51 protein-coding genes and 3 pseudogenes are annotated in these 57,056 nt (G+C 64.4%); 30 read left to right on the top strand and 24 right to left on the bottom strand.

Annotated elements, in window-relative coordinates:
• Positions 1-77: 77 nt before the first annotated feature.
• Positions 78-944 carry a beta-keto acid cleavage family enzyme gene (locus tag E2I15_RS32660; RefSeq protein WP_137482501.1) on the bottom strand — a complete coding sequence of 289 codons (867 nt, stop codon included), beginning with the start codon at positions 942-944 and terminating at the stop codon, positions 78-80.
• 213 nt (positions 945-1,157) lie between these two features.
• On the opposite strand from E2I15_RS32660, the gene E2I15_RS32655 reads away from it, so the two are divergent.
• Complete coding sequence (locus E2I15_RS32655) at positions 1,158-2,381, top strand: ABC transporter substrate-binding protein (protein ID WP_137482502.1); 1,224 nt, start codon at positions 1,158-1,160, stop codon at positions 2,379-2,381.
• A 51-nt stretch (positions 2,382-2,432) separates the two neighbouring features.
• Here the strand turns inward: E2I15_RS32655 and E2I15_RS32650 are convergent, their stop codons facing one another.
• The 4 genes from E2I15_RS32650 to E2I15_RS32635 form a co-directional block, all read right to left on the bottom strand.
• Entirely contained in the window at positions 2,433-3,263 is an 831-nt protein-coding gene (locus E2I15_RS32650) for a helix-turn-helix domain-containing protein (protein ID WP_137482503.1), read from the bottom strand.
• A 174-nt stretch (positions 3,264-3,437) separates the two neighbouring features.
• Entirely contained in the window at positions 3,438-4,094 is a 657-nt protein-coding gene (locus E2I15_RS32645; protein WP_137482504.1) for a glutathione S-transferase family protein, read from the bottom strand.
• Complete coding sequence (locus E2I15_RS32640) at positions 4,094-5,263, bottom strand: acyl-CoA dehydrogenase family protein (protein ID WP_137482505.1); 1,170 nt, start codon at positions 5,261-5,263, stop codon at positions 4,094-4,096. The genes E2I15_RS32645 and E2I15_RS32640 overlap by 1 nt, the downstream gene beginning before the upstream one ends.
• Positions 5,264-5,522: 259 nt before the next feature.
• Positions 5,523-6,659: an acyl-CoA dehydrogenase family protein gene (locus E2I15_RS32635; protein WP_137482506.1), complete on the bottom strand. Its 1,137-nt coding sequence runs from the start codon at positions 6,657-6,659 to the stop codon at positions 5,523-5,525.
• Positions 6,660-6,874: 215 nt separating this feature from the next.
• On the opposite strand from E2I15_RS32635, the gene E2I15_RS32630 reads away from it, so the two are divergent.
• Complete coding sequence (locus E2I15_RS32630) at positions 6,875-8,416, top strand: acyl-CoA synthetase (protein WP_137482507.1); 1,542 nt, start codon at positions 6,875-6,877, stop codon at positions 8,414-8,416.
• A gap of 125 nt (positions 8,417-8,541) precedes the next feature.
• Entirely contained in the window at positions 8,542-9,762 is a 1,221-nt protein-coding gene (locus tag E2I15_RS32625; RefSeq protein WP_137482508.1) for an ABC transporter substrate-binding protein, read from the top strand.
• A gap of 76 nt (positions 9,763-9,838) precedes the next feature.
• Here E2I15_RS32625 and E2I15_RS32620 read toward each other — a convergent pair whose 3' ends face one another.
• Positions 9,839-10,603 carry a helix-turn-helix domain-containing protein gene (locus E2I15_RS32620; RefSeq protein ID WP_137482509.1) on the bottom strand — a complete coding sequence of 255 codons (765 nt, stop codon included), beginning with the start codon at positions 10,601-10,603 and terminating at the stop codon, positions 9,839-9,841.
• A gap of 253 nt (positions 10,604-10,856) precedes the next feature.
• Between E2I15_RS32620 and E2I15_RS32615 the strand changes: the two genes are divergently transcribed.
• The 3 genes from E2I15_RS32615 to E2I15_RS32600 all read left to right on the top strand — a co-directional run bounded on the left by E2I15_RS32615 (position 10,857) and on the right by E2I15_RS32600 (position 16,258).
• Positions 10,857-13,076, top strand: a complete 2,220-nt coding sequence (locus tag E2I15_RS32615; RefSeq protein WP_422109883.1) for a marine proteobacterial sortase target protein — start codon at positions 10,857-10,859, stop codon at positions 13,074-13,076.
• A gap of 198 nt (positions 13,077-13,274) precedes the next feature.
• Positions 13,275-13,865, top strand: coding sequence for a class GN sortase (locus E2I15_RS32605; protein ID WP_137482512.1), 591 nt, complete (start codon positions 13,275-13,277; stop codon positions 13,863-13,865).
• A gap of 170 nt (positions 13,866-14,035) precedes the next feature.
• Positions 14,036-16,258, top strand: coding sequence for an acetate--CoA ligase family protein (locus tag E2I15_RS32600; protein WP_137482513.1), 2,223 nt, complete (start codon positions 14,036-14,038; stop codon positions 16,256-16,258).
• Between the two features lie 163 nt (positions 16,259-16,421).
• Here the strand turns inward: E2I15_RS32600 and E2I15_RS32595 are convergent, their stop codons facing one another.
• Positions 16,422-17,183 carry a S1 family peptidase gene (locus E2I15_RS32595; RefSeq protein WP_137482514.1) on the bottom strand — a complete coding sequence of 254 codons (762 nt, stop codon included), beginning with the start codon at positions 17,181-17,183 and terminating at the stop codon, positions 16,422-16,424.
• A 436-nt stretch (positions 17,184-17,619) separates the two neighbouring features.
• Between E2I15_RS32595 and E2I15_RS32590 the strand changes: the two genes are divergently transcribed.
• The 10 genes from E2I15_RS32590 to E2I15_RS32545 all read left to right on the top strand — a co-directional run bounded on the left by E2I15_RS32590 (position 17,620) and on the right by E2I15_RS32545 (position 26,690).
• Positions 17,620-18,294, top strand: a complete 675-nt coding sequence (locus E2I15_RS32590; protein WP_137482515.1) for a LuxR C-terminal-related transcriptional regulator — start codon at positions 17,620-17,622, stop codon at positions 18,292-18,294.
• Positions 18,295-18,633: 339 nt separating this feature from the next.
• Positions 18,634-21,087: a S8 family serine peptidase gene (locus tag E2I15_RS32585; protein WP_137482516.1), complete on the top strand. Its 2,454-nt coding sequence runs from the start codon at positions 18,634-18,636 to the stop codon at positions 21,085-21,087.
• A gap of 172 nt (positions 21,088-21,259) precedes the next feature.
• A complete protein-coding gene (locus tag E2I15_RS32580) occupies positions 21,260-21,451 on the top strand; it encodes a hypothetical protein (protein WP_137482517.1) in 192 nt (63 codons plus the stop codon).
• A 57-nt stretch (positions 21,452-21,508) separates the two neighbouring features.
• The gene (locus tag E2I15_RS32575) at positions 21,509-21,688 is read left to right on the top strand and encodes a hypothetical protein (protein ID WP_137482518.1); all 180 of its coding nucleotides are present in this window, start codon (positions 21,509-21,511) and stop codon (positions 21,686-21,688) included.
• 36 nt (positions 21,689-21,724) lie between these two features.
• Complete coding sequence (locus E2I15_RS32570; protein WP_137482519.1) at positions 21,725-22,066, top strand: hypothetical protein; 342 nt, start codon at positions 21,725-21,727, stop codon at positions 22,064-22,066.
• A gap of 97 nt (positions 22,067-22,163) precedes the next feature.
• Positions 22,164-22,850 (top strand): methyltransferase family protein, encoded by a 687-nt coding sequence (locus E2I15_RS32565; protein ID WP_137482520.1) that lies wholly within the window; start codon positions 22,164-22,166, stop codon positions 22,848-22,850.
• Positions 22,851-23,004: 154 nt separating this feature from the next.
• Positions 23,005-23,637, top strand: coding sequence for an HAD-IA family hydrolase (locus E2I15_RS32560; RefSeq protein WP_155262690.1), 633 nt, complete (start codon positions 23,005-23,007; stop codon positions 23,635-23,637).
• Between the two features lie 167 nt (positions 23,638-23,804).
• Positions 23,805-24,122, top strand: coding sequence for a hypothetical protein (locus E2I15_RS32555; RefSeq protein ID WP_137482521.1), 318 nt, complete (start codon positions 23,805-23,807; stop codon positions 24,120-24,122).
• A 237-nt stretch (positions 24,123-24,359) separates the two neighbouring features.
• On the top strand, positions 24,360-25,307 hold the full coding sequence (locus E2I15_RS32550) for an AAA family ATPase (RefSeq protein ID WP_021078095.1): 948 nt from the start codon (positions 24,360-24,362) through the stop codon (positions 25,305-25,307).
• A gap of 6 nt (positions 25,308-25,313) precedes the next feature.
• Positions 25,314-26,690 carry a vWA domain-containing protein gene (locus E2I15_RS32545; protein ID WP_137482522.1) on the top strand — a complete coding sequence of 459 codons (1,377 nt, stop codon included), beginning with the start codon at positions 25,314-25,316 and terminating at the stop codon, positions 26,688-26,690.
• 15 nt (positions 26,691-26,705) lie between these two features.
• Here the strand turns inward: E2I15_RS32545 and E2I15_RS32540 are convergent, their stop codons facing one another.
• Positions 26,706-27,230, bottom strand: a complete 525-nt coding sequence (locus E2I15_RS32540) for a hypothetical protein (protein ID WP_155262689.1) — start codon at positions 27,228-27,230, stop codon at positions 26,706-26,708.
• A 463-nt stretch (positions 27,231-27,693) separates the two neighbouring features.
• Between E2I15_RS32540 and E2I15_RS32535 the strand changes: the two genes are divergently transcribed.
• On the top strand, positions 27,694-28,914 hold the full coding sequence (locus E2I15_RS32535; protein WP_137482523.1) for a T6SS phospholipase effector Tle1-like catalytic domain-containing protein: 1,221 nt from the start codon (positions 27,694-27,696) through the stop codon (positions 28,912-28,914).
• 5 nt (positions 28,915-28,919) lie between these two features.
• Here E2I15_RS32535 and E2I15_RS32530 read toward each other — a convergent pair.
• The 3 genes and pseudogenes from E2I15_RS32530 to E2I15_RS32520 form a co-directional block, all read right to left on the bottom strand.
• Positions 28,920-31,145, bottom strand: a pseudogene (locus E2I15_RS32530) (xanthine dehydrogenase family protein molybdopterin-binding subunit).
• Positions 31,142-31,633, bottom strand: a complete 492-nt coding sequence (locus E2I15_RS32525) for a (2Fe-2S)-binding protein (RefSeq protein WP_137482525.1) — start codon at positions 31,631-31,633, stop codon at positions 31,142-31,144. Before E2I15_RS32525 ends, E2I15_RS32530 begins: the two are co-directional and overlap by 4 nt.
• Positions 31,630-32,973: a cytochrome c gene (locus E2I15_RS32520; protein WP_137482526.1), complete on the bottom strand. Its 1,344-nt coding sequence runs from the start codon at positions 32,971-32,973 to the stop codon at positions 31,630-31,632. Before E2I15_RS32520 ends, E2I15_RS32525 begins: the two co-directional genes overlap by 4 nt.
• Before the next feature lie 135 nt (positions 32,974-33,108).
• Here E2I15_RS32520 and recQ point away from each other — a divergent pair, with 135 nt between their 5' ends.
• Complete coding sequence (recQ, locus tag E2I15_RS32515) at positions 33,109-34,977, top strand: DNA helicase RecQ (RefSeq protein WP_137482527.1); 1,869 nt, start codon at positions 33,109-33,111, stop codon at positions 34,975-34,977.
• A gap of 91 nt (positions 34,978-35,068) precedes the next feature.
• On the opposite strand, the pseudogene E2I15_RS39905 reads toward recQ, so the two are convergent.
• Positions 35,069-35,122 (bottom strand): annotated as a pseudogene (locus E2I15_RS39905) (SEC-C metal-binding domain-containing protein); the annotation flags it as partial.
• A gap of 234 nt (positions 35,123-35,356) precedes the next feature.
• Between E2I15_RS39905 and E2I15_RS32505 the strand changes: the two are divergent.
• A complete protein-coding gene (locus tag E2I15_RS32505; RefSeq protein ID WP_137482528.1) occupies positions 35,357-37,105 on the top strand; it encodes a flavin-containing monooxygenase in 1,749 nt (582 codons plus the stop codon).
• An 81-nt stretch (positions 37,106-37,186) separates the two neighbouring features.
• Positions 37,187-38,128, top strand: a complete 942-nt coding sequence (locus E2I15_RS32500; protein WP_137482529.1) for a metallophosphoesterase — start codon at positions 37,187-37,189, stop codon at positions 38,126-38,128.
• A 168-nt stretch (positions 38,129-38,296) separates the two neighbouring features.
• Here the strand turns inward: E2I15_RS32500 and E2I15_RS32495 are convergent.
• Positions 38,297-38,779 (bottom strand): annotated as a pseudogene (locus E2I15_RS32495) (trypsin-like peptidase domain-containing protein); the annotation flags it as partial.
• A gap of 358 nt (positions 38,780-39,137) precedes the next feature.
• Here E2I15_RS32495 and E2I15_RS32490 point away from each other — a divergent pair.
• The gene (locus tag E2I15_RS32490; RefSeq protein ID WP_246668312.1) at positions 39,138-39,440 is read left to right on the top strand and encodes a hypothetical protein; all 303 of its coding nucleotides are present in this window, start codon (positions 39,138-39,140) and stop codon (positions 39,438-39,440) included.
• A 366-nt stretch (positions 39,441-39,806) separates the two neighbouring features.
• On the opposite strand, the gene E2I15_RS32485 is transcribed toward E2I15_RS32490, so the two are convergent.
• Together E2I15_RS32485 and E2I15_RS32480 are read right to left on the bottom strand one after the other, a co-directional pair.
• The gene (locus E2I15_RS32485) at positions 39,807-40,049 is read right to left on the bottom strand and encodes a hypothetical protein (protein WP_137482574.1); all 243 of its coding nucleotides are present in this window, start codon (positions 40,047-40,049) and stop codon (positions 39,807-39,809) included.
• Positions 40,050-40,354: 305 nt separating this feature from the next.
• Positions 40,355-41,368 (bottom strand): 1-aminocyclopropane-1-carboxylate deaminase, encoded by a 1,014-nt coding sequence (locus E2I15_RS32480; RefSeq protein WP_028335255.1) that lies wholly within the window; start codon positions 41,366-41,368, stop codon positions 40,355-40,357.
• A 161-nt stretch (positions 41,369-41,529) separates the two neighbouring features.
• On the opposite strand from E2I15_RS32480, the gene E2I15_RS32475 reads away from it, so the two are divergent.
• Positions 41,530-41,994 carry an Lrp/AsnC family transcriptional regulator gene (locus E2I15_RS32475; protein WP_137482530.1) on the top strand — a complete coding sequence of 155 codons (465 nt, stop codon included), beginning with the start codon at positions 41,530-41,532 and terminating at the stop codon, positions 41,992-41,994.
• A 26-nt stretch (positions 41,995-42,020) separates the two neighbouring features.
• Here E2I15_RS32475 and E2I15_RS32470 read toward each other — a convergent pair whose 3' ends face one another.
• Positions 42,021-43,583 carry a serine hydrolase domain-containing protein gene (locus tag E2I15_RS32470; protein ID WP_137482531.1) on the bottom strand — a complete coding sequence of 521 codons (1,563 nt, stop codon included), beginning with the start codon at positions 43,581-43,583 and terminating at the stop codon, positions 42,021-42,023.
• A gap of 222 nt (positions 43,584-43,805) precedes the next feature.
• On the opposite strand from E2I15_RS32470, the gene E2I15_RS32465 reads away from it, so the two are divergent.
• A complete protein-coding gene (locus tag E2I15_RS32465; protein ID WP_137482532.1) occupies positions 43,806-44,960 on the top strand; it encodes a LysM peptidoglycan-binding domain-containing protein in 1,155 nt (384 codons plus the stop codon).
• A 20-nt stretch (positions 44,961-44,980) separates the two neighbouring features.
• On the opposite strand, the gene E2I15_RS32460 is transcribed toward E2I15_RS32465, so the two are convergent.
• A complete protein-coding gene (locus E2I15_RS32460) occupies positions 44,981-45,361 on the bottom strand; it encodes a c-type cytochrome (RefSeq protein ID WP_246668313.1) in 381 nt (126 codons plus the stop codon).
• Between E2I15_RS32460 and E2I15_RS32455 the strand changes: the two genes are divergently transcribed.
• Positions 45,299-46,324: an NAD-dependent protein deacetylase gene (locus E2I15_RS32455; protein WP_349629428.1), complete on the top strand. Its 1,026-nt coding sequence runs from the start codon at positions 45,299-45,301 to the stop codon at positions 46,322-46,324. The two genes, E2I15_RS32460 and E2I15_RS32455, sit on opposite strands and share 63 nt — an antisense overlap.
• 24 nt (positions 46,325-46,348) lie before the next feature.
• Here E2I15_RS32455 and E2I15_RS32450 read toward each other — a convergent pair whose 3' ends face one another.
• The 5 genes from E2I15_RS32450 to E2I15_RS32430 form a co-directional block, all read right to left on the bottom strand.
• A complete protein-coding gene (locus E2I15_RS32450; protein ID WP_016842303.1) occupies positions 46,349-46,645 on the bottom strand; it encodes a hypothetical protein in 297 nt (98 codons plus the stop codon).
• Positions 46,642-46,920: a cell division topological specificity factor MinE gene (minE, locus tag E2I15_RS32445; protein ID WP_170991728.1), complete on the bottom strand. Its 279-nt coding sequence runs from the start codon at positions 46,918-46,920 to the stop codon at positions 46,642-46,644. The genes E2I15_RS32450 and minE overlap by 4 nt, the downstream gene beginning before the upstream one ends.
• Positions 46,920-47,735, bottom strand: a complete 816-nt coding sequence (gene minD, locus E2I15_RS32440; RefSeq protein ID WP_137482535.1) for a septum site-determining protein MinD — start codon at positions 47,733-47,735, stop codon at positions 46,920-46,922. The genes minE and minD overlap by 1 nt, the downstream gene beginning before the upstream one ends.
• 21 nt (positions 47,736-47,756) lie before the next feature.
• Positions 47,757-48,473, bottom strand: coding sequence for a septum site-determining protein MinC (gene minC / locus E2I15_RS32435; RefSeq protein WP_137482536.1), 717 nt, complete (start codon positions 48,471-48,473; stop codon positions 47,757-47,759).
• Between the two features lie 214 nt (positions 48,474-48,687).
• Entirely contained in the window at positions 48,688-48,933 is a 246-nt protein-coding gene (locus tag E2I15_RS32430; protein WP_137482537.1) for a hypothetical protein, read from the bottom strand.
• A gap of 231 nt (positions 48,934-49,164) precedes the next feature.
• Between E2I15_RS32430 and E2I15_RS32425 the strand changes: the two genes are divergently transcribed.
• Positions 49,165-49,575, top strand: coding sequence for a hypothetical protein (locus E2I15_RS32425; RefSeq protein ID WP_137482538.1), 411 nt, complete (start codon positions 49,165-49,167; stop codon positions 49,573-49,575).
• A gap of 166 nt (positions 49,576-49,741) precedes the next feature.
• On the opposite strand, the gene E2I15_RS32420 is transcribed toward E2I15_RS32425, so the two are convergent.
• Complete coding sequence (locus E2I15_RS32420; RefSeq protein WP_137482539.1) at positions 49,742-50,008, bottom strand: hypothetical protein; 267 nt, start codon at positions 50,006-50,008, stop codon at positions 49,742-49,744.
• 452 nt (positions 50,009-50,460) lie between these two features.
• Here E2I15_RS32420 and E2I15_RS32415 point away from each other — a divergent pair, with 452 nt between their 5' ends.
• Positions 50,461-50,697: a DUF6894 family protein gene (locus tag E2I15_RS32415; protein WP_016847160.1), complete on the top strand. Its 237-nt coding sequence runs from the start codon at positions 50,461-50,463 to the stop codon at positions 50,695-50,697.
• 611 nt (positions 50,698-51,308) lie between these two features.
• Complete coding sequence (locus tag E2I15_RS32410) at positions 51,309-51,725, top strand: VanZ family protein (protein WP_137482541.1); 417 nt, start codon at positions 51,309-51,311, stop codon at positions 51,723-51,725.
• A gap of 53 nt (positions 51,726-51,778) precedes the next feature.
• Here the strand turns inward: E2I15_RS32410 and E2I15_RS32405 are convergent, their stop codons facing one another.
• Positions 51,779-52,435 carry a LuxR C-terminal-related transcriptional regulator gene (locus E2I15_RS32405; protein WP_246668314.1) on the bottom strand — a complete coding sequence of 219 codons (657 nt, stop codon included), beginning with the start codon at positions 52,433-52,435 and terminating at the stop codon, positions 51,779-51,781.
• A 463-nt stretch (positions 52,436-52,898) separates the two neighbouring features.
• Between E2I15_RS32405 and E2I15_RS32400 the strand changes: the two genes are divergently transcribed.
• The 3 genes from E2I15_RS32400 to E2I15_RS32390 all read left to right on the top strand — a co-directional run.
• A complete protein-coding gene (locus E2I15_RS32400; RefSeq protein ID WP_137482542.1) occupies positions 52,899-53,819 on the top strand; it encodes a LuxR C-terminal-related transcriptional regulator in 921 nt (306 codons plus the stop codon).
• 97 nt (positions 53,820-53,916) lie between these two features.
• Positions 53,917-54,927 (top strand): UDP-glucose 4-epimerase GalE, encoded by a 1,011-nt coding sequence (gene galE, locus E2I15_RS32395; protein WP_137482543.1) that lies wholly within the window; start codon positions 53,917-53,919, stop codon positions 54,925-54,927.
• Positions 54,928-55,168: 241 nt separating this feature from the next.
• On the top strand, positions 55,169-57,056 hold a 1,888-nt coding region (locus E2I15_RS32390), incomplete at its 3' end, for a non-ribosomal peptide synthetase (protein ID WP_246729465.1).

Raw genomic sequence — 57,056 nt, 5'->3', positions numbered from 1 at the left:
GCGCGAAGCGCAGACCCGGAATCCAGAGATGTGGCGCGAGATTCCGGGTTCACGCTTCGCGTGCCCCGGAATGACGGTCAGCGCCTGACCCCGAAAATCTGCCGCGCCTCGGCCGGGCTTGCAATCTCGCGGCCGGCGCGGCGCGCGCAGGCGGCGAGCCCTTCGACGAGCTGCCCATTCGACGTCACCTTGGTGCCGTCGCCGAGATAGAACGTATCCTCGAGCCCGCTGCGCAGATGGCCGCCGAGATCGGCGGCGCGCTGATGCAGCGGCCAGATCTCGGCGCGGCCGATCGCGGTGACCTGCCAATGCGCCTCCGGCGCCTTCAGCTTCAACAGGATCGGCAACAGCTCCGGATCGGCCGGCATGCCCGAGGCGACGCCCATCACGAAATTGTATTCGAGCGGGCCGGAATACATCCCGGTCTGCCGGTACATGCCGACGCAGCGCACGATGCCGACATCGAAGCATTCGAATTCGGGAATGGTGCCGACCGCTTTCATCACGTCGAGATAGTCCTGCACCTTCTCGACCGCGTTATCGAACATCATCGGCGGCCAGGCCCAGGTGTTGTCGGCCTTCACCTTGAGATAGTTCAGCGAGCCGGCATTGCAGGCCGCGATCTCTGGCCGGGTCTCGCGCACGCAATCGAGCGCGCCCTGGTAGTTCGGGCCTGACGTGCCGGTGGTGTGGTTGATGATCACGCCGGGGCAGGCTTCGCGGATCGCCTGCTGGATCTCCTTGCTGACACCGACCTCCCACGACGGCAGATGGCCTTTGTTCGGCTCCTGCTGCCGCAGATGGATGTGCATGATGCTGGCGCCGGCGTTGAACGCGGCCTTGGCCTCGCGCGCCATCTGCTCCGGCGTCACCGGAACGTTGTGCTGCTTCGGGTCGGTAAGCACGCCGTTCAGCGCGCAGGTGATGACGGCCTTGTCGCTCATGGGTCTCTTGTCCGCTTTGCAGCGCCCATGCGCTGCTGATTTTGCCATGATGAGAAATTTGCCTTCGCGCCATCTTGCGTTGACTGGCTAAGTGGATGCGCTCACGACACAATCCGCCGCCAGCCGGTTAACACAAGACGCGACGCCCGCGTGACGGATAGCCTTGCTGTAAGCAGAAGCGGCGCAACAAGCCGGCATCACGGGGAGAAAGTCATGATCTCGATCAACAGGCGCGCATGGCTTACCGGCGCGGCCGGCGTGGGGCTTGCCGCAGTCGCAGGCGTCCGAGCTTCACTTGCCGAGGACACGCCCGGCGTCACCGCGACCGAGATCAGGATCGGCAGCACCACCTCCCTGAGCGGCCCGGTATCCGCGCTCGGCGTGCAGGCGCGCTGCCAGGAAGCCTATTTCAAGATGCTGAACGAGCAGGGCGGCATCGCCGGCCGGCAGATCAAGTACATCTATTACGACGACGCGTTCAATCCGGCGAAGACGGTCGAGCAAGTGCGCCGCCTGATCGAAAGCGACAATGTCGCCTTCCTGTTCAACATGCTCGGCACCGCGCCGAACTCGTCGGTCGTCAAATACATCAACGCCGCCAAGGTGCCGCATCTGTTCCTGTCGGTGAACGGCGACAAATGGGGCGACTACAAGACCTATCCCTGGACCATGGGCTTTGCGCCGAGCGCGCGGACCGAGGCGCAGGTGTTCGTCAAATACGCGCTGAGCCAGAACAAGAACGCGAAGTTCGCGGTGCTCTACCAGAACGACGACCTCGGCAAGGATTTCGTCGCCGGGGCCAAGGACGTGCTCGGCGAGCGGTTCGCGACCGCAGCCGTGGTGGCCTCGCACGAGGTCACCGATCCCACGATCGATTCCCAGATCGTGGCGCTGCGCGGCGCCAATCCCGATGTGCTGATCTCGGGCACCACGGCAAAGTTCTGCGCGCAGTCGATTCGCAAGATTTATGAGCTCGGCTGGAAGCCGATGCACTTCATCGCTAGCGGCGCCGCCTCGATCTCATCGACCATTGCGCCTGTCGGCCTCGACAAGTCGCAGGGCACGATCTCGTCGGCCTATGTGAAGGACGTCGCCGACCCGGCCTGGGCCAACGATCCCGGCGTGAAGAACTTCCTCGCCTTCATGGAAAAGTACTTCCCCGACGGCAATCCGAAGGAGGGCTACAACCTCTACGCCTACACGGTGGCGCAGGTCTTGAAGATCGTGCTCGAGCAATGCAAGGGCAATTTCAGCCGCGACAACATCATGGCGCAGGCCAACAACCTGAAGGACATCGAGGTGCCGACACTGTTGCCCGGCATCCGCGTCAACACCAGCCCGACCAATCATCACCCGCTGCAGCAGCTTCAGCTGCAACGGATCGAAGGACCCGGCTGGCTGCGGTTCGGCGAGGTGATCCAGGGCGCGAATTTCTGAATGGAGAAGAATCCCAGGTGTCGTCCGGGCTTTCGCCAGGACGACGGATCGTTACGTCAATGCGCGCTCGCTTGCCGCCTGTCCGGTGCGATAGATCGCAAGGTCCCGCGAGCCGGAGAAGATCGCGCGCGGCTTCAAGCCATAGAAGCGACGAATCGAGTGACTGAAATGCGTCGAGTCGGGATAGCCGATATCCTGCGCGAGATGCGCGAGGTTGATGTCCTGGTTGGCGAAGTGCAGCAGATGCCGCGCGCGCTTCCAGGCGCGGAAGGAGCGGAACGAGATCCCGGTCTCCTCCTTGAACAGATGCAGGAAGCGCGAGGGCGATAGCCCGGCCTCGGCGGCGCAGCCTGCCGCGGTCACCGGCTCGCCGGAGAACTGCCCGATGCGGCCGATCGCGCGCACGACACGCGGATCGAGCACACGCTGCGGCAGCGCGTCACCGAAGCACATGGTATCGAACTCGGCATTCGCGATCGCATCGCGGTGTTGCATCTCGGCGAGCGTCGCATAGGCGTTGCGAATCCGGTTCGCGAACAGATGAGAGTCCGGTCCTTGCAAACGGCGGGCGACCGCCTCAAGCGTGCCGTCGGGCACGCTCTCCGGCTCGATCGCGACGCAGATCGCCGAGCGATATTCGCTGGTGATGGTGTGGCGCAGGTTCGGCATCGTCACCGCGAGCTCGCCATGCGACTCGCGGCCGTCGCTGGTCGACAGATGCAGCCCGTCGCGGATCGCGACATAGACATGGAATGCGCCGGGGCAGCGCTCGCGCGGGCGTCCGAGCAGCCCGGCATAGAACACCCGTTCCGGCGTAATCAGCATCCGGTGACCGGATTGCTGGCTGGAGCTCTGGCACTTCGCGTCCACGATCGCGTCCATGGCGGTTCCTCCTCGCGCGGCTCTTTGGGCCGCTGCGGCGGAGCTACCATAACGCAAATTCGCAAACTGTCACCGACGCGAAGAGTCGTCATTCCGGGGCGATGCGACGCATCGAACCAGGAATCTCGAGGTTCCGGGTTCAATGCTGCGCATTGCCCCGGAACGACGGAAAATCTACGGCCGCGCCCGCGGCGCAACGTTCTGTTCCTGCCCGGCTTTTTGCTCCGCCGCCACCGCGCGCTGGTAGCCGTCGCGCTGCTGTAGCCGCACCCAATAGGCCGCGACATTCGGCCCGAAATCCTTGGCGAGGCCGATATTGCTGGCAAGCCGCAGCGCGTAGCCGTTCGTGATGTCGGCCGCCGTGAAGCGTTCCGCGCAGAGGAATTCCGACTTCGCGGCGGCAGCTTCCACCGCGCGCAGCCGGCCCAGGAACCACTTTGCATAATCGCCCGAGACCTGCGGGTTGCGCCGCTCCTCCGGTTCGAGTTGGCTGTAGCGGAGCACCAGCGTCTGCGGAAAGGTCAGCGTCGCGTCGGAAAAATACATCCAGTTCAGGAACGCGCCATAAGCCGGCTCGTCGACGCCGACGATCAGCGGCGTCGGACCGTATTTGGTGCCGAGGTAATGGCAGATGCCTGACGACTCCGTCATCCTGGTCTCGCCATCGATCATGAACGGGATGGTGCCGAGCGGATTGATGCCCAGATATTCCTTGGCGAACACCCGTGGCGGGAACGGCAGCATCTTCAGCTCATAGGCAAGCCCGAGCTCCTCCAGCATCCACAGCGGACGGAACGAGCGCGCGGCGTCGCAGTGATAGAGCGTGATCATCAGGCGTTTCCCTTTTGCTTCATGCCGGGCAGCGTGCCCATCATCTTGCACAATACCATCAGCATCACCTCGTCGGCACCGCCGCCGATCGAGGTCAGGCGGCTGTCGCGATAGGCGCGGCTGACCGGCGTCTCGTTGGTGAAACCCATGCCGCCCCAATATTGCAGGCAGGCATCGGTGAGCTCGCGGCCGAGCCGGCCGGCCTTCAGCTTGGCCATGGTCGCGAGCCGGGTCACGTCCTCGCCGGCCACCAGCGCCTCGCCGGCACGATAGATCAGTGAGCGCAGCAGCTCGACCTCGGTCTGCATCTCCGCGAGCTTGAAGTGCACCACCTGATTGTCGAGGATCGAGCCGCCGAACGCCTTGCGGCCCCGGGTGTAGTCGATGGTCTCGTTGATGATGAATTCATGCGCCTTCAGGCAGGCCGCCGCACCCCACAGCCGCTCCTCCTGGAACTGGATCATCTGGTAGGTGAAGCCCTGGCCCTCCTCGCCGATCCGGTTGCGCTTGGGGACCCGGACATTGTCAAAGAAGATCTGCGCGGTGTCGGAGGAGCGCATGCCGAGCTTGTCGAGCTTGCGCGCGACCTGCACACCCTGGGTCTTCATGGGCACGCAGATCAGCGACTTGTTGCGGTGGACCTGACCGTCGCTGGTGTTGGCGAGCAGGCAGATCCAGTCGGCCTGGGTGCCGTTGGTGATCCACATCTTGCCGCCATTGATGACGTAGTCGTCGCCGTCGGAGCGGGCATGGGTCTTGATCGAGGCGACATCGGAGCCGGCACCGGGCTCGGAGACGCCGATGCACGCAACCTGGTCGCCGGCGATCGCGGGCACCAGGAATTCGCGCCGCACCTCGTCGGAGCCGAACCGCGCCAGCGCCGGCGTCGCCATGTCGGTCTGGACCCCGATCGCCATCGGCACGCCGCCGCAGGTGATCGCGCCGAGCTCCTCGGCCATCATCAGCGCGTAGGAATAATCCAGCCCCTGGCCGCCGAACTCGACCGGCTTGTTGAGACCGAGGAAGCCGAGATTGCCGAGCTTCTTGAACAGCTCATGCGCCGGGAAGATGTCGGCCTTCTCCCATTCGTCGACATGAGGGTTGATCTCGGCCGCGATGAACTTTTGTAGAGCGCGGCGTGGTTCGTCGTGGTCGGCGGTGAAGAGCATGTTCTCGAACTATCCTTTGTCATTCCGGGGCGATGCGAAGCATCGAACCCGGAATCTCGATCCACTACCTCTGGATTCCGGGTTCGCGCTGGCGCGCGTCCCGGAATGACTTTTCCTTCTCACCTCCCCCTGAAAAAGGGAGGTCGGCACGCCCGGCAACGCCGAGCGGGCCGGGTGGGGTCAGACCGGCAGTCGAGCGCGCGGCATGACCCCCACCCTGCCTCCCCCTTTCAGGGGGAGGGTGCGTACCGCGGCTCACTCATAGCCCCATCTGCCGCGACGCGAGATCCTTCATGATCTCCTCGGTGCCGCCGCCGATTGCGTTGACCTTGACCTCGCGGTAGACGCGCTCGACCTTGACGCCGCGCATGAAGCCGGCGCCGCCGAAGATCTGCACCGCCTCGGAGGCGCAGTGCGCCATGGTCTGGGTCGCCTGGTTCTTCATCATGCAGATCTCGGCGACCGGGCTTTCGCCCTGGCCGAGCCGCCACGCCAGCATCTCCAGCATCGCCTGCGAGGCTGCCACCTTCTGCGCCATGTCGACGATCTTGTGCCTGATCACCTGATGCTGGGCGATCGGCTTGCCGAACGTCTTGCGTTCCTTGGCATAGGCGACCGCCTCGTCGAGGCAGACGCGCGCATAGGCGGTGCAGCTCGCCGCCATGCCCATGCGCTCGCTGTTGAAGTTCTGCATGATGATCTTGAAGCCCTGGCCCTCCTCGCCGATCAGGTTCTCGACCGGCACGCGGCATTCGTCGAAATGAAGTGTCGCGGTATCCGACGCCCACCAGCCCATCTTCTTCAGCTTGGTGCGGGAGAGGCCCGGCGTATTGCCTTCGATCAGCAGCAGGCTGACCCCGCCGGGGCCCTCGCCGCCGGTACGCACCGCAACCGTCAGATAGTCGGCCCGCATGCCCGAGGTGATGAAGGTCTTCTCGCCGGAGACGACGTAATGATCGCCGTCGCGCCGCGCCTTGGTGCGCAGGTTCGCGACATCGGAGCCGCCGCTTGGCTCGGTGATCGCGAGCGCGGAGATCTTCTTGCCGGCAAGCACCTCCGGCAGCACCCGCGCCTTGACCTCGGGCCGTGCGGCGCGGGCGATCGGCGGCGAGCCGATGGTGTGGCTCATCAGGCTCGAGGAGACGCCGCCGGCACCGGCCCGCGCCAGCTCCTGCGAAGCCACGATCTTCATGAACTGGTCGGCGGCGATACCGCCATACTCTTCCGGGAAGCCGAGGCCGAGCAGCCCGATCGCGGATGCCGTGGCATAGAGCTCGCGCGGAAACTCGCCGTCTTCGTCCCATTGATGGGCATAAGGCTCGATTTCCCTGGCAACAAAGCGCCGCATCACCTCGCGAAAGGCCTCATGCTCGCCGGTGTAGAACGGGTTTGCCATCCGCATGCTCCGTTGATTCTTCCCTTCGACGATGTCCGGATTTTTCCCGGTTCACTTGCGTCGAGTGGCTGCCATCGGTGCCGGCGTCCGGTCCGACGACCTGCCAGCCACTAAACGCAAGACAGTATCCTAATACGCCGCCTCCACTGCCAATTCATGGCATCAATTGAGCCAGGAACAGGCGGCGCAAGACTGCCGTTCCGGAGGAGGGAAATTTGCCGGTTCGTTATTACGACTGGATCGCGCATCATCGCCGGCGCACGCCGGACAAGATGGCGCTTGTCGATCTCGCCAGCGGACGCCGCTTCAGCTATGCGGAGCTCGACGCCCGCGTGTCGCGGCTCGCCGCCTGGCTGCGCGACGGGCTGAAGGTCGCCCGCGGCGACCGCGTCGCGGTGCTGGCGCTGAACACGACGGATACGCTGGAAGTGCAGTTCGCCTGCTTCCGGATCGGCGCGATCTTCCTGCCGCTCAACACCCGTCTCACCGTTCCCGAACTGCGCTACATCACCGGCGACGCCGCGCCTGTCGTGATGATCCACGACGACGACCTCGCCGAGACCGCGCTTGCGGTGGCAAAGCTCTGCAATGTCGCTGCGACCGTGAGGCTCGGCCCGGGCGGCGCCTATGAGGCCGGCATTGCGGCAGCCGCGCCGCTCGAACGGTTCGAGGAGGTCATGCTCGACGACATCTCGACCATCATGTACACCTCGGGGACGACGGGCCAGCCCAAGGGCGCGATCATCACGCATGGGATGACGTTCTGGAATTGCGTCAATCTCGGCGGCCCCGCCTACATCTCGCCGGCCTCGGTGCTGCTCACGGTGCTGCCGCTGTTCCACACCGGCGGACTGAATTGCTACACCAACCCGGTGCTGCATGCCGGCGGCACCGTGCTGATCATGCGCGCCTTCGATCCCGGCGAGGCGCTGAAGCTGATCGGCGATCCCTTGCAGGGCATCAACGTGTTCTTCGGCGTGCCCGCGATCTACCAGTTCATGGCGCAGCATCCGGCCTTCGCGTCAGCGGATTTCAGCCGCCTCGTCATCGGCGGCGTCGGCGGCGCGCCGATGCCGGTGCCGTTGCTCAAGACCTGGGAGGCGCGCGGCGTCGCGCTGCAGCAGGGCTACGGTATGACCGAGACCTCGCCGGCGGTGATGGTGCTCGACCGCGAGGACGCCGCGCGCAAGGCCGGCTCCTCCGGGAAGCCGGTGCTGCACACCGAGGTCCGCATCGTGCGGCCCGACGGCAGCGACGCCGCGGTCGGCGAGCTCGGCGAACTCTGGGTCAAGGGCCCGAACATCACACCGGGCTACTGGAACAGGCCGGACGCCAACGCCTCCTCCTTCACCGACGGCTGGCTGCACACCGGCGACGCCACGCGGATCGACGAGGAAGGCTTCTACTACATCGTCGACCGCTGGAAGGACATGTACATCTCGGGCGGCGAGAACGTCTATCCGGCCGAGGTCGAGAGCGTGCTGCATCAACTGGCCGCTGTCGCCGAGGCCGCTGTGATCGGCATTCCCGACGAGCAATGGGGCGAAGTCGGCATGGCGATCATTGCCGTGAAGCCAAGCCATTCGCTGACCCCGGCCGAGGTCCACGCGCATTGCCAGGCCAATCTGGCGCGGTTCAAGTGCCCGCGCCTGATCGAATTCATCGAGGTCCTGCCGCGAAACGCGACAGGCAAAATTCATAAGCCGACACTCCGGCAACAATTCAGCCGGCCGAAGCCAACCGATACTGCGGCGTGAGCCAGATGCGCGCCGCGCGTTCCGGAATTCGCCGCGACAAGGATTACCCCGTTGCCGTCTGCCGGGATCGGCTGCGGGTTCGTTGCGTAAGTCCCCAACCAAGATCAATCGAGGAAATTGCCTTTATGAAAACAACAACACTGCCGCTGCTGGCAGCCGCCACGGCACTCTGCCTGCTCTCCACCCAGGCCGCCTTTGCTCAAAAGAAATATGATACCGGCGCCTCCGACACCGAGATCAAGATCGGCAATGTCGAGGCCTATAGCGGTCCTGCCTCCGCCTACGGCGTCATCGGCAAGACCGAAGAAGCCTATTTCAAGATGATCAACGACCAGGGCGGCATCAACGGCCGCAAGATCAACTGGATCTCCTATGACGACGGCTACTCGCCGCCGAAGACCGTGGAGCAGATCCGCAAGCTGATCGAGAGCGACGAAGTGTTCCTGGTGTTCAACGCGCTGGGCACGCCGACCCAGACCGCGGTACAGAAGTATCACAACGCCAAGAAGGTGCCGCAGCTCTTCCTCGCCACCGGCGCCAGCAAGTGGAACGATCCGAAGGATTTCCGTTGGACCATGAGTTTCCAGCCGAGCTATCGCGTCGAGGCGCGGATCTTCGGCAAGTACATCCTGAAGGCCAAGCCGGACGCCAAGGTCGCGATCTTCTATGCCAATGACGATTTCGGCAAGGACTACCTGGTCGGCTTGAAGGAGATTCTCGAAAAGTCGAGCGTCAAGATCGTCGCCGAAGAGAGCTACGAGACCACCGAACCGTCGATCGACTCCCACATCGTCAAGCTGAAGGACACTGGCGCCGACGTATTCGTCAACATCTCGACGCCGAAATTCGCGGCGCAGGCCATCAAGAAGATCGCCGAGCTCAACTGGAAGCCGATGCAGGTGATGACCGACGTCTCGATCTCGATCGGCGCGGTCATGAAACCCGCCGGGCTCGAGGCCTCGGAAGGCGTGCTGTCGGCAGGCTATTTGAAGGACGCGTCCGATCCGCAATGGAAAAATGACGAGGGCATGAAGAAGTTCATGGCCTTCGCCGAGAAGTACATGCCGGGCGCCAATCTCGCCGACGCCAATCTGGTCTATGGTTACGCTGCGGCGCAAACCATGGTGCAGGTGCTGAAGCAGGCCGGCGACAACCTGACGCGTGAGAACGTGATGAAGCAGGCCGCCAGCCTGAAGGACTTCACGCCCGATACGCTGATCCCCGGCATCCGGATCAACACCAGCGCGACCGACTTCGCTCCGGTCGAGCAGCTCAAGATGATGCAGTTCAAGAATGGGCAGTGGGAGCTGTTCGGCGACATCATCAGCGCCGAGACCGGCGGCTAGCGCCAGCCGCTCGAGCAAATGCTATCGCGAAGCCGCCCGTCCGGGCGGCTTCGTCGTTTCGGGAGCACTCTCACCGTCATCCCGGCAAGAAGATCGCGAACGGCTCGTCGATCGTCCGACGCAGATGCTCGCGATAGGCGGCGTAGTTCGCGTCATCCGCCGACACCCGGCCGAGGCTCGGCTTGGGCACGTTCTTCACCGGCAGGAACGCGATCGGCGCGGCGACCGGCGTCAGCAGCGAGCCGCGGCCGGCGAGCAAGGTCGTGATGATGCCGTACATCTCGCCGGAATTGCGCGGGCGCGACACCGTGATCACGCGATGCTGGCCGTGTCGGTTGGTCACGAGGTAGACGAAGCCGGATTCATTAGGCACCGCCACCTCGCCATACTGGGTGTAATCGGCATCCTGCCTCTCGCCCTCGCGAAAGCCGAGCGATGACGCCGCTTCGTCCCAGGCGATTTCGGTGCGATAGGCGTAGAGCGCGCCCTGTTCGCCGAAGGACGGACGCACCGTGATGTAGGTGCCCTCGATCCGCGCCACCGCGCGGCGGGAATAGGATCCGAGGCTGTCGGGCGCGATCCCGCCATTGGCGGGTGCGGCCATCGTGATCGTCTCCGGCAGCTTGCGCAGGGACACACCCAGCGCCTGCTCCAGCCGCACGGTGGTTGCCAGCGTGAACGGGCGGCGGCCGCCGAGCACCTTCTCCAGCGTCGAGAGGCTGAGCTTGGCCTGCTCGGCCAGTGTCTGCCGCGAGATGCGACGGCGCGCGATTTCCTCGCGAATGGTCTCCGCGACCTGCCGGCTCTGCTCGGCGGACAGCTGCTTGTCAGGCGTCGACATCGTATTCCTGCGCGGGTTCCCCATGAATCTACGCAGTCTAGCAGACCGGACAATCCATCACAAAACCGCACAAACCCGCATCCCGCGACGGCGGGCCGCGCCGGACGGCGGCCAATCATTGCCGATCATTCTGCTCGCGCCAAAACCACCGTTCTCCATGATCGCGAGGCAGCGAAAGCCTCGCTCGGGAGTGACGAAAATGACGATTTACGATGCATGTGAGAGCAGCCCGCGGATCCGCCTGTCGCGCAGGATGCGCATTGCGCTGTTCTTCCTGGTGGAAGGTGTGGCCGCGCTGGTGATCGGCTTTGCGGCCTTATTCGTGAGTTTCGATCCGGTGTGGTCGGCCGAACTGCCGCAACAGGCGGTGCTGCGGCCAAGCGATGCGCGCTCCGGCTCACTGCTGTTCAAGACCGACGACGGCTACAGGGACGCACTCAGGCTCGGCATTGACGTCGACCTCACGGTATCCGGCCCGACGGTCCGCGCCCGCGTCACGCAGATCTTCCGCAACCCGACCAAGGACTGGGTGGAGGCGACCTATGTCTATCCGCTGCCGGCGGGCGGCGCGGTCGACACGCTGAAGATGGTGGTCGGCGACCGCGTCGTGGTCGGCGACATCAAGGAGCGGCAGCAGGCTCGCGCCATCTATGAGCAGGCCAAGCAGAACGGCCAAAAGGCCGCGCTCACCGAACAGGAGCGGCCCAACATCTTCACCAATTCGGTCGCCAATATCGGCCCCGGCGAAACCGTGCTGGTGCAGATCGAGTATCAGGAGCCGGTGCAGCAGAACGGCAGCGAATTCTCGCTGCGGGTGCCGATGGTGGTCGGCCCGCGCTACAATCCGCGCCCGGTGATGCAGACCGTCGACCTTCGCGCCGACGGCAACGGCTGGGGCGCCACGTCAACCGATCCCGTGCCGGACCGCGACCGCATTGCGTCGCAAGTGCTCGATCCGGCGGAGAATGCGCCGGTCAATCCAACCAACGTCACGGTGCACCTCAACGCCGGCTTCCCGCTCGGCGAGGTGAAGAGTCATTTCCACCAGGTCAGGATCGAGAGCCCCGACAGCACCACGCGCATCGTCAAGTTCGCCAAAGGCCCGGTGCCGGCCGATCGTGATTTCGAGCTGACCTGGAAGCCGGCCGCCGAGAAGGCGCCGTCGGTCGGGCTGTTCCGCGAGCATGTCGGCAATTCCGACTATCTGCTCGCCTTCGTCACCCCGCCGTCGGTCGAGCAGGCGCAGCAGAAGCCGTTGCCACGTGAGGTGATCTTCGTGATCGACAATTCCGGCTCGATGGGCGGCACCTCGATCATCCAGGCCAAGGCGAGCCTGACTTACGCGCTCGGTCGCCTGCAGCCGATCGATCGCTTCAACGTGATCCGGTTCGACGACACCATGGACACGCTGTTCCCGACACCGGTCGCGGCAAACAGCGCCAATATCGGCAACGCGACGGCGTTCGTCAGCGCGCTGCAGGCCCGCGGCGGCACCGAGATGGTGCCGGCGATGCGCGCGGCGCTGTCAGACACCAACCACGACGACGCCAATTACGTCCGCCAGGTCGTATTCCTGACCGACGGCGCGATCGGCAACGAGCAGCAATTGTTCGAGACCATCAGCGCACTGCGCGGCCGCTCGCGCGTGTTCATGGTCGGGATCGGCTCGGCGCCGAATACCTATCTGATGACGCGCGCTGCCGAGCTCGGCCGCGGCACCTTCACCCATATCGGCTCGGTCGAGCAGGTCGACGAACGCATGCGCGGCCTGTTCGCCAAGCTCGAGAACCCGGCGGTGACGAACCTCTCGGCGAAATTCTCGGAGGCGACGGCCGACCTGACGCCGTCGGCACCGCCCGACGTCTATCGCGACGAGCCGCTGGTGCTGGCCGCCAGGCTCGACAAGCTGACCGGCTCGGTCGAGATCAAGGGCCGCATCGGCGACCGTCCGTGGAGCGTGACGCTGCCGCTCGCGAATGCAGCTGAAGGCAAGGGCCTGTCGAAACTGTGGGCGCGCCGCAAGATCGCCGATGCCGAGGTGGCGCGCACCACGCGACAGGAGAGCCCCGAGGACGCCGACAAGACCATCCTCGCACTGGCGCTGGAGCATCAGCTCGTGACGCGGCTGACCAGCCTTGTCGCGGTCGACAAGACGCCGAGCCGCCCCGAAGGCGAGCCGCTGAAGTTGAGCGAACTCCCGCTCAACCTGCCCGCCGGCTGGGATTTCGCGAAGCTGTTCGGCGAGCGCCCGAGTCTGCCGGCCGTCCCGGGCGAGCGGCGCGCCGTCGGTGGCGACGGCAAGGTGCAGCTCGCTGCGCTGAAGCGGTCACCGGTTGCAACGCAAGCTCCCGGCACGATCCAGCTGCCGAAGACCGCGACCGATGCGGAGCTGAAGATGATCGCGGGCGTGATCCTGCTCACGGTCAGCCTTCTCCTCCTGGTGTTCAGCCGGCGTCAGACGTCGCCCCAATGACGTCGGATGAAAGGAGGAGGTGCCCCCCAACCTCCTCCTTCAAGAGCGCGCGCGGCCTTCCACCCGTCCCCCAAGGGCCGCGCGCGCAGCTTTCCAACTATCGCGTCATTCCGGGATGGTCCGAAGGACCAGACCCGGAATCTCGAGATTCCGGGTTCGATGCTGCGCATCGCCTCAGAACGACATCAGAGGCTCAACATGCCCCGCTTCATTCCACCCCTCGCCTTCGCCCTCATCGGCCTGATCCTGTTCGGCCAGGGCACCTATATCCACGCCAAGGCGCTGCTCGCGCAGGTGCTGCTGGAGCGCGCCTTCGCACAGAGCATCGCGACCGGCCAGCCGGTGAAGCCGTGGAGCTGGGCCGATACCTGGCCGGTGGCGCGGATCGAGGTGAAGCGCCTGCACGCGTCCGCGATTGCGCTTGCCGGCAGCAGCGGCCAGGCGCTGGCGTTCGGCCCCGGCCATGTCGAACAGACCGTCGATCCCGGCGAGCGGGGCGTGGCGGTCTATTCCGCGCACCGCGACACGCATTTTCGCTTTCTCAGGGATGTCACAATCGGTGACGAGATCGACGTCACACGAAGCGACGGCAAGATGTTTCGCTATCGGGCTGATCGCAGCTCGGTGGTCCGCTTCGATCAATCGGGGGTCGATCCGAATACTGACCGACATGAACTTGTGCTATCGACCTGCTGGCCATTCGATGCGCTGACATCGGGGCCCGATCGTTATCTGTTGCACGCGACCTTGACCGAAACGGATTCGCGCCCGCGCGAATCGGGTTCCTGATATGCAATCAATTTTGCGCCTGCCGGGATATTGCGCGCGGTGCCCTGACCTGCGCCAGCATGAGTTGCTACCCCCTTTTCCTCGCCATAAAAACAATGAAAAATCGCGCGCCTCACGGTGATCCGCCGTGGCCACAGGAAACAACGACAACAAGGATAAGGGCAGGCTCCATGGAAGCTTTCGCTAGCACCGCGTCTCATGTGTCCCACAAATGGGCGCCGCCCGCTGACGCCAGCGATATCGTCAAGAGCATCCACGCGATGCTGCATCCGCGCAACATCGTGCTGGTCGGTGCCACCGACAAGCCCGGCAATTACGCCGAACGGATCTGGAACAATCTGGTCAAATACGGCTACGCCGGCGGCCTTTATCCGATCAACGCCAAGCGCGAAGCGATCTGGGGCGTCACCTGCTACAAGGACTTCGCCAGCCTTCCCGAAAAGCCCGACCATGTGCTGGTTCTGGTGCCGGCCCGCTTTGCCGTACAGGTGATCCGCGATGCGGCCGCGGCCGGCGCACGCTCGGCGACCATCGTTACGTCAGGCTTCAGCGAGCTGCAGGATGAAGAGAGCCAGCGGCTCGCAGTCGAGCTGAAGCAGGCGATCAAGGAGACCGGGCTTGCGGTCACCGGTCCGAATTGCCTCGGCAATCTCAGCGCCGGCGAAAACCTGTTCACCAATATCGACGACCGCATCGTCACCATGGAGCAGGGCGCGGTGGCGATCGCCGGCCAGTCCGGCGCGATCGTGATGGCGATCCGCCAGGCGCTGGAGGATCGTGGCGTCGGCGTCGGCTACATGGTCACGACCGGCAACGAATCCGGCCTCGAGACCCCGGACCTGATGAGCTATTTCGCCGCCGATCCGAGCATCCGCGTCATCGTGGTCTATCTCGAAGGCGTCAGGAACACGAAAGTGTTCCGCGATGCCTGCAAGGCCGCGCGCGCCGCCGGCAAGCCGGTAATCGCGCTCAAGCTCGGCGCCTCCGAAGGCGGCCGCGCTGCGGCGATGGCGCATACCGGCGCGCTCGCCGGCTCGATCGAGACCTTCGATGCGATCTCGACCCGCGAAGGCGTGATCCGGGTGCGCGGGCTGGATGAATTGATCGAAACCACCGAGTGCTTCGTCCATGCCGATCCGCCGAAGGGCAATCGCCTCGCGGCGGTGTCGCTGTCGGGCGGCAAGCGCGGCCTTCTGATCGACGCGTTCTATTCCGCCGGGCTGAATTTTGCGCCGCTGAGCCCGAACGCATCGGAGCAGCTGGCGAAGATGCTCGGACCCGGCAGCATCGTCGGCAACCCGCTCGACGCGGGCTTTGCCGCGGTGGTCGATCCCTCCGTCTACATGAAGTCGATCAAGATCATGATCGACGATCCCGACACCGATATCGTCGTCATCGATGCCGAGCTGCCGAAGGCGCCGCACGAGCTGCGCGAGCGCAATCTGCGCATCGTCAACGAGATGGCGGGTCAGGCCAACAAGCCTGTGATCTATATCAGCGCGATGTCGATCGGCTTCACCGAATTCACCAAGGGACTGCGCAAGTCGCTGCCCGATATCGCGGTCATGCAGGGCCTCGACCGCGCGGTCGGCGCGATCAAGTCGCTGATCGAATATGCCGGCCTGCGTAAGGAGGTGCCCGACATCGCGTCGAGCTCGACGGCATCGGCGCGCGCAGTGCTGGAGAAGACGCTGAAGGCCGCCAACGGCGCCGCCGCGCTCGATGAGGTCGCCTCGAAGAAGCTGCTCAAGGCCTATGGCATCCCGATCTCAAAGGAAGAGGTCGCGCAGACCGCGGCGGAGGCGGTGAAGATCGCCAAGCAAATCGGCTTCCCGGTGGTCGCCAAGGTGGTCAGCCCGGACATCCTGCACAAATCCGATGTCGGCGGTGTGGTGCTGAACCTCGGCAACGCGGCCGAGGTGAAGAAGGCGTTCAACGACATCACCGCGCGGGTGAAGAAGCTGAAGGGCAAGCCGAAGCTAGAAGGCATCCTGATTGCGCAGCAGGTCAAGGCCGACCTCGAGCTCGTGGTCGGCGCCTCGCTCGACGCCGAGATGGGCCCCGTCGTGCTGTTCGGCACCGGCGGCGTCGATATCGAGCTGATGAAGGACGTCGCGCTCGCCGGCGCGCCGCTCGACGCCGCCGAGGCCAAGGAGCTGATCGCCAGGACCAAGGCCGGCGTGAAGATGAAGGGCTATCGCGGCAAGCCGGCGCTGCACGAGCCGTCGGCGGTGAAGGCGCTGGTCGGTCTTTCCAACCTGATGGCCGACGCCAACGGCCGCATTGCCTCGATCGACGTCAACCCGTTCTTGATCAACAGCAAGCTCGGCGTCGCCGTCGACGGCCTGATCGTGCTGAACAACGCCGCCGCGAACAAGGCCGCGGGGCATTAGGTTCGGCGCACGCTCTACGTTCCGTTATCCTGAGGTGCGAGCGGAGCGAGCCTCGAAGGATGCACGGCCCAGCTGGTGGCCGTCGATCCTTCGAGACGCCGCTTCGCGGCTCCTCAAGGATGACGGAACTCTGAGCGCGTTAGCGGTTCTAGCAGCGTGCACGTTAAAAGCTCGCACCCCACTGCCGCGCGGTCTGCATCACCCAGTCGCGATAAAGTGTCAGCGGCGTCACGCCGGTGATGCCGCCGCAGCCGGCGGCGCCGTTCGGCCCCGTCGACCAACTCACCACGCCGACGATCGCGGGGCCGCCCTGCTTGTCCTCGAACACCGGCGCGCCGGAATCGCCGGTGCAGGCCCCGAGCCCTTCGCGCAAACCCTGCCCGACCGGATCGACGAGACGGATCTGCAACGTGCCGGGCTTGCCGCTCGCGATCAGGCCGGCGACGCGCGTGGCGCCACCGCTTTTGCCGTCACCGCGCACGGTGACGCCGACGCCCGCGATGGTGAAGCGGCCGCCGACCTGGATCGGAATGTTTGGCATGCCGAGCGCGGCCGGCGCCTTGCCTGCGGCCGGCGCCGCAAGCTGCAGCAGCGCGACATCGGCGGTCGCGACATGATTGGTCATAGCCTGCATCCGGAAGCCGGGATGGATCGCAACCGTCCTGACGTCCTGCAGCTTCGGCTGCCTGTCCGCGCCATATTCGACGATCTTGTAATCGGCGCCGGGCTGCACGCAATGCGCCGCGGTCAGCACGACCTTCGGTGCGATCAGCGCGCCGGTGCAGAAATTGCCGCGCGAGCCGACGATGGTGACGACGGAGCGCGCAACGCCATCCGTCGACGGCGCGCCGCCGCCGACGATGGCCAGCGCCGGCGTTGCCACCAACAGGCTAAGAAAAGCCGTCGCTCGAATTACGCTCGCCATGGAACCCCGTCGGTCTGCTTCTGAATCGAGCCCATTCGAGCCGCGGCATTGCGTCGCTCGCACCCCGCTCTGGAGAACACGCAATATTGTACAGAGCATCCAGGCCTGCATGCGTCAATTGTCTAAATATCTAGGCGTCGATCACTACGGCGTTGAAGTCGCCGCCGGAATCCAGCACCGCCATCGCGTGCATGTGCGACGCGCCGCCGTCTTGTCGCGAACGTAACACACCCGATCGCGCGCCTCGCTGTCCGAACGACGCTCCAATGTGAACTGCGTCTCTTGATTGCCTGCATCGGGGCCGTAATTTCGGCGCGATACTAATACAACCTCCGGCAGCATATCGCATACTTACTTTCATGACTTTCTGGATGCCGGTGCCGTTGATCTCAACACGGCGTTTCCATCCGCCATTTCGTTGAGTTAGAGGATAATGATGAGGATAGCGGTCGTCACGCCGATCAGGCTGTTCAGCGAGGGGCTTACCTCGAGTTTCCAGAACCACGCCGAGTTTGCGATTGCGGCGGCGGTGTCCGATCTCGCCGGCCTGCGCGAGACCCTCGAGACCGGCAGTGTGAATGTCATTCTGATCGACGTCACACAGGGTATCGATCTCGACGAAGTCCGCGTGATTGCCAGCGAGCATGCGGATGTCGCGCTGGTGGCGCTCGGCCTCAACGAGGATCGGCGCGACGTGGTCCGCTGCGGCCGGGCCGGTTTCAGCGGCTACATCTCCCGGAACGCCAGCTTCGATGAGCTCTGCCGCGCGCTGTCGGACGTGGCATCGGGGCGGCTCGCCTGCAGCGCCGAGATTTCCGGCGGCCTGCTGCGCGCGCTGTTCTGCATGGAACGTCAGACGGATACGATCGACGCGGACCAGGGACTGACGCGCCGCGAAGGCGAGGTTCTCAAGCTGATCGGACAAGGCATGTCGAACAAGGAGATCGCGCGCGATCTCAATCTCAGCCTTGCGACGGTCAAGCACCACGTCCATCACGTGCTGCAGAAGCTCGGCCTGCCGCGCCGGGCACAGGCGATGCGACGGGTGCGCGAAGCACCGTGGATCGCATCATCGGCAGCGATCCCCGATCGGGCCCGCGAGCTCGACTGACATCAACATCCTGAATTCCGTGTTCGGCCGACGCGCAGTCGCGCGCAGATGCAAGCGTATGTCTGCCCAGGCACGCACAATGGTGCGGCGAGATCGGTCTCGACTAAACCCTTCGATCGATCGTCCGAGGCGCAGGATCGATCTCATGGACCGATCGATCCGTATCGTCGGCTCGATCCTTTCTGATCCACCGCGGCGAATAGGCCTTAGGCGTCATAGCTGCCACAACTGCAGCAACGCAACGACATGCCGCTCTGCTGGATCGCTGCGTGAAAGCAAACTGCCGCGGAAGACGGATCGGCTGCACGGATTTGCGGCAGGCCGGTCGGGATAGATTTCATGAATCCAGTTGCCGACATCGCTGGTCTGGCTGCCTTGTGGCAGAAAACGTCGGGCGGCGACCCCGCGGTGAAGATCGCGATCATCGACGGCCCCGTCGATCTCAATCATCCTTCGCTCCGGCAGGCCCGCGTCGCCAGCGGCGGCGAGTTCGTTGCACCGGCTTCGCCGATGATCCAGTCCGAGCACGGCACGCATGTCACAAGCGTGCTGATGGGTACGCCCGGCAGTCCGGTGCTCGGCGTCGCGCCGAATTGCAGCGCGACCGTGTTCTCGATCTATCGCGAGAATGTCTCCGGGCAGATCGAGCCGTCCTCGCAAAGCATCCTGGCGCTCGCGATCAACCAGGCGCTCGCCGCCGGTGCCGACGTCATCAATATCAGCAGCGGCCAGCAGTCCGCGACCGGCCAGGCCGATCGTATTCTGGTCGACGCGGTCCGCGCCTGCGAACGCGCAGGCAAGCTGATCGTCGCCGCTGCAGGTAATGACGGATGCCGCTGCGTCCAGGTGCCGGGCAGCCTCGCTTCGGTGCTTGCGGTCGGCGCGTGCGATCCGGCCGGCAATCCGCTGCCCTTCAGCAATTTCGGCGACGCCTATCTCGAGAACGGCATCCTCGCGCCGGGCGAGAACATCGCCGGCGCCTCGCCGGTCCGCAATGTCAGCCTGCGCTCCGGAACGAGTTTCGCGGCGCCGATCGTCACCGGCGTCGTCGCCCTGCTGCTCTCATGCCTGCGCCAGACCGGACGCAAGGCTGATCCGCAAGCCGTCCGTGCCGCACTGCTCGAAAGCGCGGTGCCCTGCCGCAGCGACGGCGGCGCCTCGCGCTGTCTCGCCGGGCGACTCGATATTCCCGCGGCTGTCGCCGCCCTGCTTGGCGAGCAGGCGGACGCCGTCATGCCGTCGGGTGCCACGGCCGCGACTCCCCATTTCCGGGGAGTGTCCGCGCGCCCTTTCGTCCAACCGTCATCCGCCGCTCAGCCAACTGCAACCAGAGAGGGTTCCATGGGAGATCTATCAGCAATGTCTGCACCATCGGCTCCGCGCATATTCGGGCCGGACGGCTCGGTCCTGCGCAGCAGCGCCGGGATCATGCCAAGCGAAGCGCAGCCTGCTGCGCCGGCAGCGCCTGCGGCCGTCGCCGCGCCCGTTGATCACGGCGTCGCCGCCGCGCCGATCGCAGCGCCGGCGCCCTATCCGTATCACGCCCCACATGCAGGCGGTGACATGGTCTGGATGCCGACGCCGGCACCGCAGATCGTCATGCCGCCGATGATGATGCCGCAGATGGCAATGCCGGCGGCCGGAATGATGCCGCAGGCCTGGCTGCAGCCGCAGCAGCTGCCTGCGCTGATGCCGAGCAACGCGCTTCCCGTCGCGATGCCACAAGCGCTGCCGATGTACGAAGGCCCTGCGGTTCGTACCAGCGAGAAGAGCTGCGGCTGTGGCGGCGGCCTGCGTCCGCAGGGCGCCGCGGCGGAATCCACCGGACAACTCGCGTTCCCGATCGGCCGGCTGTTCTACGACTTCGGCAAGGAGGCGCGCCTCGACTACTTCGTGCAGGCTATCGCCAATTGGCGCGACAGCCTGATCGGACGCGGCGATCCGGCGTTCGGACCGGAGCGCGACCGCTCCGGCGATACTTCGGCGCCGTACAATCCGGCGATCATGGCGCGCTATCTGTTGAACCAGGCCGAAGGTGAGAGCGCGACACCGAGCGGCTCCGGCAACAACTTCCCGGACGCCGATGCCATCATCTGGACGATGACGATCGACTCGATCCCGATCTATGCAGTCAAGCCGCTCGATGTGTTCGGTCTCGGATTCTTCGCCGCGCTGATCCTGGCGCTCTGGCATCAGGAGGTCTCGCATGACGATCCATCGAACACCCGAACCGTGGTCCCGGCAGCGCGCGGCGGCGACGATACGCCACCGACCACGCCCCCGGCCTTCCCGCCGCGCGGCGGTGTTGCGCGGATTTCGATGGCCGGCTGGGTCGACAGCGCCAACACGACGAAGCTCCTGAACGGGACCGTCGTGCCGACGCTGGTGACCGACTGGCGCGGCTTCTATCAGTGGGATCTCTACACGCTGTTCGGACCTGATCCCGACACCTGGCCGGCCGGCGCGGAAGGCTTCCTCGAGCGGATCTACAACGAGTTCCGCAATGTCGGCCTCTCGCCGCAGGATCGCGCGCTGAACTATTCCGCGATGAATGCCTACAACACGCGGAAGATCTTCACCGACGTCGCCAAGAAGGGCTTGCGGCTCGATACCGTCGAGGTCGACCAGAGCGTCATCTGCCGCCCGGACTCGGTTTGTCACGACGTGACTTACCGCTTCTTCAATCCGACCCAAGTCCTGACCCAGGCGCGCGAAGTCTATCAGTACACGATCGACGTGAGCGACGTAGTGCCGGTGGCGGTCGGACCGCTGCGGCAGTGGCAGGTCTATTGACGCGATTGCTCCTCTGCGTCCGGAGGAGATCAGAACGTGGCGCGAATGCGTCACGTGGTCGAGGGGATCGACGCGATGAGCGATCCCCTGGGCGACGTCCAGCGACGGCTGCCCCGGTCGGTGCCCACCTCCCGTAGTTGCCGTCAATTCAAACCGAAAGAAGGAGCTGAACATGTACGCAAGGAACGACTTTGAGACCTTCGGCAGCGTGCGTAGCCCGATCCAGTGTGAGGGCATCGAGCGCGGTCCGAAGCGGATTGCCGACGTGGCGACCAACGGGTCGGTCAACCCGCAGGGCTGGGGCGAAGTCCTCGGCACCGTCGCGCAGGCACTGCCGGGCGTCCTCGGTGCTTTCGGCATCTGATCGCCAAACTCGGGGCCCGGCGCTGTCGGGCCCCACCCCACCTTCGAGGAGGCCGACATGATGCAGAAGTCCACCGCCAGGAGCCCACAGCAACAGCAGCAGAACGGTCGCCGGATCGAGCCATCCGGCAAGATCGTCGTGTCGTCAGTCGTGAGCCACGCCTCGCTGATCGCCGCGATCAGCGACCGCAACCCGATCATCGCCAAACGCAACACATCCGACGAAGACAAATCCTGACGTCGTCGTCATCACCGAACCTATGGAGCCGATGCCATGGCAAGACCGCCCCGCAAATCCGGATCCGACAGCGCCGCCTCGCCGCCGCCGGCGGAAGCACCTTCCGCAGCGTCACGCATGGCCCAGGCGCGGCGCCCGATGGAGGCCGCTCTGGTCGCCCGTCCGAAGATCGCCACCACCCCCGCTCCGCCGACGACGCCGACCTATCTGGCGCCGCCGCAGGGCCCCGGGGCTCCGCAGCAGATGCGCCACGATGGCTCGCCGCATTCGGAGGAGCGGCTCAACACCGCGATGAAGATCCTGCTCGATCCCGCGGCGCGGGCGCTGCCAAGCAAGGTCTATTCCGGACAGGCGCGAAACTGGACCCGCAGACCGTAATCGGCTTTGCGCGCCGAGCAGGCCGCGATCCGCAACCGCGCACGCAACGGCCCGCCCGATCCGGCGGCGCGGCCGTTGCCGTCCGCCGGAGAGAAACATGAACGAGAACGGCAATCCCCCTCGCATCAATCTGCGCCGCGCCGCCTTCGCGTCTGTCGGTCTCGGCACGTTCCTGTTTCTCGCGGCCGGCACGCTGCGATGGGCCGGCGCCTGGACGTTCCTGCTCGAGATCACGATCGGCGGGCTGATCACCGAGGCCTGGCTCGCCCGGCACGATCCGGGGTTGCTGGCGGAGCGGCGCACCGCGCGAGGCCAGGCCGGATGGGACCGCGTCATCACGACGATCATGCCGCTGCTTTGGCTGACATGGCTGCCGCTGATGGCGCTCGACGCAGTCCGCTACCAGACATCGCTCGTCCCCTTCTGGCTGCAATGCGCCGGCGCCGTGATGATCGCGGCATCGTTCTCCATCGTCTACCGGACCTACCGGGAAAACAGCTACGCCGCGCCGGTCGTGAAGATCCAGCGCGAGCGCGGGCATGCGGCGGTGACCACCGGACCCTACGCCTATGTGCGGCATCCGATCTATGCCAGTGGCCTCCTGACCTATGTCGGCACGCCGCTGCTGCTGGGATCCTGGTATGGCCTTGCCATCGTGCCCGTGATGGCGGCGCTGCTCGGCCTGCGGTCGCTGATGGAGGAGCGGATGCTGACCGCCGAGCTCGACGGCTATGCCGAATATCTCGCGCGGGTGCGCTATCGCCTGGTGCCGATGGTCTGGTGAGCTGGTTCCGCTTGGCGGATTTTGCCGCGAACTGGCGGCTTGCCTGATCGGCGGCAATTCCAATAAAGAAGGCTGGACGCGCGTTTCCCTGTTGTCCTGCAATCGGCCGGACGAACCGAGGCGAAGCCGCCGCTTTGCAACGGGCAGGACTTTGATGATCGAAGCAGTGATATGGGATTTCGGCGGCGTCTTGACCACCTCGCCGTTCGAGGCATTCGCGCGCTATGAGACCGAGCGCGGCCTGCCGATCAACATCATCCGCCGCACCAACGCCGCCAATCATCTCGAGAACGCCTGGGCCAGGTTCGAGCGCGCCGAGATCGATATCGACGCGTTCGACGCGCTGTTCGCGACGGAATCGAAGGCGCTCGGTGCCGAGGTGCGCGGCAAGGACGTGCTGCCGCTGCTCTCCGGCGACCTGCGCCCCGAAATGGTCGAGGCGCTGAAGCGCATCAAGGCGAAATTCAGGACCGGCTGCATCACCAACAATCTGCCGGCGAATGCGATCGGCAGCCGCAGCGGACGCACGCTCTATGTCGCCGAGGTGATGGCGCTGTTCGACCACGTCATCGAGTCCGCGAAGATCGGCCTGCGCAAGCCCGACCCGCGCATCTACCAGATGATGGTGGCGACGCTGCAGGTGAACCCGAAGAACTGCGTCTATCTCGACGATCTCGGCGTCAATTTGAAGCCGGCGCGCGAGATGGACATGACCACGATCAAGGTCGCGAACGCCGCGCAGGCGATCGGCGAACTTGAAGCCGCAACCGGCCTCACGCTGAGGTGAAGCGGATTACGCGGCTATTCATGCCGCATTCACGCGGCGGCTTCTAATCGTCGGCCTCCCCCTGGGTCACGGCGCGATCGCATCGTGACCCCTTTCCTGGTCTGAGCATGACGTTCCGGAAAGCCGACGTCCCCTTCTCCGGATCATGCCTTGCGGAGGCACTTCCCATGAAACCTCTTGTCGTCGCCCTTGTCTCGGCTGGTTCGCTGCTGATCTCGGCTGCAGCGCTCGCGCAGACAACACCGGCCCCCGCAACAGCGCCGGCGGCAGCTCCCGCACAACAGAGCACGTCGACGGCGGCGCCCGTGCCCGGCGCGAAGCGCGCGGCCTGCCAGAGCGCGGCGAAGGCGCTGAAGGGCCAGGACCGGCACGACCAGATGCAGCTCTGCATGGCGCAGGCGCGTCTCGACTGCCTGAAGCAGGCGATCGACCAGAAGATCACCGGCCCTCAGCGCAAGGATTTCGTGAAGAGCTGCGCAGGTTGAGCGTTTCGTAGCCCGGATGGAGCGCAGCGAAATCCGGGACACTATCCGGGGAAAGGCCTCCCGGATTTCGCTGCGCTCCATCCGGGCTACGCGCTCACGCTCGGTATTGCGCTCGGCGGAAATACCCCGGAACCATTGCGCTAACGCCATGCCTTTGCGGGCCAAACGAGCCTTGTGCTTTGTCCGCAACGGGCGCAGAACAGGTCCGAGTTCAAGGCAAATCCGGAGCTGATCCTCGTGGCTGACACCAGGCCCACCGCCTCGATCGAGGCCGTGGAGAGCGGCCTCGCCGCACAAGGCTATATTGCGAGCCGGCAGATCGCGACCGCGGTCTATCTGTCGCAGCAGATCGAGAAGCCGATCCTGGTCGAAGGCCCTGCCGGCGTCGGCAAGACCGAACTGGCGAAGGCGATCGCCGCCTGGCGCGGCATGAAGATGATCCGCCTGCAATGCTATGAGGGCCTCGACGAGGCCAAGGCGCTGTATGAGTGGAAATACGCCAAGCAGCTGCTCTACACCCAGATCCTGAAGGACAAGCTCGGCGAGGTGCTCGGCGGCGCGCAGTCGCTGGCCGCTGCGCTCGACCAGCTCCACACCTTCGGCGACGTGTTCTTCTCCAAGGAATTCGTCGAGCCGCGGCCGCTGTTGCAGGCACTGGAGCAGCCCGCCGGCTGCGTGCTGCTGATCGACGAGATCGACAAGTCGGATGCCGAATTCGAATCGTTGCTGCTGGAAATCCTCTCGGACTTCCAGGTCACGATCCCCGAGCTCGGCACTGTCTCCGCGGTGGCGCCGCCGACCGTGATCCTGACCTCGAACAGCGAGCGCGATCTTGGCGACGCCTTGAAGCGGCGCTGCCTGCATCTGCACATCGGTTTCCCCGAGCAGAAGCTGGAGGAGCGCATCGTCGAGAGCCGGGTGCCCGGCATCTCGCAGACCCTGCGCAAGCAGATGGTCGGCTTCATCCACGAGATCCGCTCGCTGGACCTGAAGAAGCTGCCCTCGGTCAGCGAGGCGATCGACTGGGCGCGCGTGCTGGTGCTGCTGCAGGCCAGCGAGCTCGACCACGAGATCGTCAAGGACACGCTCAACGTGCTGCTGAAATACGAAGCCGATATCGAGGCCGCGACGCCGCAGATTTCGTCCTTCATCGCCAAGGCGTCGCGCCAGGGCGTGTTCAGCTAGACCAACATGCGCGAGAACCTGCATCGCTTCTTTCGTGCGGCGCGGGGGGCCGGGGTCCGGGTCTCGCCCGCCGAAAGCATCGATGCGATGCGGGCGGTCGCCCAGGTCGGCTTTGCCGATCGCGACATCCTGCGCGACACCTTCCTGCTGACGCTTGCCAAGACGCAGGACGAGAAGCGCGCGCTCGGCGAATGCTTCGATCTGTTCTTCAGCCAGCCCGAGCCCCAGCAGGCGAACGCCGAGCAGCGCAAGACCGACGACGGCAGCGAATCCGGCGCCAACCCGTCGGCCGACGAGCATGGCGATGCGGCGGGCGGCGCCGCCAGCGAGACTATCGGGCCGCTGGCGCAGATGCTGCTGTCGCAGGATCGCTCCGCGATATCGAGCGCGATCGCCAACGCCTCCGGCGCCGCCTCGCTGCCGGATATCCGCTACTTCACCCAGCGCGGCATCTTCCAGACCCGCATCCTCGATGCGATGGGCATCCAGCGCCTGCGCGACGACATCGACGACCTCACCACGCGCAATCCCGCACTCGCCGAACGGCTGCAGGAGGCGCTCAACGGCCTGCGCGGCACCGTTCGCGATGCGGTCTCGCAGGCCCTGCTGCTGTATGGGCGCGAGGAAGCGGAGAATTTGCGCAACGAAATCCTGCGCAACGCGCCGCTGGCGCGGATCGAGCCGCGGCAGGTCGAACAGATGCGCACGCTGATCCGCCAGATCGCGCGCCGGCTGCGCGAGCGCTACTCCAAACCGCGCAAGCGCCAGCGCCGCGGTCATCTCGACGTCCGCCGCACGCTGCGCCGCAACGCGGCCTGGGGCGGCGTCCCCTTCCTCACTGCGTGGAAGCGAAAGCATCGCGACCGGCCGAAGATCGTCGCGCTGTGCGACGTCTCGGGCTCGGTCGCCCGCGTCTCGGACTTCTTCCTGCTCCTGATCCACAGCCTGCACGAGGTGGTGGACGACGTCCGCTCATTCGCCTTCTCGGGCCACCTGATCGAGGTCAGCGACATCCTGGAATCGAAATCGCCGGAAGAGGCGATGAAGGAGATCATGTCCAAGGTCGGCTTCGGCTCGTCCGACTACGGCAATTCCTTCGCCGATTTCGAGGACAATTGGATGAGCGCGATCACGCCGCAGACCACGGTGATCGTGCTCGGCGACGCCCGCAGCAACAATCTCGATCCGCGCGCCGACATCCTGTGCCGTATCGGCGAGCGCTCCAAGCGGCTGGTCTGGCTCAACCCCGAAGGCCGCATGGTCTGGGGTTTTGGCGATTCCGAGATGCCGCGCTACGCGACCTTCTGCAGCGTGGTGCGGCAATGCGCGACCGCGCAGCAGCTCGAGCGCGCCGTGTCGGATATCGTCGCGACGTATCAGTAGGCCGCCGACCGCGCTTCAGATGGCAAGCGACTCGCCGTGGAACAGCCACCCGACGAACGCAGCCAATGTCAGCGCGATCGAGGCGAAGATGCCGACCAGCTTGATCGTCGTGATCGCCTTCAGGATCGAGACCGACCGCGCCGCCGCATGCGGGTCGCCGTGCAGCAGCCATGCCAAAAGACAGTCCTCGATCAGGTCGCTGAGCAGGTACACCGCCGGAACGACCAGGCCGAGCCACGCCGCGGACGGATAGATCCGGCTGAGCCAGTGCGATGACGCCGCGCCCATCGCGCCCGCCAGCGCCAGCATGACGATGAGATCGAACGGAAACAGGATCGGAAACACATACTTCATCCGCAGATCGGACTGCACCAGCTCGCCAAGCTGGTCGCCGGTGTAGCTCAGCGTCTTCTCCGGAAAGCGGGTGCGGAACCTGTTTGCGAACACGCGATCGGAATAGCTGCCGACCCACCAGAACAGCCCGAACGCCGCCACCACAAGTCCTGAGAGAATGGCCGTCACGAGAGCTTGCGGGCTCATGCCGACCTGTTCCTGCTGTTGTCGAGGAAGCTGCGGCAGGCAGCAGGAAAGATGATCGCGTGCACCGCGGAGTCCCTGAAAGGGAGAAAATGCCGACGCATATAGCAATGATCGACGATCAGATTTCCATCTTTTCCGAAGTGTTGCAATTGAATTTTGGGAGCGCAGTTGGCGGCCGACTCAACGCATCGCAAACACGATTGGGTCTCTCACGGAAACTCCGTCGCGGCCGGGCATCGGCGAGCCGAAGCGACGCCGTCCTTGGCGCAGCTTTAGCCGGCCGTGCCGGGATTCGATTCGATCCAGAGGCAGGCAACGCCGGCGCGCATCGCGCTTCGGCGTCCCGGCACCACCGGCGGTCACGCCGCTGCCACATAACCGTGTTCAATTCGAGATTGAATTTTCACCACGTTCTGCCGTACATAGAGTCCGCGAATTTTCACGGCGGCCGCGGGGGCAACGGATGCCGAAGGATATTGTGATTTGTTGCGACGGCACCGGCAACGAGATCGGTGACAATATTTCCAACGTGCTGAAGCTGTTCCGCGTCGCCGACAAGAATGACCGGCAGCGGATCTATTATCATCCCGGCCTCGGCACCATCGGCCTGCAAAACGCCTGGGGCCGCTTCAAGCAGCAGGTGCGCGGCTTGTTCGGGCTGGCCTTCGGCGCTGGTCTCGACCAGGACACGCTCGGCGCCTACCTGTTCCTGTGCCGAACGTGGGAGCCCGGTGACCGGGTCTGGATGTTCGGCTTCAGCCGCGGTGCCTACACGGTGCGCGTGCTCGCGGCCTTCGCCCATGTGATGGGCCTTCTGCCCGTCGACCAGCTCGACCTCGCGAGCTACGCCTTCGGCACCTACAAGAACGCCAGCTCCGACGCCCAGAAGTCCGATGGCACGTTCGACTATGCTCCGTTGAAGGAGGTCTGGCACTTCAGCCAGATTGCCGGCGGCCGCAACATCGACATCGAGTTCGTGGGGGTCTGGGACACCGTGGCCTCGATCATCGTGCCGCGGCAGGACAACTTCCTGTTCGACCTGCAGACGCTGCTGTTCACCCGGACCAATTCCACCGTCAAACGGTTCCGCCAGGCGATCGCGATCGACGAGCGTAGGCGCATGTTCCGACTTAATCGCTGGATCGAGCCGCAGAAATTCCGCTCGGATCCCTTCGATCCGGCAACGGAGGTGGAGCAGGACATCCGCCAGGTCTGGTTTGCCGGCATGCACTCCGACGTCGGCGGCGGCTATCCGGAAGACCAGAGCGGGCCGTCCAAGTTTCCGCTGATCTGGATGCTCGAGCAGGCCAAGGCGGCCGGGCTGCACATGGATCAGGCGCTGATCGATCATCTCGCCTGGGGGATGCCGTTACCGCCGCACAAGCACGACTATGTGCCGCCGAGCGCGACTGCCCCGCTGCACAATTCGCTGACCGCCGCCTGGGAAATCCTGGAATGGATTCCGAAGAGCGACAAATGGAAGGAATGGCCTGAGCGGAAATCCTTCCTCGGCTTCTATCTGCCGCGCGGCGAGCCGAGGCCGATTGCGGACGGCGCGACCATCCATGCCTCGGTGCTGGAGCGCATGGAGAAGGATCCGGCCTACAAGCCGATCAATATGCCGAAGACCTACAACGTCGAGCCAATGACGCCGCCCCCGGCGCCCCCTGCTGCAACGGCTTGACCGCATTACGCGTCGATCGCGTCCTTGATTCGTTTGCGGCTGAGCGGCAGGTCGCGCAGCCGCCTGCCGGTCGCATGCGCGATGGCATTGGCGAGCGAGGCGGCGGCTGGGCCCTGCCCGGTCTCGCCGCTGCCGAGGAACGGCTGGCCCGGACGGTTGATGATGTGGACGGCGATGCTGTCGGGCACCGCATTGAAGCGCAGGATCGGGTAGGTCTGCCAGTCGATGCTGGTGATCCTCGTCTGGTCGAAGGTGACGCTTTCATACAGCGTCCAGCTCGTCGACTGCACGATCGCGCCCTCGATCTGGTTGGTGATGCCGTCCGGATTGACGACCTGGCCGGCATCGACGGCGGCGACCGCGCGCACCAGCCGCGCCCGCCCGGTTTCGCGATCGACCTCGACCTCGGACGCGATGGCGCAATAGGCGGCGAGATTCTTGTAGCGCGCGAACGCAAAGCCGTAGCCGCGGTTTCGCGGCGGCTGCTGCCCGCGCGTCCAGCCGAACTTCTCCGCGGCCTTCTCGACCACCGCGCGGCCGCGCTGGTCGTCGAGATGCCTGAGGCGAAACTCGACCGGATCGGCGCCGGCGAGAGCGGCCAGTTCATCCATGAAGCTCTCGGTCGAGAACACATTGTGATAGGCGCCGAGCGCGCGCATCGCGGAGATCCGCAGCGGCATCGCGGGGATGAAGTGATGCATCACATGCGCGTTCGCAAAATTGTAGATCGGGATCGCGTTGCGATCGCCGCCACCTTCCGGCAACGGCAACGGCTTTGGTGCGGGCACCGCGAATGATCGCGCCATGTGCTGGGCCGCAAGCAGCGCGCCGGCGCCGCCCGGCCGCATCGAATGGGTGTTGCTCCACACCGCGAAATTCCAGTCGGCAACTTTGCCGTCGGCCGTAAGCGACGCGCTCAGCCTGGTCATCATCGCCGGACCATAGGGCTCCCAGCCGTGCTCCTGCTCGCGCATCCACTGCACCCGAATTGGGCGCCCGGGCAGCGCCCGGGCGATCAGCGCGGCGTCGGCCGCGGCATCGTCGGCGCCATTGTGGCCGTAGCAGCCGGAGCCTTCGACATGGATCAGGCGGACGCTGGCGGGCGTCATGCCGAGCATCTCGGCGATCGCTTGTCGATCGGGATAGACGCCCTGCGTGTGCGTCCACACCGTCATCGCGCCATCGACGAGTTGCGCGACCGCGCAGGCCGGCCCGATCGAGCCGTGCGACTGGTAAGGCCGCGTATAGGTCGCTTGGAGCGACCGCGCGCCACTCACCGTGGGATCGCTACGCTGGAAGATCGCGAAATCCTGCGACGGCAGCGCAGTCAGCACGTTGGCCAGATCGTGCTGGTTCGGCAGCTTCGCGCTCTCCCGCCACTTCGCCGCGGCGGCCAGCGCGTGCATGGCCTTGACCGCTTAAAATTCCTTCTCCGCCACCACGGCCAGGAAGTTGCCGTCGCGCACGATTTGAATCACGCCGGGCATCTTCTCGATCGCGGCCGTGTCGCATTCCACGAGCTGCGCGCCGTAGCTCGGCGGGCGCAGCACGCGCGCATGCACCATGCCGGGAAGCCGCATGTCCTGCACATAGGCGGCGCCGCCCGTGACCTTGGCCGGAATGTCGACGCGCGGCACCGGCTGACCCATCACCTTGAAGTTCGCCGGATCCTTCAGGCTTGATGTCGGTTGCGCCTGGACGTGCAACATGTCCGCGGCGACAAGCTCGCCATAACCCAGACGCCGGCCATCGGGAGCGACGACGGCGGCGTTCTCGGTTCGCAAGACATCGGGCGCCAAGTCGAAACGCTTTGCCGCCTCGACCACCAGCAACATGCGCGCCTGCGCCGCGGCATGCAGGATCGCCGTGCCGCTGTCCTGCATCGAATGACTGCCGGACGTGTAGCCCTCGTTCGCCGTGAGTTTGGTGTCGGCGGTAATCACCCTCAGCGCATCGAAGGGAATATCGAGCTGCTCGGCCGCGATCTGCTGGAACGCCGTGCGGAATCCCTGGCCGAGTTCGGCCTTGCCCGTAAAGGCCGTGACCTGGCCATCGGCATCGATACGGATCCAGGAATCCAGATTGGGCGATTTCGCCAGGCTGCCCGGCAACTCCGGACTCTGCGTAGCCTTCTGCTCCTGCGCCGCCGCATGGCGCAGCGAGAAGCTGACGATCAGCGCGCCGCCGCCGGCCAGCACGCTGCGGCGATCGAGAACCACCGGCGCGGTCATCGGACGCTCCTGTCGCTTGCGGCGTCGGCCGTATCCATCAACCTGGCGGCGCGGTGCACCGCGCGCAGGATGCGCATATGGGTGCCGCAGCGGCAGAGATTCGGCTCCAGCTCGGCACGTATCTGCGCATCGGATGGCTTCGGGTTGCGCATCAGCAGCGCCTGCGCGCGCATCATCATCCCGGCGATGCAGTAACCGCACTGCGCCGCCTGCTCCTCCATGAAGGCGCGCTGAATCGGCGCCGGCGTGGCCACGGTGCCGAGCCCTTCGAGCGTCGTCACCTGCTTGCCCTCGACCAGGACCAGCGGCGTGACGCAGGACAGCACCGCCTTGCCGTCGACGATCACCGTGCAGGAGCCGCATTGCCCGAGACCGCAGCCGAACTTGGCGGCATTGAGCGCCAGATCATTACGCAACACATAGAGCAGCGGCGTATCCGGCTCCGCATCGACCTGATGATCGTGGCCATTGACCTTCAATGTCATCATGGTTTGCCTCGCTGTCTGGATTCCGCTGGCGTGTCGCGCGCCGCAAGCGAGGTGGCCTGCGCCGCGCGCGCATCGCGCACCGCCTTGTCGAGATTGGGCCACGCCGGCCGCTTGCCGAGCCGGGCGCGCAGATAGGCCGCGAGCGCGACCATCTGTGCATCATCGATGCCGGCGGCGAAGCCCGGCATGATCGGACTGCGCTCGCCTTCGACGGCGCCAACGCCCGACAGCACGATATTGAGGAGGTTGCGCGGGTCCGGGCTTGCGATCGCCGTGCTGAGCGCGAGATTGACGCCACCATAGGGCAGCGCCCGGTTGCCCTCATGGCAGGAGGCGCACGCCGCGGCATAGATCGCTGCGCCGGCCGCGTGGCTTTGCGCCACATCATCCGAAGACGATTGCGCGACGATGTCGGCTGGCCGCTTGCGATCCGGCGCCGGCGCGCCCGAGATATCGGCCATGTACACGGCCATGGCCCGCACGTCGCCGTCGGGCACCGTCGCCAGATTGCCGACCACTTCAGCCATCGGCCCGCGCGCGGTGCCATGATCGGCCTGCCAGCCATGGCGCAGATAGGCGTCGAGCGCGTCGGCGGTCCACTGCACCGGGGCGTGCGAGGTGTCGTTCAGCGCATAGGCGTGCCAATTGTCGACCTCGCCACCGGAGAACTGCGCGTTGACGCGCTCGGCGCCCAGCGCGTTGCGCGGCGTGTGGCAGGCACCGCAATGCGCGAGCCCCTCCACCAGATAGGCGCCGCGGTTCCATTCCGCGCCCTTCGCCGGGTCCTGAGGGGCATCACCGCTGCGCAGATACAGCAGCTTCCACCCTGCAATCAGCGGTCGATAGTTCAGCGGAAATGACAGCTGATTCGCCGGCGGCGACGCGTGGACCGGCTGTCGCGTCATCAGGAATGCATACAGCGCCCGGTCGTCCGCATCCGAGACGTTGGTGAAATGGTCATAGGGAAAGGTCGGGTAGAGATGCTGGCCATCGCGCGCCACGCCCGAACGCATCGCGCGGACGAACGCCTCCTCCGGCCAGCGCCCGATGCCGGTTTCGGCATCCGGCGTGATGTTGGATGAGAAGACGATGCCGAACGGTGTTGGAACCGGGAGCCCACCGGCATAGGTCGCGCCGCCCTGCACGGTATGGCAGGTGTTGCAATTGCCGATCGCGGCGAGTTCGCGGCCGCGTTTGACCGCATCGGGGTCGAAGGTATCGGCCCGCGGCGGCGCAATGGCGGCAATCTGTGGCCGCCAGGCGGCCGCAAGGCCCACTGCCGAGCCCGCGACCAGCACGATCGCGGCAATGCCTGTGATGATCCGCAGCTGACCAGTCATGCTGAATTGAGTTTGTTGTTGAGACGTGTATTAACACCTTTCATTCCGGTATCGTTCGGCCAGAAGACCTCGATCACCGCCTGTTGACCCCCCAAGGAAATCCTGGGAAATCCCAAAGGGATCGCGCAAGGGATCATGACCGCCCAGCCCGCCCACGATCGCGCATCGGCCCCGTCTCGCGATGCGCTGTCCGTGCTCAGTTCCGTGTTCGGCCTGTCGGGCTTCCGCGGCGCGCAGGAAAAGATCATCCGCCACGTCACCGATGGCGGCAATTGCCTGGTGCTGATGCCGACCGGCGGCGGCAAGTCGCTGTGCTACCAATTGCCGTCGCTGCTGCGCGACGGCTGCGGCATCGTGGTATCGCCTTTGATCGCGCTGATGCGCGACCAGGTCGCGGGCCTCACTGAAGCCGGCGTCAACGCCGCGGTGCTGAACTCGACGCTGTCCTATGAGGAAGCCTCCGAGGTCGAGCGGCGGCTGCTCGCTGGTGATCTCGACCTGCTCTATGTGGCGCCGGAGCGGCTGCTCACGCCGCGCTGCCTCAATCTGCTCGGCCAGGCGCAGATCGCGCTGTTTGCGATCGACGAGGCGCATTGCGTCTCGCAGTGGGGTCATGACTTCCGCCCGGAATATATCGGCCTGTCCGCACTCGCCGAGCGCTTCCCCAAAGTGCCGCGTATCGCGCTGACCGCGACCGCTGACGCGCTGACCCGAAGGGAGATCGCCGAGCGACTGCAGCTGACCGACGCACCGCAATTCGTCGCGAGCTTCGATCGGCCCAATATCCGCTACGAGATCGTCGACAAACAGAATGCGACCACGCAGCTGAAGACCTTCATCAAGGAGCGGCATGCCGGCGACGCCGGCGTGGTGTATTGTCTGTCCCGCGCCAAGGTCGAGGATGTCGCGGCGGCGCTCAGCGAGGCCGGCATTCCGGCGCTGCCCTATCATGCCGGGCTTGATGCCGGCGTGCGCGCCCGGCATCAGGACCGCTTCCTCAACGAGGACGGCCTCGTGATCGTCGCCACGATCGCCTTCGGCATGGGGATCGACAAGCCCGATGTGCGCTTCGTCGCGCATCTCGATCTGCCGAAGAGCATCGAAGCCTACTACCAGGAGACCGGGCGTGCCGGCCGCGACGGCAAGCCGTCGGCGGCATGGATGGCCTACGGCTTGTCCGACATCGTGCAGCAGCGCCGCATGATCGATGAATCGACCGGCTCCGACGCCTTCAAGCGCGTCTCGGTCGGCAAGCTCGAGGCGCTGGTTGCGCTGGCTGAAACGGTGCATTGCCGCCGGCAGCGCCTGCTCGGCTATTTCGGCGAGGCCCGCGCGGAGGAAAGCTGCGGCAACTGCGACAACTGCCTGACGCCGCCGCGCGTCCGCGACGGCAAGGTGCTTGCACAAAAGCTGCTGTCCTGCGTCTACCGTACCGGGCAACGTTTCGGCGCCATGCACCTGATCGACGTGCTGGTCGGGCGGCTGACCGAACGGGTCAAGCAGTTCAACCACGACCAGCTGTCGGTGTTCGGCATCGGCCGCGAGCTCAATGAGAAGCAATGGCGCGCGGTGCTGCGCCAGCTGGTGGCGATGGGCCATCTGCGCGCCGACAGCGACGCCTTCGGCGCGCTTGTTCTGACCGACAGTGCCCGCGGCGTGCTGAAGGGCGAGACCGCGGTGATGTTGCGCGAGCAGCCGGAAGGCGCGCGCAACCGCGCAGTCCGCGGCAAGTCGCGCCGCGGCGAGCTCGTACCCGCGGCCGACAGCCCGGGTGGCGTCGCAAATCCCGCGCTGCATGCGGCGTTGCGTGCCTGGCGCTCGGACGTTGCGCGTCAGCGCGGCGTGCCGGCCTATGTGGTGCTGCACGATTCCACCATCGACGGCATCGCCGCGATGCGCCCGGACACGCTCAGCGAGCTGCGCAACATCGCCGGCATCGGCGACAAGAAGCTCGAGCATTACGGCGACGAGCTGATCCGCATCGTGAAATCCACCGACGGCTGACCCTGGACCAAGCTGCATCCCGGGGCCGCCAGCATTGTCGGATCGGTCTGGAACGAAGCGGCATCCGGATGTGCCAAAAGGCGGTTGCACCTCAACCTTGATTAGCGAGGCAGCATTTCTTGTATTTCTTGCCGCTTCCGCATGGGCGTGATCGAGTTTGGCTTCAGGTATGGGAATTCGATCTTTGCGGGCAGATGAACGGTCGCGACAGAACAACTACCGGATCACCGCTCATCCCCATCCTCTACCAGAGACGGCATAGGAGCTATTCGCTGGACGGCAATACGCTTGCTTGCGGGCCGCGCCGCCCTCGCCCTAATCTTTGCCTACCGCGTCCAACGAGACGCGGCGAAGAACAAACATAGGGAAGAGACGGGCCATGGCTCAGGAGAGCACCGCGCGCAAGGCTGCGCGCCCTGCCGAAACCGGAACGTTTGATGCCGTGGTGATCGGCGCCGGGTTCGCCGGCATGTACATGCTGCATCGGCTGCGCGGACTCGGCTTCACCGCGCGGGTCTATGAGGCCGGCGGCGGCGTCGGCGGCACCTGGTACTGGAATCGCTATCCCGGCGCGCGCTGCGACGTCGAGAGCCTGCAATACTCCTTCTCGTTCTCCGAGGAACTCGATCAGGACTGGAGCTGGTCGGAGAAGTATTCTCCGCAGCCCGAAATTCTCGCCTACGCCAATCACGTCGCCGATCGCTTCGATCTGCGCAGCCAGATCGTGTTCGACACCCGCGTCACCGCGGCGACCTTCGACGAGCAGGCAGGCACATGGTCGATCGAGACCGACCGCGGCGACAGGGTCACCGCAAAATTCTGCATCATGGCGGTCGGCTGCCTGTCGGCGCCGAACCGGCCGGCTTTCCCAGGCATGGCGGATTTCCGCGGGCCGATCTATCACACCGGCGAATGGCCGCATGAGGGTGTCGACTTCACCGGCCTGCGTGTCGGCGTGATCGGCACCGGCTCATCGGCGATCCAGTCGATCCCGATCATCGCGCAGCAGGCCTCCGCGCTCACGGTGTTCCAGCGCACCGCGACTTGGTCGGTGCCGGCGTGGAACGAGCGGCTGTCCGCGGAATATCTCAAGGAAGCCAAGGCGCACTACCCGGAGCTGCGCGCCAAGGCCCGCGCACGCCCGACCGGCTTCTATTTCCAGTTCAACGCCCAGCCCGCCTTGCAGGCGAGCGAGCAGGAGCGCGAGCAACTCTATGAGGAGGCCTGGCAGCGCGGCGGCCTGCCCTTCCTCGGCGCGTTCGGCGACCTCCTGTTCGAGAAGGCCGCCAACGACACCATCGCCGATTTCGCGCGCGAGAAGATCCGCGGCATCGTCAAGGATCCCGCGACGGCCGAGCTGCTGTGCCCGCGAAACGTGTTCGGCTGCAAGCGACTCTGCGTCGATACCAATTATTTCGAGACCTACAATCTGCCGCATGTGAAGCTGGTCGACGTGTCGACGACGCCGATCGATCGCTTCACGACCGAAGGCATCGTGGTCGACGGCACCGAATACAAGTTCGATGCGATCGTCTCCGCCACCGGCTTTGCCGCCATGACCGGCTCGTTCGACAAGATCGCGATCACCGGCCGCGGCGGCCAGACGCTGGCCGAGAAATGGCGGGCGGGCCCGCGCGCCTATCTCGGCCTTGCCTCCGAGGGCTTTCCGAACCTGTTCATGATCACCGGGCCCGGCAGCCCGTCGGTGCTCGCCAGCATGATCCAGGCGATCGAGCAGCATGTCGACTGGCTGGCGGATTGCATCAGTCATATGCGCGACATCGGCGCCGGCACGATCGAGGCGGTCCGCGACGACGAGGACGCCTGGGTCGCCCATGTCAACGACGTCTCCACAGTCTCGCTGCGCTCGACCTGCAGCTCCTGGTATGTCGGCGCCAACATCCCGGGCCGTCCCCGCGTGTTCATGCCCTATATCGGCGGCTTCCCGATCTATGTGCAGAAGTGCAATGAGGTGATGAACTCGGGTTACGACGGCTTCGTGCTGCAGGGCGGGCGCAACGGCAATGCACCGCCGCAGGTGCGTTTCACCGAGCGCTGGCAGGTGCCGCTCGACATCGAGGTGATCTCGCCGGCCGCGGTCGCCGCGAAGCGGGTTCCCGTGGTCTGAGTGCCGGCGGTATCCCCACCGGGATCGCGCATGATAGTGTCGCGCCGGTCCGCGCTTCAAAACCGCGGGCCGGCGGGGAACATGGCCGACACGGCATTGCAGGGATTGATCGAGCGGATCGGCGCCGACCATGTGGTGCGCCGGCTTGGGATCGAGGCCGCGCACGAGAAGCAGCTGTTCGGCCAGGGCACGCTGGTGTTCAACGTCGAGAACTGGAAGCTGGCGCCGCGGATCATCGAGACCGCGCTCAAGGTAGCCTGCCTCCATGGCCGCGCGCGGCGCAACGCCGATAGGGTCGAAGTACGGTGCAATCTGGTGACGTCGGCGCGGCTGCCGGCGGCCTTCGACGGCTTCACCATCCTGCAGCTCAGCGATCTCCACGCCGACATCAGCCAAGGCGCGATGCGGCATCTGGCTGACATCGTGCGCGATATCGTCTGCGATATCTGCGTTCTCACCGGCGACTACCGCGGCAAGACGTATGGGCCGTTTGAAACGAGCCTCGCGCTGATGCGGAATCTGTGCGCGCGGATCGAGCTGCCGCTCTACGGCGTCCTCGGCAATCACGACAGCATCCGCATGACGCCGGCACTGGAGGCGATGGGGATCAGGATGCTGTTCAATGAGCAGGAACCGATCACGCGCGATGGCGCGACGATCCACCTCGCCGGCATCGACGACGCGCACTTCTACCGCACCGACGACATGGCAAAGGCTGCCGCCGCGATCCCGCGCGATGCATTCTCGATCCTGCTGGCGCATACGCCGGAATCCTGGCGCGCGGCGGCGGCGGCCGGCTTCGACCTGATGCTGAGCGGCCATACCCATGGCGGCCAGCTCTGCCTGCCCGGCGGCATCGCGATCAAGCTGGAGGCGCGGCTGCCGCGCCGGATGGGCAGGGGCGCCTGGCGCTTCGGCGCGCTTGCCGGCTACACATCGGCCGGCGCCGGCACCAGCCTCGCGCCGGTGCGGCTGAATTGCCCGGCCGAGATCACCGTGCATACGCTGCGGCGGCTCGATTGAGCTCACCTCGCCCGTACGTCGCAGGTGCCCATTGCAAAAATATCGAAAACAACCCCATGCAAAGGAGCCGCCGGCGGCTGCGCGGCCCCTTGGCAGGTAAAATGGTATGGATAATAGCCGGATGCAGTCGCCCTGCCGTAAGGACGGGAGGAAGGCGTAGTGGAGGTCTCAATTGCCCTTCTTCGCGCTCGCGCTCTGCTCGTTCACCGTGCAGGTGATCAGCAGCGTGTAACCGCGCGCATTCTTGGCGATCTCGGCGGTTTCCTTCTTCATCTCCTCGCGCCACTCGGCGGTCCGGTACGCCACCGCGCTGTTGTCGAGGAAGTCGCGCAGCGCGCCGGTTTTGATCGCGAAGTTGATGTTCTCCGGGATGGTCCCCGTCGCCCGCGCCATCCTGACCGCGTCGAGCTTGGCTGCCACCACGCCGACCACCGCGCCGGTGAGATCGAACAGCGGACCGCCGCTGTTGCCGGGCTGCACGGCGGCGCTGATCTGCAGATGACGGGTATCGTTAAGGATGCCGCTCAACGAAGAGACAATGCCCGTGGTGACCGTGAAATCGGATGTCAGCAATCCGTGATAGGGAAAGCCGATCGCCACCACGCCGTTGCCGACCAGGATGGGGTTTTGCCTGAGGCTGACGACATCCTTGACTTGCGTAAATCAAAGGTAAAGAAATCGTCCGGATGCTTAACGGTCCGGAACAATGGCGCAAAACGCCACAAGGTGGTTTGAGTGCCGTCAGCTCCATCCTCTCTTAGTCAGAAGCGGGCCAATCGCTCTCGGTAGGACAACCGAGACGGCCATCGGAAGTTCTGGCCCCATCAATGTCCAAGGGACACCTCGTCCTTGATTCAAGTAAATGAGCGGAACAGAGGCGGCATCCGGGGTTCTCCGTGGGTGAACGGAGTTCCGGCCAGCCTGGGCGCTGCTTTCGTCCCCCGTAGCATTCCCCATGGAATAAGCCCGCCGTCGCAGGGGTTGGAAGCTGGGGGAGGTCGAGCAAGCCATGGAAAGCGAAAGCACGCCTTCAAGACCGGGTGAAGCCGCATGGGAAGCGTTGACATTCGATGAGCCGGTCAACGTCGCGCTAGCCATCTGGGCGGCGCTATTGGTGGCCCATGTCATCGCGGCGTCGGTGTATTATTGGCGGGAGCAGCGCAGCCCGGAATGGTTAGCCGCTCTTGCAATTTTGGCATACTTGCCGATCTTGGTGCCGATCATCTGTCTTGGCCTTGTTCTTAAATATCTGATCCGGCCGCTGATCGGACAAATTCGGCGAAGGTCCGATATCAAAGGCGTCGTTGAGTAAGACCCCCTCGGTCATGGCGTCCTATCTCCGGACGAGTCGCTACAAGGCGCTCAGGCTCGCCACTTCCGTAGAAGCACCGCCCCAGTGCCCGGGGACACTGAGGCGATGGCAAGGTCGCACGTTCACGCGAACAGAAGCCACGCTATGCTGGCAAGAAGCCCGATGAACGACATTGCCAAAACGCTGGCGAAGGCAATCTCCACACCATCTATCCGCTCAGAATGCAATCGCATCGAACCGCCCCTCCGACGAAAAGGGATCGAGATTCTGTAACCGATTGCAGGCGTCCTGGTTCCTTGCAGCGAGTGTCCTAACCGGGACAGTATCTCAATCGGGGACACTTCCGGTTCGCGGCGAAGGCGGACGCTATTGCGGCTCCCCAACCGAGGAGCGCGCCGGCGGATTTGGTTCGCTGAACCAGTACCAGGATGCGAGGGCATGGACGCCGACGCCGATCAGGAAAATGCCGGCATAGAGCTCGACTGCGTGATTCATCGCCAGCAGCCGGGCATGCGGCGCAGCACCCTGGCCCTGGTAGACCCAGAACCAGTGCCCTACGGCGACGATGCCAACGCCGAGCGCGGCGGCGGCTCGGCCGAATGCGTTCATCCTCACGCGATGGTCTCCCAACTCGCCCGGCCCGGCAAAAATACCGGTCGAAGCTGACGCGGACCTGACGTAGGACATGGAACGTAGCCGGGATGGAGCGCAGCCGCAGGCGACGTTGCAAGTAGATCCCCCCGCTTTGCTCTCACGAGCAAAGCGACCTCCCCTTTTTCAAGGGGAGGTGAGAGATGCGTAGCCCGGCTGGACGCAGCGAAATCCGGGAATCTCGCGCCGCCGAGAGATCTACCCGGATTGCACTGCGCTTCATGCGGGCTACGAAGCCACGAGATCAGAAGCCCCGTCCTACCTCAGCCGTTCCTGAACGCGTAGGCATAGCCGTTGAGCGCCGGCGCGCCGCCGAGATGGGCGTAGAGCACCTTCGATCCGGCCGGGAAAAAGCCCTTCTGCACCAGATCGATCATGCCCTGCATCGACTTCCCTTCATAGACGGGGTCGGTGATCATGCCCTCCAGCCGCGCGCTGAGGCGGATCGCCTCCTTGGTCTCTTCCGACGGTACGCCGTAGGCGGGATAGGCGTAGTCCTCGATCAGCACGACATCATCCTCGACGATGTCGCGGCCGAGCTCGACCAGCTTTGCGGTGTTCTGCGCGATCGACAGCACCTGCGCCTTGGTCTGCGCGGGCGTGAACGAGCCGTCGATGCCGATCACGTTGCGCGCGCGCCCGTCGGCGGCGAAGCCGACCAGCATGCCGGCATGGGTCGAGCCGGTCACCGTGCAGACGATGATGTAGTCGAATTTGACGCCGAGCTGGCGCTCTTGCGCGCGCACCTCTTCGGCGAAGCCGACATAACCGAGCCCGCCATATTTGTGCACGGAGGCACCGGCCGGAATCGCGTAGGGCTTGCCGCCCGCCGCCTTCACTTCCTCGATCGCCTGCTCCCAGCTCTTGCGGATGCCGATGTCGAAGCCCTCGTCGACCAGCCGCACATCGGCGCCCATGACGCGCGAGAGCAGGATGTTGCCGACGCGATCATAGACCGCGTCCTCATGCGGCACCCAGCTCTCCTGCACCAGCCGGCACTTCATGCCGATCTTGGCCGCGACCGCCGCGACCATGCGGGTGTGGTTCGACTGCACGCCGCCGATCGAGACCAGCGTGTCGGCGTTGGAGGCGATCGCGTCGGGGATGATGTATTCGAGCTTGCGCAGCTTGTTGCCGCCATAGGCGAGTCCGGAATTGCAATCCTCGCGCTTGGCATAGAGCTCGACCTTGCCGCCGAGATGCTTTGACAGCCGATCGAGCTTCTCGATGGCGGTCGGCCCGAATGTGAGCGGATAGCGCGCGAACTTCTCCAGCATGCTGGCATCCTCTTTGGTGGTCTGGAATGGTGGCCACAGCTATCACCCCTGGCGCGAAAGGTGCTCTCTAACTCAGCTCGCGAATTTCTTAAGAATTGCTGGATTTGGCCCAGACGATATGTTTTCTCTCACAAAATTCGCCAATGGTGAGAGATTCTTCCATGCCCGCCCGACTCGACCGCATCGACCTCAAGATGTTGAGATTGCTGCAGAAGAACGGCCGATTCAGCAATGCCGAGCTGGCCGAACAGGTCGGCGTCAGCCCCGCCACCTGCCATCGCCGGACGCAGGCGCTGTTCGACGAGGGTTATCTCAGCGGCGTCCGCGCCATGGTAGCGCCGCGCAAGCTCGGCAAGGGCACGCTGGTCATGGTCGGCGTGGTGCTCGATCGCTCCACGCCGGAAAGCTTTGCGAGCTTCGAGCAGGCGGTGGCGAAGCTCAAATGCGTGCTCGACTGCCACCTCGTCGCCGGCGATTTCGACTACTTCCTCAAGATCCGCGCCGGCGACGTCGATGACTTCAAGCGCATCCATGGCGATCAGCTGATCGCGCTGCCCGGCGTGCGGCAGACCCGCACCTTCTTCGTCATGAAGGAGGTGGTGGACAATGCGGCGCTGGAGTTTTGAACGAACGCAGGCGAGTTGTCGTCGGTTCAGCCGCCGGCCACCCCTTCCGCTGCCCCCTCGCGTCCGTCCCTCGCCTTGCCGCGCAGCGCGACCTTGTCGCCGTCGTAGGTGAGCGTCCAGGTCCAGGCGTCGCCGAGCCCGACATACTGGAGGTCGACGACAAAGGTCTGCTGATCCTTCCACGCGCCCTTGACGGCGCGAACACCGAGGAAACTGGTGGCACTCTTGCGATAGAGGCCGCCGAGACCGATCGGTCCGTCGAAATGGCGCCGCGCAGGATCACCCGCGTTGGTCTCCACGACGTAGCGCGGATTCTCATCGGCAAGGAACAGCGTCAGCGTCTTGATACCCAGGTCATTGTCGGGGAATTTGTAGGTCCGGCCCGAGATCGCGGATGCAGTCGCGGGCGTCGCACCGACCTGTGTCGGCTTCTCCGTGGAGACGTCGGCGATCGCCTTTGCCAATTGTTCGGCCGCGGCCGTATCGGCCGGCAAAGCCTGCTCGGACTTGATCGCTCCGGAGATCTCGTCGGCCAGCTTGCCGAACGAACAGAAATTGCTCGCCGTCATGACGGCGACGATATCCCGCTCCGGCAACACCATGATCACCTGGCAGTGATAGCCGACCGTCATGTAGACGTGCTTGTCGGGGATGGCCCAGAACTGATTGGCGTAGCGCCGCGACGGATCGAACCGCGAATTCATGTCGATGCTTGCATGGTTGACGGCATCGAGAAAGTCCGCCGGCAGCAACTGCTTGCCGGCCCACGCACCATTGCGCAGATAGAGATAGCCGATCTTCGCCATGTCCCGCGGCCGCATCGCCAGGCCGAAGCCGCCGATCGGCAACCTTTGCGGATCCCGCCGCCAGAACGGCCGGGCGATGCCGAGCGGGCCGAACAGCCGCTCCTCGGCATAGTCGGCGGTGCTCTTGCCGGTGAGCTTGCTGACGATCGCAGACAGCAAATGCGAGCCGCCACTGTTGTAGTAGAAGACCTCGCCCGGCGCATGCGCCATCGGCCGGTCCAAAATGAACTGGACCCAGTCCGGGCTCCTTCCCATGTCGCGAAGCGACTGCTCCCGGCCACCTTCAAACCCTTCGTCCCAGTCGAGGCCCGATGTCATGTTGAGCAGATGCTGGACCGTGATGGCCTTCTTGCGCTCGTCGACATTGGCGATGCTGCGATCGGAAAAGAAATCCAGCATGGGATGATCGAGACGATCCAGCAGACCATCCTTGTAGGCGATCGCCAGCAGCGTCGAGACCACCGCCTTGGTGGAGGAGTTGATCGCGTGCGGCATGTCGGCGGTGAATGGCGCGTAATAGGCGTCGAGCACGATGCGGCCGTGGCGCGTCACCAGCAGGCTGTCGAAACTGCGCGAGGTGCCGCTCGCCACCAGTTTTGCCAGCGCCACCGAATCCATGCCCTGCTGCTCCGGCGTAGAGGTTTCCCACTGAGCCGTCGGCCAGACCGGCTCGATGCCTTGCCCATGGGCCGCGCCGAAACCAACCGATGCGAGCAGGACGAGCGCGCCCAGCGCGGCCCTGATCCGTAACGAAAACCCGACGACGAGATCGGCTGCCTGCATAGTCCGCCCCTTGCCAGTGATTGGCTTGCGCAAGACATATCCCACGAGCGGCAGCGGTCTCGCTTCACAACTTGCAGGCATCGATGCCGGGAGCTGCCCCCAGCCAACCTCGCGTCCGGGAGAAGTAATCCTTTCATCCGACTTGATGGCCAGCGCAAACCGGCGCAGTCTCTTCCCTGTCGCGCGCGGACGCGCGGGGGGCATTCATCCGCGGATGACATCATGAACGCCACGGCGATTCGACTGGTCATACCGTTGCTGGCACTTGCCGCCGGCGGCACGGCGGCGCTCGTCTTCGGCATCCGCCAAACCCAGCAAATCCTGGGCGGGAACACGCCCTTGACGGCGACGGCACCATCCGCGCCAGCGGCTCCGGCGCGAAGCCAGGACAAGACTGCGCTGGCAAAGGCGCAAAGCGAGACCGCGGCCCTGGCCGAAGCGCTGGCAGCGCCGCCGCCAGCACCAGGCGGCGACGCGGTGCCGGAGTTCGACGTCGTCAACATCGAACCGACCGGCGAGACCGTTGTCGCCGGCCGGGCGCTCCCGGGCACCACGGTGGAATTGCTGCGCAACGGCGAGGTGCATGATCGCGCCGTGGCGGACAAATCCGGCCAGTTCGTCATGGTCCCGCGCCCGCTTCCGCCGGGAAACTATGACCTGACCCTGCGCATGACGCGCGACGGCAAGCAGGTGACCTCCAAGCAAAGCGTGGCGGTGGCGCTCGAGGCTGCGACAAGGGAGCGGCCGATGGTGGCGCTGATGGCACCGGACAAGCCGGTCCGCGTGCTGTCGCAACCTGCGGCCACTGCAGCGGCCGGGAAAGTGGCCATCGAGGCCGTCGAGACCGAACCGGACGGCAAGCTCCATGTGAGCGGTCAGGCAGCTCCCGGCGCGACCGTCAGGCTCTATCTCAACGGCAGCTTGATCACGTCTGCCACAGCCGACGAGGGGGGGCACCTCTCGGTCACGATCAACAAGGGCGTGACCGCCGGCAACTATCAGGTGCGGCTTGACGACGTCGATCCCAGCTCCGGCAAGGTCCGCGCGCGTGCCGAGGTGCCGTTCAACGTTCCGGACACGATGACGACCGCATCGATCCCGGCATCGCCAACCTCCTCCGGCCGTGCGGAGACGGCCAAACCGCAGCTCGCCGCAGCGGCAACCGCCACCGCATCCGATGTGAAGTCCCCCTCCGCCGTGATCGTGCCGAAGATCACGACGACCACCGTCGCCCGCGGCGACAGCCTGTGGCGGATCAGCCAACGCGCATTCGGCGCCGGACAGCGCTATGCCGTGATCTATCGGGCCAACTCGCAGCAAATCCGCAATCCCAATTTGATCTATCCCGGCCAGGTCTTCGTCGTGCCGGCAAGGTGAGACCGGCCTTCCGCCAGCAGTCACTTGCCGGGGGATTTCAGGAACGCCACGATCCTGGCGCGATCCTCCGCCGAGCGCACGCCGGTATACGGCTTCATGCCGTTACCCGACACCACGGCCTCGGGATCCTCGATGAAGCGCAGCAGCGCGCTCTCATCCCAGACGATGTCGGATGATTTCATCGCCTCCGAATAAGGAAAGTTCGCAACCGATCCGGCCTTGCGGCCGACGACATTGTGCAGGTTCGGGCCGACGCGGTTGTCGCCGTCCTTGACCGTGTGGCAGGTGCGGCAGGAGTTGTTGAACGCCTGCTCGCCGGACGCGCCGGCATCCTGACCATGGGACGGCGACAACGCCAGCGACATCAGCCCGCAAACGACGACGATGGATCCCGGCCGCATCGATCACTCCGTCGGCAATTGCGCCAACCCAACAAAGCAGGCGCGCGCAGCACCACGTCTCGTGGTGCCATGTCGTCAACGCAGAGGCCGCGTGAAAGGTCCGCTCGCGGCAGGCCCCACATCTGGCGCAGACGTGCGCGCCGCACTAGATGTGCTGCCATGCAACACCCCGCCCTGCGTGATTTCATCGATCGGCACCAGCGCCTGTTTGTCCTGACCGGGGCCGGCTGCAGCACCAATTCCGGCATTCCCGATTACCGCGACAGCGACGGCAACTGGAAGCGGACGCGCCCGGTCACCATCCAGGCGTTCTTGGGCGAGGCGGCGACGCGGCAGCGCTATTGGGCGCGCAGCATGGTCGGCTGGCGGCGGTTCGGCCGTGCCGCGCCGAATGGCGCACATCGCGCGCTGGCCAGGCTCGAACAGCAGGGACGCTGCGAGCTGCTGCTGACCCAGAATGTCGACCGCCTGCATCAGGCCGCCGGCAGCCGGCGCGTGATCGACCTTCACGGCCGATTAGACGTGGTGCGCTGCCTCGGCTGCGGCGCGACGATGCCGCGCGAACAATTCCAGGACGAGCTGACGCGACTGAACCCCGCCTGGCTCACGCTCGATGCCGCCGACGCCCCCGACGGCGATGCCGATCTCGAGCAGGATTTTTCGTCGTTCGTGGTGCCGGCCTGCGAGGCCTGCGGCGGCGTGCTGAAGCCCGATGTGGTGTTCTTCGGCGAGAACGTGCCGCGCGACACGGTCGCCTCGGCGCAGGCGCATCTCGAGCAGGCCGACGCCGTGCTGGTGGTCGGCTCCTCGCTGATGGTCTATTCCGGCTTTCGCTTCGTCCGGATGGCAGAGCAGCGCGGCCTGCCGATTGCCGCCGTCAATCTCGGCCGCACCCGCGCCGACGAGCTGCTCACCCTCAAGATCGAGGATAGTTGCGAGACGGCGCTGTCCTTCTTGCTGTAGGTCAGCGCCCGTTCGCCTATGTCCTCATGCGCGGTGGCGCGGCGCCTTGGCCATCGGCATGTTGGCGTTCCAGTGCGTCCAGCTGACGCTGGCGAGGCTGCCGAGGTCCGTCGCCAGCGGACGACGGGTGCGGCGCTCGTACTCGGCGATGCAGCGGCCCGACTCGCCGATCTTGCGCTGCAACTCGTCGATCGTCATCTGCGTCGCGCGGCCGCAATTGGCCTTGCCGAGCTGATCGGCCTCGATCGCCTTCAACGCCGCCCGCAGCTTCTTGAGCTGCGCGCGCTGCCAGGCAATGTGACTATCGCTATCTGCCGTCATGTGGCCGCCACCATCTTTGATCGTTGCACGCCATTGGGAACCTCGATGTCGACCTCGAGCATCGAGACGAACTTGCCGCGATCCATCTTGACCACGACCTTGTCGGGGTCGACGTCGATATGCTTGGAAACCACGCCCAGGATTTCCGAGCGGAGCGTCTCCAGAAGGTCCGGCGCGCCGGTCCGGCCACGCTCATGCGAAAGCAGGATCTGCAACCGCTCCCGCGCGACGGGCGCCGATGCGGCGCGGCCGCCGAACAGCCGCATTACGTTCATCATGCCGCCCTCCGTCGCAGTAGCCGATCCATCAGCCCCTTGCGTTGAACCGGCACGGTCATCTCCACCGCCTCGCCCATCAGGCGGCGCACCGCGTCGGTGTAGGCCCGCGCCGGCGCGCTGCTTGCTGCGTTCAGCGTGACCGGGCAACCGACATTGGAGGCGCGCAGCACGTCCTGGCTTTCCGGAACGATGCCGAGCAAGGGGGTCGCAAGGATTTCCAGGATATCGTCGATCGACAGCATCTCGCCGCGCGCCGCGCGGCCGGCATCATAACGGGTGACCAGAAGATGCTTCTCGACGCGCTCGCCGCGCTCGGCGCGGACGGTCTTGGAATCGAGCATGCCGATGATGCGATCGGAGTCGCGCACCGACGACACTTCCGGATTGGTGACGATGATGGCCTCGTCGGCGTAGCGCATCGCGAGCGTCGCGCCGCGCTCGATGCCGGCCGGGCTGTCGCACAGGATCCAGTCGAACTTGGTCTTGAGGTCGGCGATCACGCGCTTGACGCCCTCTTCGGTCAGCGCGTCCTTGTCGCGGGTCTGCGACGCCGGCAGCAGCCAGAGATTCTCCAGCCGCTTGTCGCGGATCAGCGCCTGCGGCAGCTTGGCGACGCCCTGCACCACGTTGATGAGGTCGAACACCACCCGCCGCTCCGCGCCCATCACCAGATCGAGGTTGCGCAGGCCGACGTCGAAATCGATGACGACGACGTTCTGACCCATTTGCGCGAGCGCCGCGCCGAGCGCGGCGGTTGAGGTCGTTTTGCCGACCCCGCCCTTCCCAGACGTCACGACCAAAACCTTGGCCATTCTCTCTCTCCTTGTGGTCGGTCAGTTCAATGGTGTGATGCGCAGCATTTCGCCCTCGAGCCACGCCTGGGCGGGCCGGTTGCGCAAGCTGTCGGCGATTTCTTCCGCGGTCTGGTAGTAGCCGTCGATTGCGAGCAGCTCGGCCTCGATCCTCTGGCAGAAGATGCGGGCCGCCGAATTGCCGTTGATGCCGGCCATCGCGCGGCCGCGCAGCGTGCCGTAGACATGGATCGAGCCGCCGGCGACGATCTCGGCGCCGGAGCCGACCGAGCCGAGCACGGTGACGTCGCCCTCGGCAAACACGATCGACTGGCCGGAACGGACCGGGCTTTCCAGCAGCAGCGACGGCAACTTGGTCTTGTCCTTGTCCTTGGTTTTTTCCTGCACCTGCGGCTTCTGCGGCTCGACATGGGTGATCGCGCAGGCCCGGCCGCCGGTCAGAAGCGGCGGCATGTTGGCGTCGAGCTTCGCTTCGTCGACGCCCTCGATGCCGAGGATGCGGATGTTGCGTTCGGCGAGGCTGCCGATCAGATGCGCGATCGCGGTCTGGCTGAGATCGACCGCCGAGAGGTCGAGCACGATGGGCTTGCCGGTAAAGAAGCCCGGCGACTTCGCCAGCGTCGCGTCGATCTCGGCCAGCCAGGACACCACGGGCACGACCGGCGAGAAAACGAACGCAACATAGGAACGGCCGCGCATGCGGACCTGCTGACGTGCGACCTGTTGAGTTGCGTCCATCGCCCCTGACTCGGTTGTCTTGTCGAATGGTTAACAATCGGACCGCATGGTTAATCAAAGGTTAACGCGGTCAGGGTTTTCACCGATTTGGACGGTGCTCGCCCCCGGGGCCTCGAAACGCGCTTTGGCGTTTGAACAGGCGTGGAATTGGAGGCGATAAGGCAGCGCTTTTGAGCTGGATCAATTTTTCTTCGCGCCGGACGGGGTTATCATTTCACAAGCGTTCGCAGACCACATCATGACCCACTCCAGCTGGATTGAGATCCTGCGGTGCCCGAAATGCCGCCGCACGGGCCACGCCGAGCTTTCCGAAGTCGCCCCGCTTCGCAACCGAATTGTTCGGGTCTCGGAGGAATTCGAAGTTCGCACCGACGAGCGCGGCGACGATTTCCAGTGCCGAGCCTGCAAGCTGCCAGCCCTGCCATGACAGAAGATGCCTTGGCTCGCAGCTGCCAATCACGAGGTCGACGCCGCAATCAAGCCGCACCTGCAGGAGTTTGCGCCAGCGGCGTGAGGCGTGTCATCCGCCGCCAGACACCCCCTTGGCGGCGGCGTTCTTCGCTGCACGGTCGCGTGTTTGGCAGGCCGCGAAAGCCGCTCCAATAATTATTGGCGGTGTAAGGTGCTTCACATGCAACTCACAAGCGATGAGGTTGAATTGCGCGGACGACTTGTGCAGGAGGAGAACTCTATGTCCACGTATGTGACAGGCTTCACAAGAGACGCCAAATCCCAGAACATTGTCGAGTTCGCGTCTGACCTGGCCCCGGACACCTGGATATCGATTCCACGGGGCCTGATCGAGAATATCAAGGAATTGCCCGGCAAGGCGGCACAGGGCGCTTACATCAGGGTGGGCATCAGGCTCGCGGAGCCGACCTCGCCTGAGGGAAAAGTCTTTGCAGCACTGACCGACGGGCTCAACACCGCGATTGTCTCGCTTTCGCGGAAGGTCGCCCCCGCCCTGGACAGCACCGGCAAGGCAACGCACGCGAGCGACGCATGCATTCGTTGTCTCGAAGCCTGCAAGCTGATCGTCCTTTCGCCGGACGACCCATTTGCTCAGATCACTTGCATGCTGGGGTGCGCGGCTTGCCCATGAGCCACTGAAAGAGAGGCTGCTGTCCGCCGCCAGGCACCACTTCGCGGCGACGAGCCGAACGAACTCGCGTCGGACTCTGCTGAGCGCGATCTATTTTGGACTGTGAGGATTCGGCCAAGGAAGACCCGCGACTTCGTCGCGGGCCTCCCGGGAAGCGCTATGCCAGTCAGTGGACCGAACGGTCGGTGCGGGCAGCGGCCCGCGCGGTCGTCATCTTGTTGCGGGGCGTCAGAACGCTGAGCTGATGCGGCGTCGCCGACGTCGTCGCAACGGGCGCCTGCTCGCGGGCGTTGGCCGCGCCAATCACGCCGGCCTGCACCGCCGAGATCGGCAGGCCCGCGGCCTCGTAGGTCGGAAGCTCCGCGGCGGAGACGGCGGTTGCGCTCGCGATCGCGAGAGCGGCGGCAAGGACGGAGAGGGAAATCTTGATCACGGAAGGCTCCTCAATAGCACGTGAGAAGCAGAGTTAGTCAGCCATTATTGCATTGCAATATTGGTATTGCCGCACCGCACAAACAATTGATCGCTGCGCGCCGCGCGAGCACCAGGGGCCGTCGTGGACTGCTGCTCGTCAGCTTCGGGCGTCGGGTATCGCCGCACGCTTTCTTGACCATTCGAGAGAGCTCGGCGCGTCCGGGCTTGTCCCGGGCATGACGGCGCGGAAGAATCGGTTCATCCCAAATGCGGTGGCCCTGCGATCGACCCGATGCGTCGCGCGACCTTCCGAACCGATGATGAAGCGGGTCCATGTCGGGGTACTCAACAATGATGATCCGCCCTCCTAGAATAGCGGCTTGCTGTCCGCCTCACCGTGGTGCGATGACACCATCCTGATGCGTAGAGCTCGCGCAGTCGTCGGAATGTTCGCCTCATCCGGAGACACCAATGCCGCGGTATTTTTTTCATATCCACGGCGGCCATTCAGTGCTCGATGATGTCGGCCTGGATCTTCCCGACATTCTCGCCGCACGGACGACGGCGATTGAACTGAGCGGCGAGATACTCAAGCACGACGTGACGGAGCCATTCTTGCGTCATCTTCGCTGGCATGTCGAAATCAGCGACAGCCCCGAACCGGGCGGCCAGTCACTGTTCGTCCTCCAGTTTTCCATTGCGGTATGAATGGCAGCGACGCAGCGCTCGCCTGGGGCGCCTCGCGGCCATCCTGAAACTTCGCGATGGAACGAAGGGTGCGAGCTTGATGTCCAGGAGGAGTACTCTGAAAGCCCCGGAGACACGCTGAGCGAAAGCTGTAATTCCAGTCCATTGTGGACGGACCAGCCGCCGGCTTGCTTCGGCGCGCAGAAACCAATCACCACTGCATCATGGAGAAGAGCTTTCTGCCGATCCGCTTTCAGATATCACCGCCTGGTGTCTCGAATGTGTTTTCGCGCCTAGACCTGACCTCGGAGGTCCCGCATGACAGCAAGGCACATCTGGTACGTCTCCTTCGTTGATCAACGCGATGCTCCGCCCGACCGGCACGCACGAAGGACTGCGACATTCGTATCCGAACAGGATGCGAAGCAGTTCACAAGGAAACTGGCGGAGGACCAGCGCATCGAGAGACTTTCGGCTGGAACGATCAACCCGTACCGGCCAAAACGGGTCATCGGATCCAGGGACATTGGCCAGTGGCTTGGCAAAACCTAGCCCACCATGGTGATCCGCAGACCCTATCGTGAACCGACGATCCATCTTTTAAAACGGCCGCGCCTGGAGAGTAGTTGCGAATGCGAATGATGAAACCAAGCTGCTCCGTTCTTGCCGACCCACAAGGGACGACGCAAACCGTATTCCGATGCTTGGCTTGGGGTTTAATCCTGGGCCTCTTCATCGTCACCGATACACCGCTGGCATTGCGTCCGCACACGTTGGTATCGGCGAACATCGATCGTTTCGCTGCTCTGTTCGTTATCGGGGTCGCCTTTTCGCTCGCCTATCCGAAGCACGTGCTGCCGATACTGCTCGTCCTGCTGGCCATCGTCGTCGGCTTCGAGCTCATCCAAAGACTGCTCCCCGACAGACATGGATACGTGAAGGACATGCTCGTCAAAGGCGCCGGCTGCTGTGCAGGCGTTTTCATCGCAACTGCCTTGAGACGCTCGTTTGCTGTAATCTCCAGGCGTACAGGCAGCCCGTTGATCTAGCAGGGATGATCATCTCGCGCGAAGCTCGATGAAAAAATGCCGGGCCGTCGCCGCTATTCGGTGGATGGAACGCCGGTCGGCCCGGAATATGAGACGGCCAGCGTAGCAAGGACGGTCCTGTTGCTGATCTCGAGCTTGCGGAAGATGTGGTGCAGATGAACCTTGATGGTACCGTCGGCCACCTTCAGACGGCGGCCAATCTCCTTGTTCGACAAGCCCTCCGACACCAAACGCATGATCTGACGCTCGCGGTCCGTCAGCACCGCAAGATATTTCTCCGGGATCGTCGTTTGCGCATAGGGGATGGCTTCTTCGTACGAGGGCGGAGGCAACGTCTTCTGGCCGTCGGCGACTTGCCGCAACGTCTGCAAGAGAGTCTCAGGCTCCTCCTCGCTCAGAAGAACACCGCAAGCTCCGGCTGCTGCGAGCATGGCGAGATCGCGATCCTCAACCGAGGCGGCAAGAAACACCAGCCGCACGCCAAGCGCCCCGGAATTTGCGACCTCGAGCATGGCCTGCCCAAAAATGTCGGGCATCGACATGTCCAAAATGGCGATGTCGGGCGCAAGGGTCTGCATTGCCTTGAAGCAGCTCGCAATATCGTTGCAGCGCGCAACAACTTTGAAATCACGCTCTGCTTCGAGCAGGCAGTTCAGACCCAATAAAACGACTGGATATCTACTGGCAATTACAACACGACTGAAATGCATTTCCGATCAACCCTCAGTCCCCCTCCAGTTCAGATCGGCGCCCACGTCATCAATAAGTTACTCTAATATGAGACATCCTAGTAAGGTTTTGTTTTCGCTTGATCCCGTGAATTTACTGCCTGGAGCGCCACAACGAAGATGGTCTCACAACGTATAATCGCGGCGGTAACCTGACGCACCCCAAGCGAGCGTCCGTCGGCCAGGACCGGGAGGTCGCCCTCGCCAAGTCGGCGGCCCCCAAATGCCTATAACTAACGGTATATAGGGATATTGGGGATTAGCATCTAACATTCTTAAATATTTTGAGAGTGGGCTTAAGCGCTTTTCGTCCCAGGTTTGTTCAGGCGACCAAATCTGAGGAAGCTTGTTTTTACGTCGTTCTTTTTAGCTGGGCGGCCACCAAAAATGAACCGGGTTCAACCCTTCAACCGCTTGTATCATTGTAGCGTCCGGGAGAGTTTCCATGAGACGACGATATCCTTTTGCCATTGCGCTGGTTGGTGAAAATAGTCTTCGCAAAGAAGGCCTTGCAAGAATTCTAAATTCGGAGAATTTTGTCCTAGCTTCAATAGACGATGCCGATGATTGGCCGAGCGACGAGGCGATTCAGAACGTCCCCGCCAGTCAGGCATTGTTCCTCATCGTTCATAGCGGCGATGATTTCCGCTCGACGGTCGAGCAGATCGGCTCGTTCAAGCGCCGTTGCGCGGATGCACGTGTGGCAGTTGTCGCGGATCACTTTCATCTGAGTGATCTGGTTGCCGCATTCCGGGCCGGCGCCACCGGGTATTTCATCGACGTGATGAACTGCGACGCGTTCATCAAGTCCATCGAACTCGTCATGATGGGTGGGACGGTCTTCCCGCCGGCATTCTTGACGTCCGCTCTCGATAGCGAGAAACGCGACGTGGATGATCCCCCTGTACCCAACGATGACGATCGCGCCGTCGCAACGGCAGATGACACGTTGGCTCAGCAACTTTCGCCGCGGGAAGTTTCAATCGTTCAGTGCTTGATCGAGGGCGATTCCAACAAGTGCATTGCACGCAAGATCAAGATTGCCGAAGCCACGGTGAAGGTTCACATCAAGGCGATCCTTCGCAAGATCCGGGTTCAAAACAGAACGCAGGCAGCAATCTGGGGATTGAACCATCGATCTGCGGCTTGGTCGAGAAACAGCAGTTCGGCGCATCAGGTCGTCGACGTAACCGAGCGGCTTCTCCCGCCTGGCCGGGAAATTTCCAAGATCGCGAGAGCGGGTCGGCCGGTGCCACTTGGCGCGATCGACCATGCGGAGAACTACTTTGAAGCCTCCCTCGCCAACGGCCATACCCGCAAGGACATGAGCTCAAAAGTCGACGGGGCGATCCGACTGCGAAAATAGCCGAGACTCGTCCGGTCTGGCGCATCGGCATCACCGCGCGGGATGATTTCCCGCGCGCGGCGAGCATTGACCACGCAGACGCGAAACGGAAGCGGAAATGATCTTGTTGACCGGCGGTGCCGGCTATATCGGATCCCATATCGCTGTCGCGCTACTCGACGCCGGGCTCGATGTCGTCGCGGTCGACAATCTTTCCAACAGCAACAGCACCTCCCTCGAACGGATACGGACCATCTGCGGACGATCGGTCATTTTCCGGCATGCCGATATCCGCAATGAAGAGGCGATCTACCAGATCCTGCGCGCCCACGACGTGACCGCGGTCATTCATCTCGCCGGCCTCAAGGCGGTGGGCGAGTCCAGCGCTCAACCCATGACCTATTACGACAACAACGTCGTGGGAACGATGCGGCTCGTGTCGGCCATGACGCGAGCAGCCGTCAAGACGCTGGTCTTCAGTTCATCCGCAACCGTTTACGGGACACCCGCGTACCTGCCGCTGGACGAGAAGCATCCCGTCGCACCGATCAATCCGTACGGCCGCACAAAATACTTCATCGAAGAAATCCTGAAGGATCTTCATGGGTCCGACAAGGATTGGCGGATTGCCATCTTGCGCTACTTCAATCCGGTTGGCGCCCACGAAAGCGGACTGATCGGAGAAGATCCTCTGGATGTGCCGAACAATCTGCTGCCGATTGTCGCACAAGTGGCGATCGGACGGCGTCCGAAGGTGCATGTTTGGGGAAACGACTATGATACGCCGGACGGCACCGGGATCCGTGACTACATTCACGTTGTCGATCTTGCATCCGGACATCTGAGCGCCCTGAGCCAACTGAGGCAGCCCGGCCTTCTGACTGTCAATCTCGGAACAGGAAGCGGCAGTAGCGTCATGGACGTGATCCAGACATTCAAGGAAGTGAGTGGCCGGCCGGTTCCGTATGTGATCGACCAACGCAGGGTCGGTGACGTCGCAATCTGCTATGCCGATCCAACTCTCGCGAAGAACCTGTTGGGCTGGACATCAAAGCGATCCCTGACACAGATGTGTGCCGACCATTGGCATTTTCAGATGAAGAACCCGAATGGCTATCGCGGCGCGTAGGTGGCGAAAGCCGTCTGCGTCTTGCGCGAGCGAGACAACTGCTCTCATCGCCAAGCTCAAGTAGCGCCGCTGCCTGGTGACGTCACCACCCACCAATGCTCGCAATCGGCAGGATGGCAAGATGACGCACCGACTCTTGGCTAATCCCTAATTGCTGCCTTCACCTGCTGTACAGCAAGGCATCTTCGGGAACGGCGCGCTATGGTTGTGCGCCGACTTACGTTGTTCAAGGTAGGACGGAATGCTTCTGGACAACGAAACGCCTGCCGCCACCACGTGTTCCGAGACCGTCTGCGCGCGCGACCGTGGGGAGTCGGAAGCCCGATTCACAATAGGCCAGGTCATCGGTCGAACTGCCAGTCGGTTTCCGAACCAGCCGGCGATCGTCTCGAGCGCTTTCGAGCCTCTGACATACAGCGGTCTTGAACGCCAGTTGAATGCATTCCGCCGGCGGCTGCGCTTGGCCGGATTCGACTGCGATACCCGGATCGGGGTCTTGATGCCGAACGGCCCGGAGGCGGTTCTCGCCATCGTGGCGGTCGCCTGCTGTACCGTCGCGGTGCCCCTCGATCCACGGCTCTCCCAGCCTGAAATCGAGCAGCGTCTCGACATGCTGAACCTGAGCGCCCTCGTCGTGCTGCAGGGCAGTGCTTCTGAAGCTCGCCAGGCCGCAGCCCGCAGAACACTTGCCATCATAGAAGCCGCTCCCGTCGGACAGGGCCAGCTTGGGCTCGAGATCGACTTGCAAATTGCCGCCTCCCCTGCCATCGACGCCGAGCCGGAGCCGCACTCCCCCGCCTTCATCCTGCAGACGTCGGGCACGACCGCGCAGCCCAAGCTCATTCCGTTCAGTCATGACAACATGCTGGCGGCGGCCGAACGCCTTCAGGCCTGGTTCGGCCTCACGTCCCGGGACCGATGCCTGAGCGTGTCGCCCCCCTATTATTCTCATGGGCTGAAAGTGACGGTCTTCACGCCGTTGCTGACGGGAGGCAGCATTGCCATCCCGGCGAACAGTGCCATCGTCGCACTCGATGAGTGGTTCGATGTCCTGCGGCCGACCTGGTACTCGGCAGGCCCTACGCTTCACGCCACGGTGCTGGACAAGGCGCAGAGCCTCGAGAATGCACGGGCTGCGCACACCCTGCGGTTCGCCATGTCAGGCGGCGCGCCGCTGCCGAGGACCGTGCAGGACGGCTTGCAACACGCTCTGGGCGTGCCGGTGCTGGAGCATTACGGCTCCAGCGAGGCGGCGCAGATCGCCGCCAACCAGCTCCCGCCCGGTCCGAACAGGCAGGGCACCTGCGGGAGACCCTGGCCCGATACCGTGGCCATCGTTGGTGAGGATGGACATCCCCTGGCAGCCGGCGAGCATGGAGAGATCTGGATTCGTGGACCGACCGTGACGTCGGGCTATCTCGATGCGTCGGAACTCAATCAAGCCGCTTTCACGAAGGGTTGGTTTCGCACCGGCGATATCGGCAGCCTCGACGAAGACGGCTTCCTTTCGCTGCACGGCCGCCTGAGCGAGCTGATCAATCGCGGCGGTGAGAAGATTGCTCCTGCCGAGATCGAAGCCGCGCTATTGCGACATTCGGCGATCGCCGAAGCTGCGGCTTTCGCGATCTCACATCCGCGCCTGGGCGAGGACGTCGCAGTCGCCATCGTCCCTCATCGAGGAGCGCGGCCGACCGCTGCGGAGCTTCGCCTGTTCCTGCAACGCGAGTTGGCCTCGTTCAAGATTCCGAGACGTATTCTGACGCTCGACCATCTGCCGAAGGGGGTGACGGGAAAGGTTCAGCGGCGACGTCTGCGCGAGTTGGCCGACCGGCGACGGGGTCACCAGGCGCCGATGCCGGCGCCCGTCGCGAACGGGCCGTTGAATTTGGAAGCCGAGCTGCTGACCCTCTGGCGCAGGCTGCTCAAGAACGAGGTCGTGACCGTTGACGATGATTTTTTCGCCAGCGGCGGAGACTCGCTTCTCGCGATGGAGATGTTGATCGAGGTCGAGCGGCTCGTCGGCTATCCCGTGCCGGAAACCATCATGTTCGGGGCAGAAACCATCCGGCAATTTGCCGCAAGGGTTTCCGCACCAACGGACATTTGGGCGACGCCGTTCTTCCAGCCCC

The sequence above is a fragment of the Bradyrhizobium sp. BR2003 genome (genome assembly GCF_009720285.1).
In the GTDB taxonomy this organism is placed as follows: Bacteria; Pseudomonadota; Alphaproteobacteria; order Rhizobiales; family Xanthobacteraceae; genus Bradyrhizobium; species Bradyrhizobium elkanii.
Note: the sequence above shows the minus strand (reverse complement) of the source record. Positions and strands in the feature narration are given on the sequence as shown.

Coding starts and splice junctions, on each gene's coding strand:
- E2I15_RS32535 (WP_137482523.1), top strand. CDS start 27,694: ATGCCGAAGGATATTGTGATTTGTTGCGACGGCACCGGCAACGAGATC.
- E2I15_RS32560 (WP_155262690.1), top strand. CDS start 23,005: ATGATCGAAGCAGTGATATGGGATTTCGGCGGCGTCTTGACCACCTCG.
- E2I15_RS32615 (WP_422109883.1), top strand. CDS start 10,857: ATGCGCATTGCGCTGTTCTTCCTGGTGGAAGGTGTGGCCGCGCTGGTG.
- E2I15_RS32555 (WP_137482521.1), top strand. CDS start 23,805: ATGAAACCTCTTGTCGTCGCCCTTGTCTCGGCTGGTTCGCTGCTGATC.
- E2I15_RS32405 (WP_246668314.1), bottom strand. CDS start 52,435: ATGCATTTCAGTCGTGTTGTAATTGCCAGTAGATATCCAGTCGTTTTA.
- E2I15_RS32400 (WP_137482542.1), top strand. CDS start 52,899: ATGAGACGACGATATCCTTTTGCCATTGCGCTGGTTGGTGAAAATAGT.
- E2I15_RS32425 (WP_137482538.1), top strand. CDS start 49,165: ATGTCCACGTATGTGACAGGCTTCACAAGAGACGCCAAATCCCAGAAC.
- E2I15_RS32570 (WP_137482519.1), top strand. CDS start 21,725: ATGGCAAGACCGCCCCGCAAATCCGGATCCGACAGCGCCGCCTCGCCG.
- E2I15_RS32505 (WP_137482528.1), top strand. CDS start 35,357: ATGGCTCAGGAGAGCACCGCGCGCAAGGCTGCGCGCCCTGCCGAAACC.
- E2I15_RS32585 (WP_137482516.1), top strand. CDS start 18,634: ATGAATCCAGTTGCCGACATCGCTGGTCTGGCTGCCTTGTGGCAGAAA.
- E2I15_RS32525 (WP_137482525.1), bottom strand. CDS start 31,633: ATGATGACATTGAAGGTCAATGGCCACGATCATCAGGTCGATGCGGAG.
- E2I15_RS32480 (WP_028335255.1), bottom strand. CDS start 41,368: ATGCTGGAGAAGTTCGCGCGCTATCCGCTCACATTCGGGCCGACCGCC.
- E2I15_RS32660 (WP_137482501.1), bottom strand. CDS start 944: ATGAGCGACAAGGCCGTCATCACCTGCGCGCTGAACGGCGTGCTTACC.
- E2I15_RS32605 (WP_137482512.1), top strand. CDS start 13,275: ATGCCCCGCTTCATTCCACCCCTCGCCTTCGCCCTCATCGGCCTGATC.
- E2I15_RS32415 (WP_016847160.1), top strand. CDS start 50,461: ATGCCGCGGTATTTTTTTCATATCCACGGCGGCCATTCAGTGCTCGAT.
- E2I15_RS32545 (WP_137482522.1), top strand. CDS start 25,314: ATGCGCGAGAACCTGCATCGCTTCTTTCGTGCGGCGCGGGGGGCCGGG.
- E2I15_RS32565 (WP_137482520.1), top strand. CDS start 22,164: ATGAACGAGAACGGCAATCCCCCTCGCATCAATCTGCGCCGCGCCGCC.
- minE (WP_170991728.1), bottom strand. CDS start 46,920: ATGAACGTAATGCGGCTGTTCGGCGGCCGCGCCGCATCGGCGCCCGTC.
- galE (WP_137482543.1), top strand. CDS start 53,917: ATGATCTTGTTGACCGGCGGTGCCGGCTATATCGGATCCCATATCGCT.
- E2I15_RS32470 (WP_137482531.1), bottom strand. CDS start 43,583: ATGCAGGCAGCCGATCTCGTCGTCGGGTTTTCGTTACGGATCAGGGCC.
- E2I15_RS32455 (WP_349629428.1), top strand. CDS start 45,299: ATGGGACGGCGACAACGCCAGCGACATCAGCCCGCAAACGACGACGAT.
- E2I15_RS32490 (WP_246668312.1), top strand. CDS start 39,138: ATGGAAAGCGAAAGCACGCCTTCAAGACCGGGTGAAGCCGCATGGGAA.
- E2I15_RS32600 (WP_137482513.1), top strand. CDS start 14,036: ATGGAAGCTTTCGCTAGCACCGCGTCTCATGTGTCCCACAAATGGGCG.
- E2I15_RS32625 (WP_137482508.1), top strand. CDS start 8,542: ATGAAAACAACAACACTGCCGCTGCTGGCAGCCGCCACGGCACTCTGC.
- E2I15_RS32655 (WP_137482502.1), top strand. CDS start 1,158: ATGATCTCGATCAACAGGCGCGCATGGCTTACCGGCGCGGCCGGCGTG.
- E2I15_RS32650 (WP_137482503.1), bottom strand. CDS start 3,263: ATGGACGCGATCGTGGACGCGAAGTGCCAGAGCTCCAGCCAGCAATCC.
- E2I15_RS32465 (WP_137482532.1), top strand. CDS start 43,806: ATGAACGCCACGGCGATTCGACTGGTCATACCGTTGCTGGCACTTGCC.
- E2I15_RS32540 (WP_155262689.1), bottom strand. CDS start 27,230: ATGAGCCCGCAAGCTCTCGTGACGGCCATTCTCTCAGGACTTGTGGTG.
- E2I15_RS32475 (WP_137482530.1), top strand. CDS start 41,530: ATGCCCGCCCGACTCGACCGCATCGACCTCAAGATGTTGAGATTGCTG.
- recQ (WP_137482527.1), top strand. CDS start 33,109: ATGACCGCCCAGCCCGCCCACGATCGCGCATCGGCCCCGTCTCGCGAT.
- minC (WP_137482536.1), bottom strand. CDS start 48,473: ATGGACGCAACTCAACAGGTCGCACGTCAGCAGGTCCGCATGCGCGGC.
- E2I15_RS32460 (WP_246668313.1), bottom strand. CDS start 45,361: ATGCGGCCGGGATCCATCGTCGTCGTTTGCGGGCTGATGTCGCTGGCG.
- E2I15_RS32410 (WP_137482541.1), top strand. CDS start 51,309: ATGCGAATGATGAAACCAAGCTGCTCCGTTCTTGCCGACCCACAAGGG.
- E2I15_RS32520 (WP_137482526.1), bottom strand. CDS start 32,973: ATGACTGGTCAGCTGCGGATCATCACAGGCATTGCCGCGATCGTGCTG.
- E2I15_RS32500 (WP_137482529.1), top strand. CDS start 37,187: ATGGCCGACACGGCATTGCAGGGATTGATCGAGCGGATCGGCGCCGAC.
- minD (WP_137482535.1), bottom strand. CDS start 47,735: ATGGCCAAGGTTTTGGTCGTGACGTCTGGGAAGGGCGGGGTCGGCAAA.
- E2I15_RS32635 (WP_137482506.1), bottom strand. CDS start 6,659: ATGGCAAACCCGTTCTACACCGGCGAGCATGAGGCCTTTCGCGAGGTG.
- E2I15_RS32485 (WP_137482574.1), bottom strand. CDS start 40,049: ATGAACGCATTCGGCCGAGCCGCCGCCGCGCTCGGCGTTGGCATCGTC.
- E2I15_RS32450 (WP_016842303.1), bottom strand. CDS start 46,645: ATGACGGCAGATAGCGATAGTCACATTGCCTGGCAGCGCGCGCAGCTC.
- E2I15_RS32575 (WP_137482518.1), top strand. CDS start 21,509: ATGATGCAGAAGTCCACCGCCAGGAGCCCACAGCAACAGCAGCAGAAC.
- E2I15_RS32645 (WP_137482504.1), bottom strand. CDS start 4,094: ATGATCACGCTCTATCACTGCGACGCCGCGCGCTCGTTCCGTCCGCTG.
- E2I15_RS32580 (WP_137482517.1), top strand. CDS start 21,260: ATGTACGCAAGGAACGACTTTGAGACCTTCGGCAGCGTGCGTAGCCCG.
- E2I15_RS32620 (WP_137482509.1), bottom strand. CDS start 10,603: ATGTCGACGCCTGACAAGCAGCTGTCCGCCGAGCAGAGCCGGCAGGTC.
- E2I15_RS32595 (WP_137482514.1), bottom strand. CDS start 17,183: ATGGCGAGCGTAATTCGAGCGACGGCTTTTCTTAGCCTGTTGGTGGCA.
- E2I15_RS32640 (WP_137482505.1), bottom strand. CDS start 5,263: ATGCTCTTCACCGCCGACCACGACGAACCACGCCGCGCTCTACAAAAG.
- E2I15_RS32590 (WP_137482515.1), top strand. CDS start 17,620: ATGAGGATAGCGGTCGTCACGCCGATCAGGCTGTTCAGCGAGGGGCTT.